At 70.5% G+C, this 55,274-nt stretch carries 53 protein-coding genes (2 of these 53 only partly in view); 21 read left to right on the plus strand and 32 right to left on the minus strand.

Annotation, left to right across the window (positions count from 1 at the left end; genetic code table 11):
* Positions 1–1,801, plus strand: the 3' portion of a protein-coding gene (gene cobT / locus BY998_RS00255) for a cobaltochelatase subunit CobT (RefSeq protein WP_110349626.1). The gene continues 110 nt to the left of window position 1, outside the view; the window shows 1,801 of its 1,911 coding nt (coding positions 111–1,911); the start codon falls outside the window, past its left edge; it ends in the stop codon at positions 1,799–1,801.
* A gap of 9 nt (positions 1,802–1,810) precedes the next feature.
* On the opposite strand, the gene BY998_RS00260 is transcribed toward cobT, so the two are convergent.
* A complete protein-coding gene (locus BY998_RS00260; protein ID WP_110349627.1) occupies positions 1,811–2,743 on the minus strand; it encodes a transporter substrate-binding domain-containing protein in 933 nt (310 codons plus the stop codon).
* Between the two features lie 147 nt (positions 2,744–2,890).
* On the opposite strand from BY998_RS00260, the gene BY998_RS00265 reads away from it, so the two are divergent.
* Complete coding sequence (locus BY998_RS00265) at positions 2,891–4,690, plus strand: glycosyltransferase family 2 protein (RefSeq protein ID WP_245421427.1); 1,800 nt, start codon at positions 2,891–2,893, stop codon at positions 4,688–4,690.
* On the opposite strand, the gene BY998_RS00270 is transcribed toward BY998_RS00265, so the two are convergent.
* The 3 genes from BY998_RS00270 to BY998_RS00280 form a co-directional block, all read right to left on the minus strand.
* Complete coding sequence (locus BY998_RS00270; RefSeq protein WP_110349628.1) at positions 4,635–5,222, minus strand: SCO family protein; 588 nt, start codon at positions 5,220–5,222, stop codon at positions 4,635–4,637. The genes BY998_RS00265 and BY998_RS00270 overlap by 56 nt on opposite strands.
* Positions 5,223–5,418: 196 nt before the next feature.
* On the minus strand, positions 5,419–6,876 hold the full coding sequence (gene cysG, locus BY998_RS00275) for a siroheme synthase CysG (RefSeq protein WP_110349629.1): 1,458 nt from the start codon (positions 6,874–6,876) through the stop codon (positions 5,419–5,421).
* 169 nt (positions 6,877–7,045) lie between these two features.
* The gene (locus tag BY998_RS00280) at positions 7,046–9,733 is read right to left on the minus strand and encodes a nitrate reductase (protein WP_110349630.1); all 2,688 of its coding nucleotides are present in this window, start codon (positions 9,731–9,733) and stop codon (positions 7,046–7,048) included.
* A 214-nt stretch (positions 9,734–9,947) separates the two neighbouring features.
* Between BY998_RS00280 and BY998_RS00285 the strand changes: the two genes are divergently transcribed.
* A complete protein-coding gene (locus BY998_RS00285) occupies positions 9,948–10,388 on the plus strand; it encodes a DUF779 domain-containing protein (RefSeq protein WP_110349631.1) in 441 nt (146 codons plus the stop codon).
* Positions 10,389–10,391: 3 nt separating this feature from the next.
* Here the strand turns inward: BY998_RS00285 and BY998_RS00290 are convergent, their stop codons facing one another.
* The 3 genes from BY998_RS00290 to egtB form a co-directional block, all read right to left on the minus strand.
* Positions 10,392–10,826, minus strand: a complete 435-nt coding sequence (locus BY998_RS00290; RefSeq protein WP_181425396.1) for a DUF992 domain-containing protein — start codon at positions 10,824–10,826, stop codon at positions 10,392–10,394.
* A gap of 166 nt (positions 10,827–10,992) precedes the next feature.
* The gene (gene egtD, locus BY998_RS00295; protein WP_110349633.1) at positions 10,993–11,970 is read right to left on the minus strand and encodes an L-histidine N(alpha)-methyltransferase; all 978 of its coding nucleotides are present in this window, start codon (positions 11,968–11,970) and stop codon (positions 10,993–10,995) included.
* Between the two features lie 47 nt (positions 11,971–12,017).
* The gene (egtB, locus tag BY998_RS00300) at positions 12,018–13,280 is read right to left on the minus strand and encodes an ergothioneine biosynthesis protein EgtB (protein WP_110349634.1); all 1,263 of its coding nucleotides are present in this window, start codon (positions 13,278–13,280) and stop codon (positions 12,018–12,020) included.
* 250 nt (positions 13,281–13,530) lie between these two features.
* Here egtB and murI point away from each other — a divergent pair, with 250 nt between their 5' ends.
* On the plus strand, positions 13,531–14,403 hold the full coding sequence (gene murI / locus BY998_RS00305) for a glutamate racemase (RefSeq protein WP_110350220.1): 873 nt from the start codon (positions 13,531–13,533) through the stop codon (positions 14,401–14,403).
* On the opposite strand, the gene BY998_RS00310 is transcribed toward murI, so the two are convergent.
* Positions 14,321–14,971, minus strand: a complete 651-nt coding sequence (locus BY998_RS00310; protein WP_245421428.1) for a metallophosphoesterase — start codon at positions 14,969–14,971, stop codon at positions 14,321–14,323. The genes murI and BY998_RS00310 overlap by 83 nt on opposite strands.
* A gap of 207 nt (positions 14,972–15,178) precedes the next feature.
* Here BY998_RS00310 and BY998_RS00315 point away from each other — a divergent pair, with 207 nt between their 5' ends.
* Complete coding sequence (locus BY998_RS00315; protein ID WP_245421429.1) at positions 15,179–15,463, plus strand: hypothetical protein; 285 nt, start codon at positions 15,179–15,181, stop codon at positions 15,461–15,463.
* Entirely contained in the window at positions 15,460–15,657 is a 198-nt protein-coding gene (locus BY998_RS00320) for a hypothetical protein (RefSeq protein WP_110349636.1), read from the plus strand. Before BY998_RS00315 ends, BY998_RS00320 begins: the two co-directional genes overlap by 4 nt.
* A 14-nt stretch (positions 15,658–15,671) precedes the next feature.
* Here the strand turns inward: BY998_RS00320 and BY998_RS00325 are convergent, their stop codons facing one another.
* The 3 genes from BY998_RS00325 to BY998_RS00335 are packed head-to-tail and all read right to left on the minus strand — an operon-like array spanning position 15,672 to position 18,097.
* A complete protein-coding gene (locus BY998_RS00325; RefSeq protein WP_110349637.1) occupies positions 15,672–16,016 on the minus strand; it encodes a diacylglycerol kinase in 345 nt (114 codons plus the stop codon).
* The gene (locus tag BY998_RS00330; protein ID WP_110349638.1) at positions 16,013–17,071 is read right to left on the minus strand and encodes an AbrB family transcriptional regulator; all 1,059 of its coding nucleotides are present in this window, start codon (positions 17,069–17,071) and stop codon (positions 16,013–16,015) included. Before BY998_RS00330 ends, BY998_RS00325 begins: the two co-directional genes overlap by 4 nt.
* 48 nt (positions 17,072–17,119) lie before the next feature.
* On the minus strand, positions 17,120–18,097 hold the full coding sequence (locus BY998_RS00335) for a LysR substrate-binding domain-containing protein (protein WP_110349639.1): 978 nt from the start codon (positions 18,095–18,097) through the stop codon (positions 17,120–17,122).
* A 146-nt stretch (positions 18,098–18,243) separates the two neighbouring features.
* Between BY998_RS00335 and BY998_RS00340 the strand changes: the two genes are divergently transcribed.
* Complete coding sequence (locus BY998_RS00340; RefSeq protein ID WP_110349640.1) at positions 18,244–19,836, plus strand: catalase; 1,593 nt, start codon at positions 18,244–18,246, stop codon at positions 19,834–19,836.
* Positions 19,837–19,942: 106 nt separating this feature from the next.
* On the opposite strand, the gene BY998_RS00345 is transcribed toward BY998_RS00340, so the two are convergent.
* From BY998_RS00345 to miaB, 6 genes are all read right to left on the minus strand, one after another.
* Positions 19,943–20,650 (minus strand): BA14K family protein, encoded by a 708-nt coding sequence (locus BY998_RS00345; protein ID WP_110349641.1) that lies wholly within the window; start codon positions 20,648–20,650, stop codon positions 19,943–19,945.
* A 190-nt stretch (positions 20,651–20,840) separates the two neighbouring features.
* The gene (gene lnt, locus BY998_RS00350) at positions 20,841–22,553 is read right to left on the minus strand and encodes an apolipoprotein N-acyltransferase (RefSeq protein ID WP_110349642.1); all 1,713 of its coding nucleotides are present in this window, start codon (positions 22,551–22,553) and stop codon (positions 20,841–20,843) included.
* Positions 22,554–22,564: 11 nt separating this feature from the next.
* The gene (locus BY998_RS00355) at positions 22,565–23,716 is read right to left on the minus strand and encodes a hemolysin family protein (RefSeq protein ID WP_110349643.1); all 1,152 of its coding nucleotides are present in this window, start codon (positions 23,714–23,716) and stop codon (positions 22,565–22,567) included.
* Positions 23,717–23,839: 123 nt separating this feature from the next.
* Positions 23,840–24,325: an rRNA maturation RNase YbeY gene (gene ybeY / locus BY998_RS00360; protein WP_110349644.1), complete on the minus strand. Its 486-nt coding sequence runs from the start codon at positions 24,323–24,325 to the stop codon at positions 23,840–23,842.
* Between the two features lie 17 nt (positions 24,326–24,342).
* Complete coding sequence (locus tag BY998_RS00365; protein ID WP_110349645.1) at positions 24,343–25,449, minus strand: PhoH family protein; 1,107 nt, start codon at positions 25,447–25,449, stop codon at positions 24,343–24,345.
* Positions 25,450–25,485: 36 nt separating this feature from the next.
* Complete coding sequence (gene miaB, locus BY998_RS00370; RefSeq protein WP_110349646.1) at positions 25,486–26,826, minus strand: tRNA (N6-isopentenyl adenosine(37)-C2)-methylthiotransferase MiaB; 1,341 nt, start codon at positions 26,824–26,826, stop codon at positions 25,486–25,488.
* Positions 26,827–26,942: 116 nt separating this feature from the next.
* Between miaB and BY998_RS00375 the strand changes: the two genes are divergently transcribed.
* Positions 26,943–27,383, plus strand: a complete 441-nt coding sequence (locus BY998_RS00375) for an MEKHLA domain-containing protein (RefSeq protein WP_110349647.1) — start codon at positions 26,943–26,945, stop codon at positions 27,381–27,383.
* 3 nt (positions 27,384–27,386) lie between these two features.
* Here BY998_RS00375 and BY998_RS00380 read toward each other — a convergent pair whose 3' ends face one another.
* The 4 genes from BY998_RS00380 to BY998_RS00395 all read right to left on the minus strand — a co-directional run bounded on the left by BY998_RS00380 (position 27,387) and on the right by BY998_RS00395 (position 30,206).
* Positions 27,387–28,265, minus strand: coding sequence for a lysophospholipid acyltransferase family protein (locus BY998_RS00380; protein WP_110349648.1), 879 nt, complete (start codon positions 28,263–28,265; stop codon positions 27,387–27,389).
* 25 nt (positions 28,266–28,290) lie between these two features.
* Positions 28,291–28,812 (minus strand): GNAT family N-acetyltransferase, encoded by a 522-nt coding sequence (locus tag BY998_RS00385; RefSeq protein ID WP_110349649.1) that lies wholly within the window; start codon positions 28,810–28,812, stop codon positions 28,291–28,293.
* Positions 28,809–29,489: a tRNA (adenosine(37)-N6)-threonylcarbamoyltransferase complex dimerization subunit type 1 TsaB gene (gene tsaB, locus BY998_RS00390; protein WP_110350221.1), complete on the minus strand. Its 681-nt coding sequence runs from the start codon at positions 29,487–29,489 to the stop codon at positions 28,809–28,811. Before tsaB ends, BY998_RS00385 begins: the two co-directional genes overlap by 4 nt.
* A 150-nt stretch (positions 29,490–29,639) precedes the next feature.
* Positions 29,640–30,206 carry a NifU family protein gene (locus tag BY998_RS00395; protein WP_110349650.1) on the minus strand — a complete coding sequence of 189 codons (567 nt, stop codon included), beginning with the start codon at positions 30,204–30,206 and terminating at the stop codon, positions 29,640–29,642.
* Between the two features lie 205 nt (positions 30,207–30,411).
* Between BY998_RS00395 and rpoZ the strand changes: the two genes are divergently transcribed.
* The 5 genes from rpoZ (at position 30,412) to BY998_RS00420 (ending at position 35,559) form a co-directional block, all read left to right on the plus strand.
* The gene (gene rpoZ / locus BY998_RS00400) at positions 30,412–30,822 is read left to right on the plus strand and encodes a DNA-directed RNA polymerase subunit omega (protein WP_110349651.1); all 411 of its coding nucleotides are present in this window, start codon (positions 30,412–30,414) and stop codon (positions 30,820–30,822) included.
* Between the two features lie 226 nt (positions 30,823–31,048).
* Positions 31,049–33,280 (plus strand): bifunctional (p)ppGpp synthetase/guanosine-3',5'-bis(diphosphate) 3'-pyrophosphohydrolase, encoded by a 2,232-nt coding sequence (locus BY998_RS00405; RefSeq protein ID WP_110349652.1) that lies wholly within the window; start codon positions 31,049–31,051, stop codon positions 33,278–33,280.
* Between the two features lie 127 nt (positions 33,281–33,407).
* The gene (locus BY998_RS00410; RefSeq protein WP_110349653.1) at positions 33,408–33,614 is read left to right on the plus strand and encodes a hypothetical protein; all 207 of its coding nucleotides are present in this window, start codon (positions 33,408–33,410) and stop codon (positions 33,612–33,614) included.
* 95 nt (positions 33,615–33,709) lie between these two features.
* Positions 33,710–34,300 (plus strand): orotate phosphoribosyltransferase, encoded by a 591-nt coding sequence (pyrE, locus tag BY998_RS00415; RefSeq protein WP_110349654.1) that lies wholly within the window; start codon positions 33,710–33,712, stop codon positions 34,298–34,300.
* A 602-nt stretch (positions 34,301–34,902) separates the two neighbouring features.
* Positions 34,903–35,559 (plus strand): NYN domain-containing protein, encoded by a 657-nt coding sequence (locus BY998_RS00420; protein ID WP_110349655.1) that lies wholly within the window; start codon positions 34,903–34,905, stop codon positions 35,557–35,559.
* Positions 35,560–35,739: 180 nt separating this feature from the next.
* Here BY998_RS00420 and smpB read toward each other — a convergent pair whose 3' ends face one another.
* The gene (gene smpB / locus BY998_RS00425; protein WP_110349656.1) at positions 35,740–36,213 is read right to left on the minus strand and encodes an SsrA-binding protein SmpB; all 474 of its coding nucleotides are present in this window, start codon (positions 36,211–36,213) and stop codon (positions 35,740–35,742) included.
* 99 nt (positions 36,214–36,312) lie between these two features.
* Positions 36,313–37,203, minus strand: coding sequence for a 4-hydroxy-tetrahydrodipicolinate synthase (gene dapA / locus BY998_RS00430; RefSeq protein WP_110349657.1), 891 nt, complete (start codon positions 37,201–37,203; stop codon positions 36,313–36,315).
* Positions 37,204–37,386: 183 nt separating this feature from the next.
* Between dapA and BY998_RS00435 the strand changes: the two genes are divergently transcribed.
* Positions 37,387–39,717: a lytic transglycosylase domain-containing protein gene (locus tag BY998_RS00435; RefSeq protein WP_110349658.1), complete on the plus strand. Its 2,331-nt coding sequence runs from the start codon at positions 37,387–37,389 to the stop codon at positions 39,715–39,717.
* Here the strand turns inward: BY998_RS00435 and BY998_RS00440 are convergent.
* The gene (locus tag BY998_RS00440) at positions 39,714–40,313 is read right to left on the minus strand and encodes an HD domain-containing protein (RefSeq protein ID WP_110349659.1); all 600 of its coding nucleotides are present in this window, start codon (positions 40,311–40,313) and stop codon (positions 39,714–39,716) included. The two genes, BY998_RS00435 and BY998_RS00440, sit on opposite strands and share 4 nt — an antisense overlap.
* 160 nt (positions 40,314–40,473) lie before the next feature.
* Here BY998_RS00440 and BY998_RS00445 point away from each other — a divergent pair, with 160 nt between their 5' ends.
* On the plus strand, positions 40,474–41,763 hold the full coding sequence (locus tag BY998_RS00445; protein ID WP_110350222.1) for an adenylate/guanylate cyclase domain-containing protein: 1,290 nt from the start codon (positions 40,474–40,476) through the stop codon (positions 41,761–41,763).
* Here BY998_RS00445 and BY998_RS00450 read toward each other — a convergent pair.
* From BY998_RS00450 to BY998_RS00480, 7 genes are all read right to left on the minus strand, one after another.
* Entirely contained in the window at positions 41,698–41,976 is a 279-nt protein-coding gene (locus tag BY998_RS00450) for a hypothetical protein (protein ID WP_110349660.1), read from the minus strand. The genes BY998_RS00445 and BY998_RS00450 overlap by 66 nt on opposite strands.
* Entirely contained in the window at positions 41,973–43,979 is a 2,007-nt protein-coding gene (locus BY998_RS00455; protein WP_110349661.1) for a flagellar motor protein MotB, read from the minus strand. Before BY998_RS00455 ends, BY998_RS00450 begins: the two co-directional genes overlap by 4 nt.
* A gap of 272 nt (positions 43,980–44,251) precedes the next feature.
* Complete coding sequence (locus BY998_RS00460; RefSeq protein ID WP_110349662.1) at positions 44,252–45,919, minus strand: porin; 1,668 nt, start codon at positions 45,917–45,919, stop codon at positions 44,252–44,254.
* A 350-nt stretch (positions 45,920–46,269) separates the two neighbouring features.
* On the minus strand, positions 46,270–48,096 hold the full coding sequence (locus tag BY998_RS00465; protein ID WP_110349663.1) for an ATP-binding cassette domain-containing protein: 1,827 nt from the start codon (positions 48,094–48,096) through the stop codon (positions 46,270–46,272).
* Between the two features lie 75 nt (positions 48,097–48,171).
* The gene (locus BY998_RS00470) at positions 48,172–48,399 is read right to left on the minus strand and encodes a hypothetical protein (RefSeq protein ID WP_110349664.1); all 228 of its coding nucleotides are present in this window, start codon (positions 48,397–48,399) and stop codon (positions 48,172–48,174) included.
* A gap of 74 nt (positions 48,400–48,473) precedes the next feature.
* Positions 48,474–48,791, minus strand: a complete 318-nt coding sequence (locus BY998_RS00475) for a polyhydroxyalkanoic acid system family protein (protein WP_110349665.1) — start codon at positions 48,789–48,791, stop codon at positions 48,474–48,476.
* Positions 48,792–48,966: 175 nt separating this feature from the next.
* A complete protein-coding gene (locus BY998_RS00480; RefSeq protein WP_110349666.1) occupies positions 48,967–49,314 on the minus strand; it encodes a septal ring lytic transglycosylase RlpA family protein in 348 nt (115 codons plus the stop codon).
* Between the two features lie 428 nt (positions 49,315–49,742).
* Between BY998_RS00480 and BY998_RS00485 the strand changes: the two genes are divergently transcribed.
* Positions 49,743–50,939 (plus strand): site-specific DNA-methyltransferase, encoded by a 1,197-nt coding sequence (locus BY998_RS00485; protein WP_110350223.1) that lies wholly within the window; start codon positions 49,743–49,745, stop codon positions 50,937–50,939.
* A gap of 68 nt (positions 50,940–51,007) precedes the next feature.
* Here BY998_RS00485 and mutY read toward each other — a convergent pair whose 3' ends face one another.
* Positions 51,008–52,228, minus strand: coding sequence for an A/G-specific adenine glycosylase (gene mutY / locus BY998_RS00490; protein ID WP_110349667.1), 1,221 nt, complete (start codon positions 52,226–52,228; stop codon positions 51,008–51,010).
* Between the two features lie 136 nt (positions 52,229–52,364).
* Here mutY and BY998_RS00495 point away from each other — a divergent pair, with 136 nt between their 5' ends.
* From BY998_RS00495 to BY998_RS00515, 5 genes are all read left to right on the plus strand, one after another.
* A complete protein-coding gene (locus tag BY998_RS00495) occupies positions 52,365–52,718 on the plus strand; it encodes a DUF1428 domain-containing protein (protein WP_110349668.1) in 354 nt (117 codons plus the stop codon).
* A gap of 149 nt (positions 52,719–52,867) precedes the next feature.
* Positions 52,868–53,350 (plus strand): DciA family protein, encoded by a 483-nt coding sequence (locus BY998_RS00500; protein WP_110349669.1) that lies wholly within the window; start codon positions 52,868–52,870, stop codon positions 53,348–53,350.
* A 209-nt stretch (positions 53,351–53,559) separates the two neighbouring features.
* On the plus strand, positions 53,560–54,213 hold the full coding sequence (locus BY998_RS00505; RefSeq protein WP_110349670.1) for a DsbA family protein: 654 nt from the start codon (positions 53,560–53,562) through the stop codon (positions 54,211–54,213).
* Positions 54,214–54,390: 177 nt separating this feature from the next.
* Positions 54,391–54,759 carry an AtpZ/AtpI family protein gene (locus tag BY998_RS00510; protein WP_110349671.1) on the plus strand — a complete coding sequence of 123 codons (369 nt, stop codon included), beginning with the start codon at positions 54,391–54,393 and terminating at the stop codon, positions 54,757–54,759.
* A 116-nt stretch (positions 54,760–54,875) separates the two neighbouring features.
* Positions 54,876–55,274 carry the 5' portion of a F0F1 ATP synthase subunit A gene (locus BY998_RS00515; protein WP_017486420.1) on the plus strand. 357 nt of this gene lie beyond the right edge of the window, so only the first 399 of its 756 coding nucleotides appear in the window; it begins with the start codon at positions 54,876–54,878; the stop codon falls past the right edge of the window.

Raw genomic sequence — 55,274 nt, forward strand, 5'->3', positions numbered from 1 at the left:
CGAGGTCACCTATGCCAGCGACCGGCCGGCCCTGATCGGCGACAAGGCGCGCCTGCCCGAGCCCACCCGTCGCATCACCGCCGAGGATGCGGCGATCCTGCGGGGCCATTCCGATTCGATGGCCCTGCGCCTCGGCTGCCACGACTCGGGCGTCCACCGCCGGCTCGCCCCCGAGAATTCCGCCGCCCGCGCGGTCTACGACGCGGTCGAGCAGGCCCGCGTCGAGGCGATCGGCTCGCGCCGGCTCGATGGCGTGGCCGCCAACATCACCGCGATGCTCGAGGACCGCTACCACCGCGGCGGCAAGTACGAGACCATCACCGACCGCGCCGACGCGCCGATGGAGGATGCCGTCGCGCTGATGGTGCGCGAGCGCCTGACCGGGCAGAAGCCGCCGCCGGCCGCCGCGCGCATCGTCGATCTCTGGCGCGAGCATATCGAGGCGCGGGCCGGCAAGAACCTCGACGGCCTGCTCGGCTCGATCGAGAACCAGCGCAGCTTCGCCCGCTCCGTGCGCGACCTGCTCTCCTCCCTCGACATGGCCGACGAGAGCCCGCTCGACCAGGACGACGAGAGCGACGAGGACGAGAACCAGGCCCAGGACGACGAGCAGAGCCCGAGCGAGGGCGAGGCCGAGGAGCAGTCCCAGGGCGACCGTGCCGAGATCGAGGTGACCGACGAGGCCACCGACGATCTGGACGAGGGCGCCACCGAATCCGCCGACGCGCCCTCCGGCGAGCTTCCGGAAGAGGCAGAGGATTCGGAATCGGACGAGGCCTCCGAATCCTGGCGCCCGCCGTCGCAGCGCGGCAACGAGCGGGCCGGCCCCGACTACAAGGTCTACAACCCGCGCTTCGACGAGATCGTCGAGGCGGAGGAGCTGTGCGACGCCGAGGAGCTGGCGCGCCTGCGCAGTTACCTCGACAAGCAGCTCGCCCATCTCCAGGGGGTCGTCGGCCGTCTCGCCAACCGGCTTCAGCGCCGCCTTCTGGCCCAGCAGAGCCGCGCCTGGGATTTCGATCTCGAGGAGGGCCAGCTCGATCCGGCCCGTCTGGTCCGCGTGGTCACGGACCCGTTCCAGCCGCTCTCCTTCAAGCAGGAGAAGGACACCAACTTCCGCGACACCGTCGTCACGCTGCTGCTCGACAATTCCGGCTCGATGCGCGGGCGCCCGATCACGGTCGCGGCCACCTGCGCCGACATCCTCGCGCGCACGCTCGAGCGCTGCGGCGTGAAGGTCGAGATTCTCGGCTTCACGACCCGGGCCTGGAAGGGCGGGCAATCCCGCGAGGCGTGGCTGGCCGGCGGCAAGCCGCCCGCACCCGGCCGCCTCAACGACCTGCGCCACATCGTCTACAAGTCGGCCGACGCCCCCTGGCGGCGTGCGCGCAAGAACCTCGGGCTGATGATGCGCGAGGGGTTGCTCAAGGAAAACATCGACGGCGAGGCGCTGGACTGGGCTCACAAGCGCCTACTGGCGCGTCCCGAGCAGCGGCGCATCCTGATGGTGATCTCCGACGGCGCGCCGGTCGACGACTCGACCCTCTCGGTCAATCCGGGCAATTATCTGGAGCGCCACCTGCGCTACATGATCGAGGAAATCGAGACCCGCTCGCCGGTGGAATTGCTGGCCATCGGCATCGGCCACGACGTGACGCGCTATTACCGCCGCGCTGTCACCATCATCGACGCGGAGGAACTCGGCGGCGCGATGACGGAAAAGCTCGCCGAACTGTTCGAGGAAGATGCGGGCATGGCCCGCTCCGCCGCGCCGCGCCGGGCGGCGGGGGGACGGCGATAGGCCGGTCCCTCAGAACGGGCTGACGGGGAAGAACCGCAGGTAGAGTTCGGTGTATTTCCCGTCGTCCCAGACACGCTGGAGCGCGTCGTCGAGGGCGCGGGCGAGCGCGGCGTCCTCGGTGCGGGTGACGAGGCCGATGCCCTCGCCGAAATAGCGGTTCTCGAGATAATCGCCGCCGGAAAAGGCGCAGCAATTTTCTGCCTCCTGTCCGTTCAGCCAGAGGGCGAGGTTCAGCCCGTCCGCGAACAGGTAATCGACTTCGCCCCGCCGCAGCGCGCTTTCCGCCGAGGCGAGATCGGTGAAGGTTTTTCGCGCGGCCTTGGGGAAGTAGGCTTTGAGATAGGCCTCGTGCGCGCTTCCCTCGACGACGGCGACCGACCGCTCGGTGAGTGCGGCGGCCGACGGTGCGGGAAGACCGCGGTCGCGGCGGGCGACGAAGCGGGCCGGCCAGCGGAAATAGGGGCGCGTCGCCAGGAAGCGCGCCCGCAGGCCCGGCGTCAGCGGGATAGCGGCAGCCACCACGTCCCCCTGCTTGTCGGCCAAGGCATCGAGCAGCGTGTCGAAGCGACGCGCCTGGACCGTGCAGGCGATCGAGAGCCGTTCACAGACGGCGCGGGCCAACTCCACGGAGAAACCGGTCGGCGCGCCGTCCGGCCCTGCGAAATGCAGCGGCGGAAATTCGTCGTCGGTCATGAAGCGCACGGCGCGGCCCGTCTGGGGCGCCTCGACGCGTTCGCCGCGGGCGCGTGGATTCCAGAAGTTGGGCACCGTGACCGCGGGGGCGTCGGACGGCGCGGTCGCTGGAGTTTGTTGTGCCTGTGCAACGCTGGCGAGCAAATTCATCGTCGCCGCACCCAGCACGGCGCACAACCGGAAACGGTTGATTGACGCAAGAGTTGTGAAGATGGAGCGATGCACGCAGTCGGAGGGGTTCGGGCCCATATCTCTCCCTAGCACGGTGTGGGCTCGCAGGGAGCCGTCACCCTGTCAAACGTCGAACACCGCCGCAGCGCCCGGATCATACCTCTCCCGCCGGAGATCGGATTCCTGGCAACCGAGGGCATCCCACTCGATGTTCTGGAGCGGGCCGTGCGTTCGGCGCGTCGCTGCGGCACCGATGCGGCCACCGCGCTCCTCAACGAGGGGCTGGTTTCCGAGGAGTGCTTCTATCGAGTGCTGGCGCGCCATCTCGGGACGCGCTTTCTCGCGGAGGGCTTCGCTCTGGGCGAGGATCTGCGCTATCCGGACTGCCTCGTCGTCGGCGCCGCACCGCTCGGGCGGGGTGAGTGCCATCGCATCGTTGCCGCACCGCGCGGGAGGGCCGTGGCCCGGCTGATCGCGGCGGCAGGTCGGCTGGACGCTCCACCCGCCATCACCACCCCGACCGCCCTGCGGCTGGCGGTCTTCGCTCGGAACGGGGACGAGATCGCTCGGGACGCCGCCGAGAGCCTGCAGCGCCGGCATCCCGCATGGTCCTGCCGTCCGGGGCTGCAGGCGATCGACCTCGCGCTCATCGCCCTCGCCCTCGCTCTTCTGACCCTGCTGATCCGCCTGCCGACGCTCACCAGCCTCGTCCTGCTGGCGCTCGTCCAGGTCCTGATGATCGCCCTGCTGACCTTCCGTCTCGCCGCGGTCGCGATGAGCGCGGCGCCCAAAGTCGCGCGTCCCGGGCTGCCGGACGACGCCCTTCCGACCTACACCATCCTCGTCGCCCTCCATCGCGAGGCGAGGGTCATCCCGCGGCTCGTGTACAGCCTGGGCCGGCTCGACTATCCGGCGGCGAAACTCGACATCAAGTTCCTGCTGGAAGCGGGCGATCACGAGACCGCAGCGGCCTTGCGGGCGGTGCCGCTGCCACCCCGCTTCGAGATCGTCACCGTGCCCGAAGGCTTGCCGCGCACCAAACCGCGGGCGCTCTGCGCCGCCCTGGCGCTCGCCCGCGGCGACCTCCTCGTGGTCTACGACGCGGAGGACGTGATCGAGCCGGATCAACTGCGGGTCGCCGCGGCGGTTTTTGCCGCCTCCGCCCCGTCCGTCGCCTGCCTGCAGGGCCGCCTCGTCATCGACAACCACGGGGACGGCTGGCTGCCCCGCCTTTTCGCCATCGAGTATGCGGCCCTGTTCGACGTGCTCGGCCCGGCGCTCGCCGCGTGGCGCATGCCGACGCCGCTCGGGGGCACCTCGACGCATTTCCGCACCGACGTGCTGCGGCGTCTCCATGGATGGGACCCGTGGAACGTCACCGAGGATGCCGATCTCGGCCTGCGCCTGGCGCTCGCGGGCTACCATGTCGGCGACCTGCCGAGTTCGACCTTCGAGGAGGCGCCCAAGCGCCTCGGCGCGTGGCTGCGCCAGCGCACCCGCTGGATGAAGGGCTTTCTGCAGACCAGCGCCACCCATGGACGCTTCCCGCTCGCGACCTACCGCAGGCTCGGCCCTGCGGAGAGTCTGTGCGCGCTGGCCCTGCTGCCGGGCACCGTCGTCTCGGCCCTGTTCTACCCGTTCATGCTGGTCGGCGGCCTCGCCGAACTGATGCTGGACGAGGGTGGGGGCGGTGTCCTGCGGTACCTTACCCGGGCCGGCGCATGGACGATCTTCCTCGGCGGGCTCGCCGCGATCTGGCTTCCCGGCATCGTCGGCTGCCTCCGGCGGGGCTGGCACGATCTCCTGCCTCTCGTAGCGCTCCTGCCGGCCTACTACCTGCTGGTCAGCCTCGCGGCGTGGCTCGCCGTGTTCGAACTCGCCCGTCACCCGCACCGCTGGAACAAGACCGAGCACGGGCTGGCGCGCCATTCGCGCAGCGGCGCGCTCGCGGGCCGCTGGGGCGCCGGGCTCAGATCCGCTTCGCCAGCTCCGCCGCCGTCTCCGGTGCCGGCCGGTTCAGGTTGACCGCGCCGACGAAGCCGTTGCGGGCGTTCATGAGGTAGACGAGCGCCGTGTGCTCCATGGTATAGTCGCCGCCGGAACTCGGCACCTTCTTGGCGTAGGCGCGGAAGTTCTTGACTGCCGCAGCCACCTGCTCCGGGCTGCCGGTAAGGCCGGTGATGCGCGGATCGAAGCTCGACAGGTAGGACTTCAGCGTCTCGGGCCGGTCGCGCTCCGGGTCCACGGTGACGAAGGCGACCTTGAGCGCATCGCCCTTGGAGCCCATGGCCGCCAGCACGTCGCCGACCTGCTGCAGCGTCGTCGGGCAGACGTCCGGGCAATGGGTGAAGCCGAAGAACATCAGGTAGGGCTGGCCGGCGAAGTCGCGCTCGCTCACGGTCTTGCCGTCCTGGTTCACCAGGGTGAAAGGGCCGCCGATGCCGGTCGCCCCGCCCTGCTGCTGGGGCACCAGCGTCACGACCGCCGCGGCGGAGAGCGCGACGAGGCCCGCCACGAAGGCGGCGATGGGCAGGAGAACGCGGCGGGACAGACGCATGGGCTCTACGAGGCTCTTCGAGGTTGAGCGGCGGGCGACGGCCGCGGACGATCCGCCGGCGCGGCTTGTTACCGACTCAAGATGAGCGATTCGCCAAAGAAGTGAAAAAGTCTCCGCGGTTTCCCGTCGCGCGGGCGCGGCGGCGGAGCTTTTTGCGAGCCGGGACCCTGCCGCGCGGGCGGCAGGGCGGACGATATCAAGAGGCCTCGGCTTGAACCGCCGGGGCGGATTCGTCCGCCCGCACCCCGTGCCGGCGCAGAGCCTCGCCAACCATCAGGATCGCCGGCCCTTCCAGCCCCGAGGCCTCGACGCGCCCGGCCAAGTCGCGAGCGGTGCCGGCCACCGTGGCTTGGCTCGCCCGCGTCGCATTGAACACGACCAGCGCCGGAGTCTCGGGGGCGAGCCCTTCGGCCACCGCCCGCTCCAGCAGGGCGGCGAGCGTCCGCTTGGGCATGTAGACGACGGTGGTGACGCTTCTGTCGGCCAGCGCCCCCCAGTTCAGGTCGTCGGGCAGGGCGCCGCGCCGGTCGTGGCCGGTGACGAATTGCAGGCGCCGGGCCGCGTCGCGGTGGGTCAGCGACACGCCGAGGGCGGCCGCAGCGCCCTGCGCCGCGCTGACGCCGGGGACGATGGTGCAGGGGATGCCCGCGGCCTGGCAGGCCTCGATCTCCTCGCCGGCCCGCCCGAACACGAGCGGGTCGCCGGATTTGAGGCGCACCACCTGCTTGCCGGACTTGGCGAGCGAAACCATCAGCGCGTTGATGTCGTCCTGGCGGCAGGAGGGCCCGTGCCCGGTCTTGCCCACCAGCATGGTGCGGGCCTCGCGGCGGGCGTAGTCGAGGATCTCGGGGGCGACGAGGTCGTCGTAGAGGATCACGTCGGCGTTGCGTAAGCTCCGCAGGGCCTTGAGCGTCAGGAGTTCGGCGTCGCCCGGCCCGGCGCCCACCAGCGTCACCGCGCCGCCCATCGGCAGCGCCTCGGCCTGCCCCAGCAGGTCGGACAGGTCGACCTCCGTCGGCGCTCGGTCCGGTTCGGCGAAGGCGCGGTCGGTGAAACGCTCCCAGAAGCCGCGCCGCTCCGAGAAGCCGTGGAAGCGGGCGGAGACGGTCTCCCGCCAGTCCCGCGCCGCCGCGACCCAGTGCTTGAAGTCGCGGGGCAGCATCGCCTCGATGCGCGCCCGCACCGTCTGCCCGAAGACCGGGGCCGCGCCCTCCGTCGAGATGCCGACGACCAGCGGCGAGCGGTTGACGATGGCGCCGAACTTCACGTCGCACAGGTGCGGCCGGTCGACGGCGTTGACGATGGCGCCGGCCGCGCGCGCCGCCGCGACGAAGGCGATGCAATCGTCCTCGTCCTCCATCGCGCCGATGGCGAAGGCGGCGCCCGCCAGATCCTCGGGTGTCCAGCGCCGCTGGTGCAGCGTCACCGAGCCGGCGGCGATCTCGGCAGGCACGCCGCGCAGCTCCTCGCTGGGCTCCTCGGCGTAGACATCGACCCGGGCGCCGGCGGCGGCCAGCAGCTTCACCTTCCAGGGCGCGCCGCCGTTGGAGCCGGCGAGCACGGCCCGCTTGTCCTGAAGCGGCACGAAGACGGGCAGCACCGCCAGCGGCTCGAGGCCGGCGCGGGTTTCGCGGGGTTGGCGGGGCGTGCTCATACGGTTCGACGCGTTCGTTTCTCTGGAGGGCCGGTGCGCTCCCCTCCCCTTGTAGGGAGGGGCCGGGGGCGGGTGGTTGCAGAAGGCACCGCTGCGCCCGATCCTGCACCACCCCACTCCCACCTCCTCCCACAAGGGAGAGGAGAGCCGGTCTGCGTGAAAATTGCCCCTACGCGGCGCTGCGCGCAAGCGCCTGCGGCAGCAGCTTGCGGATCTCGGGGATGCAGGAGCCGCAATTCGTTCCCGCCTTGCAGGCCGCCCCCACCGCTTCGACCGAGCCCGCTCCGGCACCGATCGCCGCGTTGATGGTGTCGAGCCCGACGCCGTGGCAGGCGCAGATGACCGGGCCGGCCGAGGCCGTCGCGGCCCGTCCCGAGAGCAGGCTGCGCCGATCCATTGCCTCGATCGCCGGGGCGGCGAAGACCCCCTTGGCGAGTTCCCATTCGGGGCGACGCTCGCCCGGCGCCACGGCGAGCGCGGCGACGAGCCGGTCCCCCGCATAGACCGCGCAGCGATAGAGCCCCCGGGCATGATCGACGTATTCGGCGAGTTCGTGGCCGGGGAACATCCCGCGGACCGCGAGCGCCATCTCCCGCGAGCCCTCCCCCGTGGCAAAGAGCAGGCCGGAGCCGCCCTCGACGGTCGCCCGCGCCCACCACCAACCGGCGGGTGCCGCGTGCACCTCCCGGGTCAACAGGTAGCCGCGGGAGCGGTAGGCCACCGCCTCGATCGCGGCGGGCGTTGCCTTCAGTTCCGGCTGGCCCGAGACGGGGTCCGGAATGCCGCGGGCGAGCGCGGCGGCGCGCCCGTGCGAGGCGGTCATGTCGCTCCAGTGCATCGGCGCGAAGATCGAGCCGGGCCGGATGCCGTCGGTGACCGTGACTTCGAGGATCGCCTCGCCGAGCTCGGTCGTGACGCGGGCAAAGCCGCCGTCGGTCAGGCGGTAGCGGGCCGCGTCGTCGGGGTGGATCTCGACGAAGGGCACGGCGCGGTGCGCGGAGAGGCGCTGGCTTTTGCCCGTGCGGGTCATGGTGTGCCAGTGGTCGCGGATGCGGCCGGTGTTGAGCACCAGCGGGCGCTCGGCCGTGACGGGCTGCGCCAGCGCGGGCGGCTGCACCGCCACGAAGCGGGCGCGCCGGTCGAAGGTGTAGAAGCGCCCGTCCGCGAACAGCCGGGCGCGGCCCCGCTTCGCCTCCGGCCCGCGCTTCGGGACGGGCCATTGCAGCGGCAGGTGCCGGTCGTAGGCGGACGCGCCGATCTCGGAGAGGCCACCGAGGTCGAAGTCGCGGGTGCCGTCGTTCTCGAAGCCCGAGAGCGCGGCGTGCTCGCGAAAGATCTCGACGGCGGAGGTGTAGGCAAAGGCCTCGCCGTGGCCCAGCCGACGGGCCACGTCGCTCATGATCACCCAGTCGGCCCGCGCTTGCCCCGGCGCCTCCAGGAAGGCGCGCTGGCGCGAGATGCGCCGCTCGGAATTCGTCACCGTGCCGTCCTTCTCGCCCCAGGCGAGGGCCGGGAGCAGCACGGTCTTCTTGGCTGTGGCGCGGGCGCTGTCGCTGTTGGCCACCGCCTCGGACACGACGTAGAGGTCGAGGCTGCGAAGCGCCTCGCGGATGCGGTCGGCCCGCGGCATCGAGACCAGCGGGTTCGTCCCCATTACCCAGAGCGCCTTGATCTTGCCGCGCTCGATCGCCTCGAACAGCGCGACCGCCTTCATGCCCTCGCCGGTGATGATGTTGGGCGCACGCCAGAAGCGGCGCACCCGGTCCACCTCCTCGGGGGCGAAGTGCATGTGGGCGGCCAGCATGTTGGCGAGCCCGCCCACCTCGCGCCCGCCCATGGCGTTGGGCTGGCCGGTGAGCGAGAGCGGGCCCATGCCGGGCCGGCCGATCCGCCCGGTGGCGAGGTGGCAGTTGATGATGGCGTTGCCCTTGTCGGTCCCTTGCGCCGACTGGTTCGCCCCCTGGCTGAAGCCGGTCACCACCCGCTCCGTCCGGGCGAAGAGGTCGAAGAAGGCCTGCACCTCCGCCTCCGCGAGGCCCGTCGCCCGCGCGGTGGCGGCGACATCCGGCGCGATCTGCCGGGCGCGCTCCAGGGCGCCCTCGAAGCCGGCGGTGTGCTCCTCGATGAAGCGACCGTCGAGTTTTCCCTGCCCGGCCAGATACGTCATCAGGCCGGAGAACAGGGCGGTGTCGCTGCCGGGTTCGAGGCCGAGATGCAGGTCGGCCTCCTCACCGGTCTGGGTCCGGCGGGGATCGACGGTGACGATCTTCGTGCCGCGGCGTTGACGCGCATCGAGCATGCGGCGGAACAGGATCGGGTGGCACCACGCAGCGTTGGAGCCGACGAGCACGATCAGGTCGGCCTCGTCGAGATCCTCGTAGCAGCCGGGCACCGTGTCCGAGCCGAAGGCGCGGCGGTGCGCCGCCACCGCCGAGGACATGCAGAGCCGCGAATTGGTGTCGACATGCGGCGTGCCGAGGAAGCCCTTGGCCAGCTTGTTGGCGACGTAATAATCCTCCGTCAGCAACTGGCCGGAGAGGTAGAAGGCGATGGCGTCCGGACCGTGCTGCTCGGCGATCTTCCGCAGGCCGCCCGCGACGGCGCCGAGCGCGCCTTCCCAGGTCGCGGCCTGCCCGTCGACGGTGGGCGACAGCAGCCGGTCCTTGAGGTCGACCGTCTCGCCGAGCGCCGAGCCCTTGGAGCAGAGGCGGCCGAAATTGGCCGGATGATCGGGGTCGCCCGCGATCGCCACACCGCCCCGCCCGTCGGGCGTGGCGAGCACGCCGCAGCCGACGCCGCAATAGGGACAGGTCGTCTTCACCACCGGTGCGGAGAGATCGGGGGTGGGCAGGCTCATCGACGCATCCTCGGCGGCTTTCTCGTCGTCGCACCGACGTTCCGCCGAGGGTCGCAAAAGTCGGGCCGAGCGCCCGCATGCCACCTGGGGGTGGCGAAAAGTCCAAGGCGCGCGGGGCACTTCGCGCGGGTGCTCAGGGTTCTGAGCGGGGCGGGCTCTGCTATCCTGCCGCCGAACCGGACCGAAGCGTTCCGACGATCAGGGAGACGAAGCCATGAGCGAGCCCGCGAGCCAACCCGCCGAGGGGATCGAGCCCGTGACCGCCGAGCAGGCCGACAATGCCGGCACGCCGCTGCGCGTGACCGCGACGCCGGCCGCGCTCGAACTGATCGAGGAGCTGAAGGCCGAGTACGGACCGGTGATGTTCCACCAGTCGGGCGGCTGCTGCGACGGCTCCTCGCCGATGTGCTACCCGGTGGGCGACTTCATCACCAGCGACGGCGACGTGCATCTCGGCCGGGTCGGCGGCGCGGACTTCTTCATCTCGCGCTCGCAGTTCGAGGTCTGGAAGCACACCCACATCATGCTCGACGTGGTTCCCGGCCGCGGCGGCATGTTCTCCCTGGAGAACGGCCGCGAGAAGCGCTTCCACGTCCGCTCACGGCTGTTCACCAGCGCCGAGAACGAGGCCTTGTCGGGCGCCTGCCGCCTGTAGCCGTCAGCGCGCGCCGACCTCGACGCGAGCCTCGTGCGCCGCCAGCCGGAGGCTCGTCTCGCCCGGCGCGTCGAGCGGCGCGAGCAGAGCCGCCGGGCCGCGCAGGCGGCCGGCCTCGTCGCCGGCGAAGGCCCCGTCGAGGAGGCCCGCCCGGCTGGTGCCGTCGGCGGTGACCACCTGCCAAGTCATCACGTGCCGTCCCTCCCCGCCCGCCCGCGGCGGCAGGAGCGCGGCGTAGGGCTGGCGCAGGCCGTCGCCGGTCACGAAGGTGCAGGCCGCGACCCGCGCGGTGCCGAAGACGAGGCCGAGGTCGTCCCGTGTCCGGCAGGTCAGCGTGCCCGCCGCCCGGCCTTCTCCGGCACCATCGGTCGTGCGCGCGTCGGTCTCAGTGGCGATGGAGAGGGTGGCAAAGACGACGGCGGCGAGGACGGCACGCATGGCAACGGCTCCGTGAGGAATGTTCCGCTTCCCCAAGGAAGCGTTGCCGTTAACCATGGTCGGCCCGCATTTCCGGCCGATGGCGTCGTCCTCGCCGATTGTTGCGTCGGCTCCGGCCGCGACGCAACGCGCAAGCGTGGCGCCTCCGCGGGGCGTCGGCCGCGGGTCAGCCGTCCCGCCGCAGGGCGTGGACCGAGAACAGGCCGTCGCTGTCGGTCCAGGCCTCGAGCGGGGACCAGCCGGCGCGGGCGGCGAGCGCCCGGAAGCCGTCGAGCGTGTACTTGTAGCTGTTCTCGGTGTGGATCGATTCGCCCTCTTCGAAGGCGAAGCCGCGGCCGGCCACGCGCAGGGTCTGCGCCCGGCGACTGACGAGATGCATCTCGATCCGCGAGGCCTCGGCGTTGAAGAAGGCCCGGTGGCGAAAGCTCTCCACGTCGATGTCCGCTTCGAGATCGCGCTGGATGCGGCGGAGGAGGTTGAGGTTGAAGGCGGCGGTGACGCCGGCGGCGTCGTCGTAGGCTGCCTCCAGCACCGCGCGGTCCTTCACGAGATCGACGCCGATCACCAGCGTCGCGCCTGGGCCCAGGATGCGGCCGAACACGTCGAGCAGGCGCGCCGCCTCGCCGGGCTCGAAATTGCCGATGGTCGAGCCGGGGAAGAAGCCCGCCAGCGGCCGGTCGCGCACGCTGTCCGGCAGGGTGAAGGGGCGGGTGAAGTCGGCGACCACGGGCTCGACCGTGAGGTCGGGCAGGTCCGCGCGCAGGGTTTCAGCCTGCTCCGTCAGGAAGGCGCCCGAGACATCGACGGGGATGTAGGCGGAGAGGTCCGGCAGGTGCCGCAGCAGGCGCCGCAGCTTGGCGGTGGAGCCGCTGCCGAACTCCACCAGGGCAGCCCCCTTCGGCAGCAGGGCGGCGATGTCCGGGCCGCGTTCGTCGAGGATGCGCAGCTCGGTGCGCGTCGGATAATATTCCGGCAGGGCCGTGATCTGCTCGAACAGCGCCGAGCCGGCGGCGTCGTAGAAGTACTTGGCGGACAGGACCTTGGGCTTGGCCGCCAAGCCGTCCCAGACATCGGCCAGAAAAACGCCGTCCTCCGTGACCGGTTCGGCGGAAGAGGAGTCCGAGAGGCGGGGATCGATCGTCAAAGCGTGTCTCCGGGACCGCGGGCAGACGGGATGGAAGGGCGGCGGGCTCAGCCCTGCGCGTCGGCGAGCCTCAGGCCGGTGAACTGCCAGCGCTGGTGAGGGTAGAAGAAGTTGCGGTAACCGACTCGCGCATGCCCCTCCGCGGTCGCGACCGAGGAGCCGCGCAGCACATACTGGTTCGACATGAACTTGCCGTTGTACTCGCCGAGCGCCCCGGCCACGGGCCGATAGCCCGGATAGGGACCGTAGGCGCTGCGGGTCCATTGCCAGACGAGGCCGAAGGCATCGTCGATCAGGCCGTCGCGGGCGGCGACCTCCCACTCGGCCTCCGTCGGCAGGTCGCGCCCGGCCCAGCGGGCATAGGCATCCGCCTCGTAGTAGCTGACATGGGTGACCGGAGCGGCCGGATCGACCGCCTGGCGGCCGGCCAGCGACATCGTCGACCAGCCCTCCGCCTCGCGGCGCCAATAGCCCGGTGCCTCCCAGGCCTCCCGCTGGACGCAGACCCAGCCGTCGTTGAGCCAGAGTTCGGCCCGCGCGTAGCCGTCATCCGCCATGAAGGCGAGCCAGTCGCGGTTGGTCACGAGACCCCGGTCGATGTGCGTGCCCAGCATCAGGACATCGTGGCGCGGGCCCTCGTTGTCGAAGGCGAAGCCCGTCCCGTCGTGGCCGATCTGCGTGATGCCTCTTTCGAGAGCAGTCCGGCCGGCGGATGCCTGCCCCGCAGGCATCGTCCAGCGCGCCTCGTAGACGGGGTCGAGCGGGTTCTGCGCGAAGGCGTGCAGGATGTCGGTGAGCATCAGCTCCTGATGCTGCTGCTCGTGGTAGAGGCCGATCTCCAGGATCGGCAGCGCCTGCGCCAGCGCCTCGTCGGAGGCCTCGCGCAGCCACACCGTCACCGCGCGGTCGACATGGGCGCGGTAGGCGGCGGTTTCCTGTGCGGTGGGCCGCGTGATCATTCCCCGCATGAAGCGCGGCTGACGCGGGCCGGCCTGCACGTAGTAGGAATTGAACAGGTAGTGCAGGCGCTCGTCGTAGACGGCGTAGCCGGGCCGGTGCGCGCCGAGCAGGAACTGCTCGAAGAACCACGTCGTGTGCGCCCGGTGCCACTTGGTCGGGCTCGCATCCTCCATCGACTGGATCTGCTGATCCTCCGGCGAGAGCGGCGCGGCGCGCCGCTCGGTCTCGTCGCGCACGGTACGGAAGGCCGCGATCCAGGCGTCGCGGTCGATCGGACGGGCGTCGAGGGGCGGCGGCGGGAAGGCCGCGCGGCTCTCGGGAGAGGTGAGACGTGCTGCGCCGGCTGCCATAGTTGGAATCTCTTCCTCCGTTGGGCGCGGGAAATAGAAGTCGATCGCTCCACGACAACGCATGGGACGGCCAAGCCGTTCGTCGCACCCCTTTGCCGCACCCTCACGCCAACGGCGCTTTCGGGCCGGATCGGCAGCCTTTTTGCCGCCGCAGTGAGGTGTCCTTAACCGTCGCGCTTCGAAACTCGGTCCCCCGCAGACCCCAAGGATGACGGTCCAGGGATTCTGCGCGAGCCCGGGTGAGACGGTCATGCGGATCGATCTGATGGCAGGGGCAACCCTTTCCGCGGCCTTGCCGGCCCACAACCCACAGCCGGTCATCCTCGTCTTCGATTCCGGCCTCGGCGGTCTGACCGTGCTGGAGCAGGTGCGCCGCGCCCGCCCGGATGCGGCCTACCTCTACGTTGCCGACGACGCCGCCTTTCCCTACGGGGCCCTGAGCGAGCCGCAGCTCGTGGCGCGGATGATCGCGGTGATGGAGCGCCTGCTCGCCCGCCACGCGCCCGATCTCGTGGTGATCGCCTGCAACACGGCCTCGACGGTGGTGCTGCCGGCCCTGCGCCAGCGCTTCGTCACACCCTTCGTCGGCGTGGTGCCGCCGATCAAGCCGGCCGCCGCGCTGACGCGCTCGCGCCTCGTCTCGCTGCTCGCGACGCCCGGCACCGTGGCCCGGAGCTACACGCACGACCTCGTGCGCAGCTACGCCGCCGATTGCGCTGTGACGCTGGTGGGCTCGAAGAACCTCGCCCGCTACGCCGAGGCGGAGATGGCGGGGGCGCCCGTCTCGGACGCGGCGATCCTGGCCGAGATCGCGCCCTGCTTCGTCGAGACGGAGGGGCGGCGCACCGACGTGGTCTGCCTCTCCTGCACCCACTACCCGCTGCTGCTGACCCGCTTCGAGCGGCTCGCTCCCTGGCCGGTCACCTGGATCGACCCGGCCCCGGCCATCGCCCGCCGCGTCGTCCAGCTCCTGGGAGAGCGGCCGCAGCGGGCGCCGGACGCGCCGGCGGCCCGGGCCGTGTTCACCGGTGGGACGGGCCTCACGCCCGCGCTCGGGCGCTCGCTGGAGCAGCGGGGGCTTTGCGAGACGCAGGTCGAGGCGATGCCGCTGGTCCTGAGCTGACGGCCGATCCTCGACGCCGTCCGCGCAGAAGCATCTCCTCCGGCGCCTGCTCCGCCGCATCCTGCCGCGCCACGATCTCGGCGAGGCCGACAGGCGAGAAATCCCAGGCATCCACGCCGACGTCGCAGGAGCGGCTGGTATCGGGCAGGGTCGCGTGGGTGTGGCCGTAGAGGTGACGGGTGTCGCGCCACAGGCCGGGCCAGGCGCGGTGGGCGTAGTGCGACAGGAACAGCCGCCAGCTGCGCCCCGAGGCGTCCTGCGCCCCGATCCGGGCGCTCTCCACCGGCGGCTCGGCCCAGGGCAGGTCGAGCACGCGGTTGGTGTCGTGGTTGCCGTGCACGAGGCGCTTGATGCCGTTGAGCCGCGCGAAGACGGCGGCGCAGTGCTCCCGGCTGGCATGGGCCGCGAAGTCGCCGAGATGCCAGACCGTGTCGCCCTCCCCGACCCGGGCGTTCCAGCGCGCGATCAGTGCCTCGTCATGCGCCTCGACCGAGACGAAGGCGGGGCGTTGACGCGCCACAAGGTTACAATCGCCGAAATGCGTGTCGGCGGTGAAGAATATCGCCATATGACTTTCACGCTAATGTGAGTGAATGCATTGTTCCGATCGGGATGAAAAAGGAACCTGGTCGCCTCGCAATTGGCACCGTCCTCGACTGCCTCAAGCCGACATGTCGGCGCGGTTGGTTGGGCGGACGCGAGCGGGGAGCCGGAAGTTGCCGGGAAGCGGGTCGAACCACGTTCGGTCTCGTCGATCCGGCGGATGCATCGGGCGATGTTGCGCTTTGTCGGAGGATTCGTGACGGAACGTCGCCTCGACCGATCGGAGTGCTCGCATGATCGTGATAGCGCGGGTCTTATGCCGATTTGGACGAAACTCCTTATTGTCGTCGCGGTCGCCACCATCATCACGGCCTGGGGCTGGGTCCTGGACCTGAGCCTCTCCGCCGTTCATGCGTGGCTCGTCGAATTCATCGGGCATACGGGTATGCGTCTGCTGATCGGTGCGATGGTGTTTGCCGGGGCTTGGGCTCTGTGGAAGGAAACGGAGGATCGATGACGCGGCCCCTCGCCGTCATCTTTTTCGCGCTCGCTCTCTATCTCGGCATCTGGGACTGCGTGGTGACGCTCAGTTTCTCGGCCGTGCACGCGTGGCTGGTCGATTGCGTCGGGCGGATCGGCGTGTGGGTCATCATCGCCGCGACGACGCTTGGAGGCGGCTGGGCCGTCTGGACCGAGCAGGAGGACCGCTGAGCGCGGCCTCGCGGTCAGAGGCGGTCGATCAACGCTGCGAGCCAGACCAGGGCGGCGATGGCCTGGGTCAGGAAGGCTCCGGCGGAGGCCAGATCCTTCACGATGCCGATCCGGGGATGCCGGTCCGGATGCAGGTGGTCGCACAGCTTCTCGATGGCGGTGTTGAGGAACTCCGCTCCGAGCATGAGCAGCAGGCTGACGAGCAGCGCGACGCGCACCCACAGCGTGCCGCCCAGAAGAAGTGCCGCGGGCAGGCCGAGCGCCAGCAGCAGGAGTTCGAGCCGGATCGCCCGCTCCGTGCGGGCGCCGAAGACGAGGCCGCGCCACGAATTCAGGAAGGCGTGGTAAAGCGCGATCACGCCCCCTGCCCTCCGGGGGCCGCGCGGGCGATCCACTTGGCGAGCACCGGCCCGGTCACCAGCACCACGAACAGCCGCAGGGTCTGAACCGCGAGCACGAAGGACACGTCCGCCTTCGAGCCCACGGCGATGATCGCCACCGAGTCGAGCCCCCCGGGGCTCGTGGCCAGGAAGGCCGTCAGGTAGTCGATCGACAGAAGGCCGGTCAGCCCCCAGGCCCAGGCGGCGCAGATCAGAATGATCGCCGCGGTGGCGGCGAGGATGCCGGGCAGCGCGTGGAGCGTGGTGCGCAGGGTCTGCCGGGTGAAGCGCAGGCCCACATACCAGCCGATCCCCGCATAGGCCGCCGCCAGAACCGGCTCCGGCAGGGCGAGCTCGACGAGGCCGAAGGCGTGCAGCCCCGCCCCGAGCAGCATCGGCCCGACCAGCGCCCCGGCCGGCAGGCGCAGGGCGCGCGCGAGGCCGACGCCGGCCAATGCCACCGCGAGCGTCGCGAGCAGGGCCGGGAGCGTGTGCGGCGGCTGCGCCGCCGAAGCGGTCGCCGGCCCGCTGATATCGGCCAGGAGGCGCGCGGCGAGCGAGGCCGAGAGCACCACCGCGGCCACGCGCACGTATTGCATGAAGGCGACGAGGCGCGGATCGGAGCCGTATTCCTCCGACATCGCCACCATGGCCGCCGCCCCGCCCGGAGCGGAGCCCCAGGCGGCGGTGGTGCCGGGGAGAACCTGCAGCCGGGTCAGCACCAGCCCGACCAGTCCGCTCACCGCGACGGTGACGAGGACGACCGCGAGGATCACCCATCCGTCGTCCTGCAGGGTCCTGACGATCTCGCCGGTCACCGAATGGGCGACGAGGCAGCCGACCACCGCCTGCGAAGCCTGGAAGGCCGGGCGCGGGAAGGACAGGCCGGCGCCGCGCACGCCGAAGACGATGGCGGCCAGCATCGGCCCGAGCAGGAAGGCGGCGGGAAAGCCGGCATGGCTGAGCGCCCAGCCGAGCAGGCCGGAGACGGCGACGAGCGCGGTCCAGCGCACGAGCGTGGCGAGGTCGGGCAAGGCGTGCGGGGCGCTGTGCGGCGGAGGCGGCGGGATCAGGCCCCGCCGCTACACTGCTTCGGAACGGCTGTCACGCGAGGCGCCCGAAGCCGGGATCGGATTCGGGTCATCCTGGCAGGCGATGGTGCTCGGCGGTGCGTGCGCCCGGAAGAAGGCGGCCAGATGCGCGAGTCCCGCCGCACGCGGATCGCTGGAGCGCCAGGCCAGGGCCACGGTTCGGCCGGGACCTTCCCCGTCGAAGTGCCGCACCACCGTCAGCCCGCTCGGATCGGGGCCGGAGGGGATGGCGAGCGCCGGGATCAGGGTGTAGCCGGCGCCCGCCGCCACCATCGAGCGCAGCGTCTCCAGGCTGGTGGCGTGGCGGCCCGCCGCCCGCAGGGTGCCGCAGGCGGCGATGGTCTGGTCGCGCAGGCAATTGCCCTCGTCGAGGAGCAGCAGGTCGGGGCCGGCGATCTCCTCGGCCCGCAGCGGTCCGCCCCGCGCCAGGGCGTGGTCGGACGGGCAGGCCAGCCGGAACGGCTCCAGGAAGAGTGGCGAGACCGTGAGCCCGGAGGCCGCCACCGGCAGGGAGACGAGCGCCGCGTCGATGCGACCGTCGCGCAGGCCGTCCAGGATTTCCGCCGTGCGCGCCTCGCTCAGCGCCAACGTCAACAGCGGGAATTCCTGGCGCAGCAGGCGCAGCACCAGGGGGAAGTAGTAGGGACCGAGCGTCTGGATTGCCGCGAGCACGAGCCGTCCGGTCAGCGGCGAGCCGCGGCCTTCGACGGCCAGAGCCAGCAGGCGCTGCGCCTCGCTCAGCACCACGCGGGCCTGCCGCACGATCCCCTGCCCCGCAACCGTGAGCAGCACGCGGCGGTTGGAACGCTCGAACAAGGCGAGCCCGAGCGCGTTCTCCAGTTTGCGCACCTGCACGGAGAGTGTCGGCTGGCTCACGTTGCAGCGTTCGGCGGCGCGTCCGAAATGCCCTTCATCGGCGACCGCGACGACATATTCGAGATCCCGAAGGGACAGGCCGGACAGGTTCATAGACAGCATCTATCACAGTCTTTGCGACGATGCATTTGCCAATGGGTCATGCCTGGGTCATACCTGCGAGCCAGAATGGTTCCAGGTTTCAGGTCCCCCGTGGGCCGCCCCACCGAACCGTCCGAATTTCCAGGAGAGTGTGACGCATGAGCGAGAACCGCCCGATTCTGACGACCCGCCAGGGCCATCCGGTCCGCGACAACCAAAGCACGCGCACGGTCGGCGAGCGGGGGCCCGCGACGCTCGAGAACTACCAGTTCATCGAGAAGATCACGCACTTCGATCGCGAGCGGATTCCGGAGCGCGTGGTCCATGCCCGCGGCGCCGGCGCCCACGGCTGGTTCGAGGCCTACGGCAAGATCGGCGACGAGCCGGCCTCCAAGTACACCCGCGCCCGCGTCCTCAACGAGACCGGCGTGAAGACTCCGATGTTCGTCCGCTTCTCCACCGTGGCCGGCGCCAAGGAGAGCCCTGAGACCGAGCGCGACCCGCGCGGCTTCGCGGTGAAGTTCAAGACCGTCGACGGTAACTGGGACCTCGTGGGCAACAACCTCAAGGTCTTCTTCATCCGCGACGCGATCAAGTTCCCCGACATGATCCACGCGTTCAAGCCGGACCCGGTGACGAACCGCCAGGAAGCGTGGCGCTTCTTCGACTTCGTGGCCCAGCACCCCGAAGCGATCCACATGGTCACCCACCTGAAGTCGCCGTGGGGCATTCCGGCCAACTATCGCGAGATGGAAGGTTCGGGCGTCAACACCTACAAGCTCGTCAACGATCAGGGCGAGGCGGTGCTCTGCAAGTTCCACTGGGAGCCCAAGCAGGGCGTGCGCAACCTGACCTCGGCCCAGGCGTCCGAGATCCAGGCCAAGGATGTCGGCCACGCCACCCGTGACCTGTACGACAACATCAAGGCCGGCAATTTCCCCGAGTGGGAATTCTGCGTGCAGATCATGCCCGACGGCCCGAACGACCACCTGTCGTTCGATCCGCTCGACGACACCAAGCTGTGGCCCGTCGAGGATTTCCCGCTGTTGCCGGTCGGCCGCATGGTGCTCGACCGCGTGCCGGACAACTTCTTCGCGGAAGTCGAGCAGTCGGCCTTCGGCACGGGCGTGCTCGTGGACGGCATCGACTTCTCGGACGACAAGATGCTCCAGGGCCGGACGCTGTCCTACTCGGATACGCAGCGCTACCGGGTCGGCGCCAATTACCTGCAGCTGCCGATCAACGCGCCGCAGCCCGGCGTGAAGGTCTATTCGAACCAGCGCGACGGCCAGATGACCTACAGCGTCGATGGTACCGGCCCGAACCGCCACATCAACTACGAGCCCTCGACGCTCGCCGAGGGCCTGCGCGAGGCGCCCAAGCCGGCCAAGGATTATCACCAGCCGGTGCAGGGCAACCTCGGCCGCTACCAGACCTCGCGCACCGAGGACGATTATGCCCAGGCCGGCGTGCGCTACCGCTCGTTCCAGGATTGGGAGCGTGAGGATCTGATCGCCAACCTCGTGGCCGACATGAAGCAGTGCCCCGAGCCCATCCAGCTTCGGATGGTCTGGCACTTCTGGCACGCCGACGAGGATTACGGCCGCCGCGTCGCCGAGGGTGCCGGGATTGATCTGGAGAAGGCCAAGGCCCTGCCGCCGCTGCCGGGCCGTGCCGCCCCGCATAAGCGCCTCCAGGCCGAGACCTACACCGACGGCAGCAACGCCGCGCACAAGGTCGCTGCCGAGTAAGGCATCGCGCACCGGACCATGAAAAACCCCGCCCGGCCAGCAGGCCGGGCGGGGTCATTTTTTTTAGAAAGAGGAAGCGCCGAGGGTGGCGCTCCCCCTTCGATCCTTACGGGCAGGAGCGACGCACGCCGCGCCTGACGGCGTAGGTCTGGGTCTGCGGGTCGTAGGTCTTGAAGCGGCGGGCGCACTCGGCCACCGCGTCGTCGTCGCCACCCCCGACGCCTGTCGTCACCGTCTCGGTGCCGTAATAGCCGGCCGGAGCATAACCGCCCGCCGGTGCGTAGTAGCCGTCGTCGTAGCCGTACCCATAGCCCGGATAGCCGTAACCGCCGCCGTAGAGGCCGCCCGCTGCGAGGCCGAGACCGGCGCCGAGGCCCAGGCCGAGACCGACCCCGCCCAGACCGTAGCCATAGCCGCGGCGATAATAGCCCGCGTTCCGCCAGCGGTTGCCGCCGTACCAGCCGCGATTGCCGAAGCCGGGCCGCACACCGGCGACCCCGCCGCCGAAGCCCGGGCGGACACCACCGCCGAAGCCGGGGCGACCGCCGAAGCCACCGCCGCCGATTCCGACACCGCCGCCGAAGCCGGGGCGCCCGGCAAAGCCGCCGCCACCGAAGCGGCCCCCACCCAGTCCGCCGCCGCGGAAGCCGGAATTGCCGAACCCGCTCACGCCACCGGCGCCGAGCGCACTGCGGAAGTTGCCGCCGCCGAGTCCGCCGGAGCCACCGACACCGATCGGGCGGGCATCGGCCGTGGCCGGAAGGTAGGCCAGTGCGCCCGCGAGGACGGCCGAGGCCATGAATATGCGCTTCATCGTCAATTCCCTTACGGATCGCGAGAATGGCCCGCGCCGGTTTCCACCGGCAGACTGGGCCCTTATTCTCAGAACGCAGAGCGGAGACGGTTGATCCTACGGCCAAGATTGCGTGAATGTCGCGCTTGTGCCGCGGATCTTCTTCGGAAGACAGGCGAATGCGCGGGAAGACGCGCGATCCGGCCCTGCGCTACGAGCGGTGGCGCCGGGCGGCGAGCGCGACGAGCAGGCAGGCGATCAGCCAGAGGCCGAACGATGCGTCGCCGAAGGCGGCGTAGAGCGTGCGGCCGGGCAGACGGACGGGCAGATCCGCATCGAGCACGCCCTCGACGCCCAGCGGCAGGCTCGCCACGATCCGGCCATGGGCATCGACCACCGCCGAGATGCCGGAATTGGCGTCGCGCACCAGCGGCAGACCTTCCTCCACCGCCCGCAGCCGCGCCTGGGCGAAGTGCTGGCGCGGCCCCGGCGTATCGCCGAACCACGCGTCGTTGGTGAGGTTGAGGATCAGGCCCGGAATCCGGTCCGTCTCGGCGGGGGCGCCCTCGGGCGGATCGCCGGGCAGGATCGCACTTGGAAAGATCGCCTCGTAGCAAATCGTGGCGGCGACCGGAGGCAAGCCGGGAACGTTCAGGATGCGCTGGCCCGCGCGGTCGCCTGCGGTGAAGCCGCCGGGAACGGACACGAACTGGCGCAGGCCCACCGCCCGAAGAAGCGCGTCGAGCGGCCCCGGCAGGTACTCGCCGAAGGGCACGAGGTGGACCTTGTCGTAGGTATCGCCCGGACGCCCGCCGCCACCGATCGTCAGGATGGAGTTGTAGAAGACGGCGTTCTCGCGGGTCAGCCGCTCGCCCTCGGGAAGCGTGCGCGCCCGCGCCGCGCCGGTGATGAGCTGCTTGCCCTCCGGCAGGGCGGCGCCGATCCGCCCCAGCGCCTCCGGATCGCGCTGGATCAGGAAGGGAAAGGCGGATTCCGGCCAGATCAGGTGGGTGATGTCGGCGATGCCGGTGCGCTGCGGTGAGAGGGCGCGGTCGCTCAGTTCGAGATACTTGCCGACGATCTGCTCGCGCCGTCCGGCGCCGAAACGCTCGTCCTGCGGGATGTTCGGCTGGATCAGCCGCAGGCGCACGCCGGCCACGGTCGGATCGGGGGCGGCGGGCACGCGCCATGCCCCGAAGGCGGCCAGTCCCGCAAGCGTCGCCAGCGCCGCCAGGGTCGGCCCGAACCGGCCGCGGGGCGTCGCGCCGGTGGCGAGCGTGGCCGGGGCGGCGGCGATCAGCACGGCGAGCAGGGTCAGGCCGTAGAGGCCGACGAGCGAGGCCCCCTGCATGGTCCAGAGGTTGTTGCCCAGCGCCATGCCGAGTGTGTTCCAGGGGAAGCCCGTGAACAGGTGGCCGCGCAGCCATTCGGCGGCGGCGAGCCCGAAGGCGAGCGCCGCGATGCGGCTCGCCCCCCGCGACCAGACGAGGCGAGCCGCGGCGAAGCCGGCGGCGAAGAACAGGGCGAGCACCGCCGGCAGGCCGACCACGCCGAGCGGCATCGCCCAGGCGAACTGATCCGCCTCCACGAGGAAGGCCGCGCCGAGCCACCACAGCCCGGCGGTGAAGTAGCCGAAGCCCCAGGCCCAGCCGATCCCGGCGCAGACGAGCACCGTGCGCCGGCCCGAGCCGCCGATCGCCGCTCCGTCGATCAGCCAGACAGCGACGGCCAGCGACACGATGAGCGCGGGAAACAAGCCGTAGGGCGGCATGGCGAGCGCGCCCACGGCGCCCGCCGCCACGGCGATCGCGAACCGCACCCAGCCCTGGCTCAGGATGATCCGGTGGGCGAGCGCTTCGAGAAAGCCGATCCGCGCCGCGGCCGGGCGCGTTCCGGCGCCGGCGGCGCGGCTGGGCGCGTTCATCCCTCGAACTCTCAGCGGCCGGATTCGGCGGCCTGCGCCGTGTCCGTGTCGGCGGCGGGCGGCACCGGTCGGGGTGGCGGCAGGGCGAGCGGCACCACGGTGCCGATCTTGGCCGGCGTGCGCTGGATCTTGAGACGCTTGACGCGCCGGGGATCGGCGTCGAGCACCTCGAATTCGATGTCGCCGGGCCCGGCGATCAGCTCGCCGCGGGAGGGAACCCGCCCGGCGAGCGTGACGATCAGGCCGCCGATCGTGTCGATCTCCTCCGCGAGTTCGCCCGCGAGGGTGAGGAGATCGACGCCGGTCGCCGCCGACACCTCCGCCAGTCCGGCGCGGGCATCGGCCACGTAGGCCTCGGTCTCGCCCTCGACGCGGTTGACGAGCTGGCCCTCGGCCACGTCGTGCTCGTCCTCGATGTCGCCGACCACCATCTCGATCAGGTCCTCGATCGAGATCAGCCCGTCGGTGCCGCCGTACTCGTCGATGACGAGCGCCATGTGGGTGCGCGTCGCCTGCATGCGCACGAGCAGGTCGATGGCCGGCATGGAGGGCGGCACGAACAGCACGGGACGCTGGATGCGGGTGGAGGCGAGCGTCGCGGTGAGATCGACCTTGCCGAGATCGAGCCCGCGCAGGGCGCCGCGGGCGGACGCCGTGCGGCGCGGGCGCGGGACGGGCTTGGCCTCGGCGCTCGCGTCGGAGGCGGCCACGGGCTGCGGCGCGGGACGGCGCGGGGCGGCCTCCGCCTTGGTGGCGAGGTATTCGACGAAGTCGCGGATGTGGACCATGCCGCGGGGGTCGTCGAGGGTCTCGCCGTAGACCGGCAGGCGGGAGTGGCCGGCGGTGCGGAACAGCTTGAGCAGGTCGCCGAGGCTGGTATCGATCCCCACCGCGACGATGTCGGCCCGGGGCAGCATCACGTCGTCGACCCGCACCTTGTGCAGGCCGAGCACGTTCTTGAGCATGGCCCGCTCAAGGGGGGAGAAGGCGTCCTCGCCCGTATCGGGCTCCGCCAGGGCCTCCTCGAGGCCGGTGCGCAGGGAATCGCGCGGTCGCAGGTGGAAGACGTTCAGCAGACGATCGTACCACGCCTCGCGTGGGGGCGGTTCGGCGTCCGCGGCTGGCGCGGCCAGGGCCGCGCCGCGACTTCGGTCGTTGGTCATTGGTCTCTGAGTTGGATGTGGCGGAAATGCCGGGGGAGACGTGCCTCGAAATCGATCGCACCGCGACCGAATTCAAGTTCTGGGTGTGATGCGCGTGTCGCGGCCGAACCGGCGGCGGGCGCTTCAATCGTCGTAGGGGTTCGGAACGCCCAGGCCGCGCAACGCGGCGATTTCGAGAGCTTCCATGGCATCGGCCTCGGCCTCGCCGGTCTCATGGTCCTGTCCGAGAAGGTGAAGGGTGCCATGAACGAGGAGGTGGGCGAAGTGGTGCTCGAAGGGCTTCGATTGCTCGGCACTCTCGCGCACGAGCGTGTCATACGCAAGAACGACGTCACCGAGCGGGCGTGCCATGCCCGGCTGAAGCGGCTGCTCCGCGGCCGGAAAGGACAGTACGTTGGTAGGCTTATCCTTGTTCCGCCACGTGCGGTTCAGGTCCTGAACGGTGGCGTCGTCGGCCAGCAGCACGCTGATCGCGACCGAACCCTCGCCCGAATCGGGCAGAATCGCCAGTCCGGCCTCGACCGCCCGGGTCGCGAAGGCCTCCAGGTCGGGGACCGCCTGTTCCCAGCGCGCATCCTCGACGGCGATGTCGATCTCGTTGTCGGTCATGTCGGTCGCGTGCGGTGTCAGGCCAGCGGGCGGCGGCGCGGGTTCGGGTTGCGGTCGGTGTCCGCCTCGCCGTGGGCGGCGGTCTCGTAGGCGGTGACGATGCGGCGCACGAGGTCGTGGCGCACCACGTCCACGTCGCGGAAGCGCACCCGGCCGATGCCCTCGACGCCGTCGAGCACGTTCACCGCCTCGACGAGGCCCGACTTCTGGCCCGGCGGCAGGTCGATCTGGCTCGGATCGCCGGTGATGATCATGCGCGAGTTCTCGCCCAATCGCGTCAGGAACATCTTCATCTGCATGGAGGTGGTGTTTTGCGCCTCGTCCAGCAGAACCACGGCGTTGGTGAGCGTGCGCCCGCGCATGAAGGCGAGCGGCGCGATCTCGATGATGCCGGTCTGCAGGCCGCGATCGACGTGGCGCGCCTCCATGAAGTCGTAGAGCGCGTCGTAGATCGGGCGCAGGTAGGGATCGACCTTCTCGCGCATGTCGCCGGGCAGGAAGCCGAGCCGCTCGCCGGCCTCGACCGCGGGGCGCGACAGGATCAGGCGCTCGGCATGGCCCTGTTCGAGCAGCGAAACGGCGTGGCCGACGGCGAGCCAGGTCTTGCCGGTGCCGGCGGGGCCTTCGGCAAAGACGAGTTCGTTGGCCCGCAGGAGCTTGATGTAGTCGCTCTGCGCGGCGTTGCGGGCACGCACGCCCCCGCGCTTGCGCGTGGCGATCTGCTCGAACTGCTCGCGGCCGGGCTCGGCCACGATCTCGGCGGAGGGAAACAGATTGCCCTGGACGGTGACCTCCTGGATCACCCCGTCCACGTCGCCGAGCGTCAGGGTCGTGCCGCCCTTCTGCACGCGGGCATAGAGCCGCTCGAACACCCGGCGGGCCTTCTCCGCGGCCTCGGGTGCGCCCTTGACGACGAGGTGGTTGCCGAGCGCGGTGCCGGTGATGCCGAGCCGCCGCTCGATATGGGCGACGTTCTGGTCGTACTGGCCGAAGACGAGGCTCGCGAGGCGGTTGTCGTCGAAGGTGAGCGAGACCTCGACGGTCTCGGCGAGACCTGGGCGCCCCGGCGAGGGGCGGTTGTTGCGGCCGGCGGGGCCACGGGCGGACGCAACGTCAATCGGCACGCAAGGAATCCGGCATGGTGATGCCCTTCATATAGGTCAGGCCGCGGCCGCCGCATCCTCCAGCACCTCGCCGAACAGGCTATTCGAGCCCGCGCGCGTGATGCGCACCGGCACCAGCGTGCCGATGGTGGCGGCAGGTGCGTCGAACTGAACCGCCTGGAGATGGGGCGTCTTGCCCGCGACCTGCCCCGGATGCCGGCCGACCTTCTCGACCAGGATCTCGGCGACGCTGCCGACCGCCGCCGCGTTGAAGGCGTGGCGCTGGGCGTCGAGCAACGCCTGCAGGGCGGCGAGCCGCTCCGACTTCACCGCCTCCGGCACCGCGTCCTCGCGTTCGGCCGCGGGCGTGCCGGCGCGGGGGCTGTATTTGAACGAGAAGGCCGCCGCGAAGCCGATGTCGGAGACGAGCCGCATGGTCTCGTCGAAATCGGCGTCGGTCTCGCCGGGAAAGCCGACGATGAAGTCCGAAGACAGGGCGATGTCGGGCCGCGCGCCGTGGATGCGCTCGATCAGCCGCCGGTAGGCGTCCCCGGTGTGACGCCGGTTCATGGCGTGCAGGATGCGGTCCGAGCCCGACTGCACCGGCAGGTGCAGGTAGGGCATCACCAGCGGGTTTCGTTCGTGGGCACGAACGAGATCGTCGGCAAAATCGTTCGGGTGGCTCGTGGTGTAGCGCAGGCGCAAGAGACCGGGCACGGAGGCCAGCGCATCCATGAGTTGCCCCAGGGTCGAGGGCGCTCCGTCCGCCCCTTCGCCGTGATAGGTGTTCACGTTCTGGCCGATCAGCGTGATCTCGCGCACCCCGCCCTCGACGAGGCGGCGCGCTTCCTCGACCACCGCCGCCACCGAGCGCGAGACTTCCGCGCCGCGGGTATAGGGCACCACGCAGAAGGCGCAGAACTTGTCGCAGCCCTCCTGCACGGTGAGGAAGCCCGTGACGCCGCGGTTGCGCCGGGCGGGCAGGTGATCGAACTTGTCCTCGGCCGGAAACTCGGTGTCGACGACCCGACCCTCGCGCGAGCGGCGCAGGAGGTCGGGCAGGCGGTGATAGCTCTGCGGGCCGACCACGACATCCACCGCCGGCGCGCGCGAAAGGATCTCGCGGCCCTCCGCCTGCGCCACGCAGCCCGCCACCACGATGCGGGTGTCACGCCCCTCTTCCGCCCGCTCGCCCTTGAGCACGCGCAGGCGCCCGAGCTCGGAATAGACCTTCTCGGCGGCCTTCTCGCGGATGTGGCAGGTGTTGAGGACGACGATGTCGGCCTCCTCGACCGCATCCGTCGCGCTGTAGCCCTCGGCCGCCAGCACGTCGGCCATTCGGCCGGCGTCGTAGGCGTTCATCTGGCAGCCGTAGGATTTGACGTAGGCTTTCTTCAAGATCGCAACCCTGCCGCCGTCCGGCGGCGCTTTTACGGGAATCTTCCGGTCGAGGGGCGCTTTACCATGGTTCGGACGCCGACACGATTCCGTTCAGACGCTGTCAGATTCCCGACATGAGCCTTGCCACCGATCCCGCCTTCTTCGACTTGCTCACCGGCAGCTTCCACCGCCTCCTCGGGCGTCCGCTCCTGCCGGAACCCGGGCTCGGGCCGGATTGGCTCTACGGAGAGGCACCGTTCGCGGTGCTCGCGCACGACACGAGCCCCGATCCCCTCTTCGTCTACGCCAACCGGGCGGCGCAGCGAGCCTTCGGCTACACCTGGGAGGCGTTCGTCGGCATGCCCTCGCGCCTCTCCGCGGAGGCGCCGGAGCGGGAGGAGCGGCAACGCCTGCTCGATGCGGTGGCCCGCGACGGCTTCGTCTCGGACTATGCGGGGATCCGGGTGGCCCGTGACGGGCGGCGCTTCCCCGTGACGGACGGCATCGTCTGGCAGCTCATGGATGCCGACGGGACGGTCCGCGGGCAGGCCGCGACCTTCCCGCTCCCGGCCTGAGGCTCACACCGCGGCGATCCCCGGGGCCGAGACGTCCGCGCCCTCCCCGGCCGGGCTCGGCGCGACGGGGGCGGGACGCCCGGCCGGTCCGCCGAGCCGCGTCTCGCGCAGGGCGCGCCGCACGGCGGCCTCGGCCTGGGCGGTGGCGACCTTGCGGTCGGTGGCAGCGTCGAAGGCGATCGGCACGCCCCAAGCGACGTGGACGTCGATGGGCCCACGGTTCGCGAACAGGGCGAGATGGGACGCCAGCTCCATGTCGCCGTACCACGCGATCTCCGGCCGCTCGGCGCGGGTCACGGGCAGGCCGTTGCGGCGCAGGTAGGTCAGCGCCAGCGGCTGCAGCCGGATGCGGGCGAGCCCGCCGGCCTCGGCGGCGAGTGCGGCCCGGGCGGCACCGACCAGGGAGGAGCGGAACGGCAGCAGCCGCAGGCCGTCCCCGGTGGTGCCTTCGGCGAACAGCACGATCAGGTCGCCGTCGGCGAGGCGCTCCCCGACCGTGGCGTTGACGCTCGCGGTGGCCGCCCGCTTGGACCGCTCAATGAAGACGGTGCGCTGGAGTTTCGCCAACGTGCCGATCAGCGGCCAGCCCTCGATCTCGGACTTGGCCACGAAGGAGAGCGGGCGCAGGGAGCCCAGCACGACGATGTCGAGCCACGAGACGTGGTTCGACAGCACGAGCGCCGGTTCACCGGCCGACGGCGGCGTGCCGCTCTGGGTGATGCGCAGCGAGAACAGGCGCAGGAACAGGCGGTGGAACAGCACCGGCATCCGCCCGGCCAGCCGCCCGTGGCCGAAGCGCAGGCTCAGCCAGTGCGGGCCGATCACGATCAGGAAGGCGAGCGCCTGGAGGATGAGGCGCAACGCGATGCCGGCCCGCGTCATCGGGCCGGGAGGGGTCCGCGGCTCCTCACGAGAGCGCCGCGCTCATGGTCAGGGCGGTGGCCCGGCTGCCGTCGGGCAGCGGATAGTAGCCCTTGCGCTCACCGACCCGCACGAAGCCGTGGCGCCCGTAGAGCTTGAGCGCGGGGGCGTTGCCCTCGTCGACCTCCAGATGGACCGTGCGGACGCCCGAGAAGCTCAGGGCGGTCAGGTGTTCGCGCAGGAGCCGATGGCTGTGGCCGCCGCCGCGGGCTGAGGGCGCCAGCACGATGGTCAGGATCTCAGCCTCGTCCGCGGCCTTGCGCGAGAGCACGAAACCGAGGATCGCGCTGCCCCGGCGCAGGGCGTGCGCCTCGGTGGAGCGCTCGCAGAGCAGCCGCTCGAATTCGTGGGCGGCCCAGGGGCGCGCGAAGGCGGTGGCGTGGAGCTTTTCCAGCGCGCTCGCCTGTCCGGCATCGCGCAGGGGGGCGACATAGGGCACGGAGCCCCAGGCGTCCCACCAAGCGGACCACCAGTCGAGGGGCCAGAGCGGGGAGAGCGGTCGCGTCATGCCCGTGCGAGCCTCGCATGGTCCTGCGGCTGGGCGTCCGGCCCGCGCAGGTAGAGGGGACGGGGCAGCGCCTGATCCGGGTCGGCGACGAGCCCGAGGGAGGCGACCCAGGCGATCTGCGGCGCGCCCGTCTCCGCGACCTCCACCGGGAGGCCCGCCGCGCCGGCGACCGCGGCGAGCGCGGGGGCACCGGACCCGGTGAGGATCGCCGGACGCCGGCCGAGCAGGGCGACCGCCTCCTCCAGCGCGACGTGGCGCGGCGGGACCACCACACCCTCCGCCACGCTCATGGCCTGGAGGTAGACGGCGCCGTGGCGCGCATCGATCGCGGCGACGATCGTCGCCTCGCCGTTGAGGGCGAGTTGGGGAGCGAGCAGGGCGGAGAGGGTCGTGACGCCGACCACGGGGATGTTGGCGGCAAGCCCGATGGCGCGGGCGGCGGAGAGGCCGACGCGCAGACCCGTGTAGCTGCCCGGCCCGACCGTGACCGCGACCCGGTCCAGCCCCTCGAAGCCGCCCTCGACCCGGGCCATGATGCGCTCGATCAGCGGCAGCAGCGCCTCGGCATGGCCGCGCACGAGCGGCATCGACTCCTCGGCGAGCAGGTCGTCGCTGTCGTCGGTGGCCACGCAGGCGGCGCAGGCTTCGAGCGCCGTATCGATGGCAAGGATTCGCAAACCGTCGCTTCCGTCCGGCGGCGGACCGGGGGCGCCCGCCATCCGGTTCTTTCTAGGACGAAACGACCGCCTGCGTCAGGGCTTCGACCGCCCGCCTCCCCAAGGAAGCGCGGCGGTGTTGCACCTCTGCCGGTGGGGCGGTCGCCGGACTCAGATCGCCTGGACTTCCCGAACGGAGGGCAGGAAGTGGCGGAACAGGTTCTGCACGCCCTGCCGCAGGGTCGCGGTGGAGGACGGGCAGCCCGAGCAGGCGCCCTTCATCTCGAGGTAGACGATGCCGTCGCGGTAGCCGCGGAAGGTGATGTCGCCGCCGTCGCCCGCCACCGCCGGCCGCACCCGGGTCTCGAGTAGATCCTTGATGGTCGCGACCGTGTCGTGGTCGGCCTCGTCGTAGAACTCCTCCGTCTCGTCCTCGGCCAGGGCCGTGCCCTCGGCGAGCACCGGACGGCCGGATTGGAAGTGGTCCATGATGGCGCCGAGCACGGCGGGCTTCACCTGGGGCCACTCGTTCACGCCGTCGGCCTTGGTGACCGAGATGAAGTCGTGCCCGAAATAGACGCCCGAGACACCGGGCACCGCGAACAGGGCGGTGGCCAGCGGCGAGCGCTCGGCACTCTGCGAATCACGGGCCTCGAAGGTCCCGTCGGTGAGCACCACGCGGCCGGGCAGGAACTTGAGCGTGGCGGGATTCGGCGTGGCTTCGGTCTGGATGAACATCTGAGACAATCCTCGGGTCCGCTGGCGCCGGTTCAAGGCCGGCCGGGAAGCGGCGCCGGGATCAGCCGACGCCGCTTTCCATGTGGACCGAGAGGGCCGGATTCTCAACCGTCCCCGCGACTTGTTGCGGGGCATCATCCGGTGTAGGAAGCCCGTTCATCACGCATATCGTTCGTATCCGCGCCTGAGGAAGGAGCCGCCTCGCATGGCTCGCGTCACCGTCGAAGACTGCATCGAGAAGGTCGAGAACCGCTTCGAGCTGGTCCTGCTGGCCAGCCATCGGGCCCGCCTGCTCGCCGCCGGCGCTCCCCTGACCGTCGAGCGCGACCGCGACAAGAACCCCGTCGTGGCCCTGCGCGAGATCGGCGACGAGACGATCACGGCGGACGATCTGAAGGAGCAGCTCATCCACTCGATGCAGAAATACGTCGAGGTGGACGAGCCGGAGGCCGACACCGTGCCGCTTCTGTCGAGCTCCCCCGCCGCCGCGGCGGTGGCGCCCCAGTCCTCCTCGGACGACAAGAACGTCCAGTTCGACTTCATGAGCGAGGAAGACCTTCTGCGCGGCCTGGAGAATCTGGCCCCGCCGACCGAGACGGACGACGAGGGCGAGTAAGCCTTTCCCACCCGCTCTTGCGCCTTCGCGCCCGCCCTCGGTCCCGAGCGGCGGGCGCTCTCGTCTTCCGGCCCTGCGGTCGGTGCGGGCCGGATGAGGCCGTCACGCTTCGTCTGCGACGCCTTGGGTCTGGCGCGAAGGCCGCCGATGCGGGAAGCTGTCGCGCGATGACCACGGCCGGCCCGGCCGGGCCCCCACACCATCCCAGAGCAGGATCCTTCGGCGGATGATGCGCCAGTACGAACTCGTGGAACGGGTCAAACGCTATAACCCGGCCGCGAACGAGGCGCTTCTGAACCGCGCCTACGTCTACGCCATGCGCGCGCACGGCACGCAGAAGCGCGCCTCCGGCGACCCGTTCTTCGCCCATCCTCTCGAAGTCGCCGCGATCCTGACCGATCTGCGCCTGGACGACGCGACCATCGTCGCGGCCGTGCTGCACGACACGGTGGAGGACACCGCCGCCACGCTCGACGAGATCCGCGAGATCTTCGGCCCCGAGATCGGCGCGCTGGTCGACGGGCTGACCAAGCTCAAGCGCCTCGATCTCGTCTCGAAGCGGGCGGTGCAGGGCGAGAACTTCCGCAAGCTGCTCCTGGCGGTGGCCGAGGACGTGCGGGTGCTGCTGGTCAAGCTCGCCGACCGCCTGCACAACATGCGCACCCTCCACTTCATGCGCGACGACAAGCGGGCGCGGATCGCCGAGGAAACCCTCGACATCTACGCGCCGCTGGCCGGCCGCATGGGCATGCAGGAACTGCGCGACGAGCTGGAGGACCTCTCCTTCCGCACGCTCAAGCCCGAGATCTACGCCACCATCACCAAGCGGCTCGAAGACCTCTCGGCCAAGTCCGGCAGCGTCATCGAGAGCATCGAGCACGACCTCACCGCCCGGCTCGCGGCCCGCGGCATCACCGCCCAGGTGAAGGGACGCCTCAAGAAGCCGTTCTCGATCTGGTCGAAGATGGAGCGCAAGTCGGTCGCCTTCGAGCAGCTCTCCGACATCGTCGGCTTCCGCGTGATCGTCGGCACGGTGGCGGAGTGCTACGCGGCGCTCGGCGTCGTCCATACGAGCTGGCCGATGGTGCCGGGCCGCTACAAGGACTACGTCTCGACGCCCAAACAGAACGATTACCGCTCGATCCACACCACGGTGATCGGGCCCAAGCGCCAGCGCGTCGAGCTTCAGATCCGCACCGCCGAGATGGACGAGATCGCCGAGTACGGCATCGCGGCCCACGCCCATTACAAGGAGGCGTCCGCCGAGGGCGCCGAGGGCGAGATCCATCCGCGGTTGGCCACCGAGAGCGGCGCCTATCAGTGGCTGCGCCGCACCATCGAACTCCTGGCCGAGGGCGATTCGCCCGAAGAGTTCCTGGAGCACACCAAGCTCGAGCTGTTCCAGGACCAAGTGTTCTGCTTCACGCCCAAGGGGCGCCTGATCGCCCTGCCCCGAGGCGCCACGCCGATCGACTTCGCCTACGCCGTCCACACCGATGTCGGCAACACGGCGGTGGGCGCCAAGATCAACGGCCGGCTCGCGCCGCTGCTGCACGAACTCGCCAACGGCGACGAGGTGGAGATCGCCCGCTCCGACGGCGCCTCGCCGCCCGCGGCCTGGGAATCCCTCGTCGTGACCGGCAAGGCCCGTGCCGCGATCCGGCGGGCGACCCGCACGGCCGTGCGCCGGCAATATGCGGGGCTCGGCCGCCAGATCCTCGACCGCGCCTTCGAGCGGGCGGGCAAGAGCTTTTCCGAGGAGAAGCTGCGCGGCTCCCTGCCCCGGCTCGCCCGCGGCAGCACGGAGGATGTCTTCGCCGCCGTCGGGCGCGGTGAGATGTTCTCCGGCGACGTGGTCAAGGCGGTCTATCCCGACTTCAAGGACGAGCGCCGCGCGGGCGCCAGCGGCGGTCCGGCGGCCAACGGGGCGGCGGGGCGCCTCACCCGCTCGAAGGATCAGACCATGCGGCTGACCTTCTCGGCGGAGACGGAAGGGGCGGCCGCGCCGGGCGGCATCCCGATCCGGGGGCTCGCGGGCGACCTGCCGGTGAGCTTCGCGCCCAACGGCGGCGCCGTGCCGGGGGACCGCATCGTCGGCATCCTCACCCCCGGCGTCGGCGTGACGATCTACCCGATCCAGTCGGCCGCGCTCGCCGCCTTCGACAACGAGCCCGAGCGCTGGCTCGACGTGCGCTGGGACGTGGAGGGCTCGCACGAGCGCTTCCCCGCCAAGATCAGCCTCGAATCGATCAACGAGCCGGGCACCCTGGCGCAGATTGCCCAAGTCATCGCCGAGCACGACGGCAACATCGACAACGTCTCGATGAAGCGCCGCACTCAGGACTTCACGGACATCGCCATCGACCTCTCGGTGCCGGACCTCAAACACCTCACCGCCATCGTGGCGGACCTGCGCGGCAAGCGCTCGGTCAGCCGCGTGGAGCGGGTGAACGGCTAGGCCGTCTTGAGAGGCTACCGATCGCCTTGCCGATCGTCATGCGGAACCGACGCGCCGGCGCGTCATTCCGTGATCGGGTCCGCGCATGGCCTGGCGAGCCCGCGACGTGCCTGACCGGAGCGCCCCCATGAAGCTTCCCTTCGTCACCGCGGCCCTTCTCGGGCTGAGTCTTCCGCTCGCCGTCGAGGCCGGCGCGCAGACCCTTCAGCCCGGCATGCGCACGATGATCCAGCGCGGCGGCCCCGAGGGCGTGCTGCTCGGCGTGCGCCTGCCCTTAGGCATCGACGATCCGGCCTATGACGCGCTGCGCGAGGTCGTGCGCGTCCGCAATTAGCGGCCTGCCGTCGCGTTTGCGCCGACAGCCTCCGCTTGCGCCCTGCGCCCGCCGCTGCAAGAAGCGGCGGAAGACGGGATGGGGCGCGAGCGGACATGACGCAGGAAGACGTTCTCGAAGAATTTCGCTCCGCGGGCGCGCTGCTGCAGGGGCACTTCATCCTGAGTTCCGGGCTGCGCTCGCCCACCTTCCTGCAGAAGATGACGATCTTCTCCGACCCGGCCCGGACCGAGCGTCTCTGCCGGGCCCTGGCCGAGGCGATCGCGGCGCGCTTCGGCCGGATCGACATCGTGGTCTCGCCGGCCATCGGCGGCATCATTCCCGGCTACGAGACCGCCCGCCATCTCGGCGCCAAGGCGATCTTCGTCGAGCGCGACCCCGGCGGTCCCTTCACCCTGCGCCGCGGCTTCTCGATCCCCGCCGGCACCCGCGCGGTCATCGTCGAGGACATCGTCACGACCGGGCTCTCGGCCCGGGAATGCCTCGCCTCCCTCACGGACGAGGCCGGCGAGGTGGTCGGCGCAGCCTGCCTGATCGACCGCTCGGGTGGGCGCGGCGAGATCGGTCTGCCGCTCCTTTCGCTCGTCACCCTCGACATCCCGACCTATTCCCCCGATGCCCTGCCGCCGGAACTCGCGGCGATCCCGCCGGTCAAGCCGGGCAGCCGCGCGCTGCCGAAGCCGTGACCCCTCTCACGGATCGTCGCGCCGGTCCGGCCTCTGGTCGGCATGCCTGCGACACGTCGAGGCGTCGGCGGGATCTGAAAATCAGTTTTCCACTCCACGCAGCCTTCGTCGCAAAGCGCCTGCTGCGCCGTCGTGTTCGAAGGAGAGTGTTCGAGGGTTGGGCGCTTTGTGAAGTTGAGTTAACCTGAGGTAAATATTTTCATATAGAAGTTGATCGCTTGCCTGTGTCGCAACTATTGCGGCAGTGCCGAAAATCCTAAAGTGTTCTTTCCAGCGTACGGCATGATCTTGCGATCCCGCCGCTAACACTCTGGTTCGATCTGGGCCCGTGCTTGACAGGATAGGTTGGCTCCGTCACGAAAGACGGATAGGGCCGTCGCCTGTGCGGGTGCGCTCGCTTCGCGCCCGTTTGAGCCGCTCCCGTTTGAGGCGGCCACAAACCCTCCGAACACAAGCGCGCCTGCACGAACGAAGGCTGCTAGCGTTGGATGGTTCGGTTTTGCACGGGTCCGTGCAGAACCCGGATCTTCGATTTCATGAACCGCTTCTATTCCTAAATTGGCAAGAGCAGTTTCTTTCAGCTTCAAAATACGGATCATTCAATGCCCGATAAGCAACGCACCGCGATTTTCATCGACGGTGCAAACCTGTACGCCACCACGAAGGCGCTCGGTTTCGACATCGATTACAAGCGGCTTCTCAAGGATTTCCAGAACCGCGATAATCTGATCAGGGCGTTCTATTATACTGCCATGATCGAAGACCAAGAGTATTCTTCGATCCGTCCGCTGATCGACTGGCTCGATTACAATGGTTACCGCGTGGTGACCAAGCCTGTGAAGGAGTTCACCGACTCCGCCGGGCGCCGCAAGATCAAGGGCAACATGGATATCGAGCTCGCGATCGACGCGCTCGAACTCGCCCCCTACATCGATCACATGGTTCTGTTCTCCGGCGACGGCGATTTCCGCTCCCTGGTGGAGGCGATCCAGCGCCGGGGCGTGCGCGTCTCCGTGGTCTCGACCATCCAGACGCAGCCCGCGATGATCGCCGACGACCTGCGCCGTCAGGCGGACGAGTTCGTCGATCTTGCCCATCTCGCGGCCCGCATCGGGCGCGATCCGAGCGAGCGGCCCGTCCGTGCACCCGGCGAGGGGCCGCGCCGCGATTTCGCCGAGCGGGCACCGCGTTCCAATCCCGGCCTGGAAAGCCGCTACGGCATCCGTCCCGGTGCCTCCGAGGAAGAGCCGGAGGGCTGAGCGGGACACCGCTGCCCCGATCGCGATGACGGGAGAATGACCCTCACCGTCATTGCGAGGCGAAGCCGTGGCGACCCAGAGCGCCGTGCCATCCGGAAAGGTCGCGCGCCTGGATCGCTTCGCACGCGCTCGCGATGACGGTGGCGCAGGCTTGAGCCTCCAACCAAACCCGGAACGGTCTCAGCCCTTGTCCCGCATCAGCCGGGCCTTGTCGCGCTCCCAGTCGCGCTGCTTGACGCTCTCGCGCTTGTCGTGGAGCTGCTTGCCCTTGCCGAGCCCTAGCTCGACCTTCGCCCGGCCCTTGTCGTTGAAGTAGATCTTCAGCGGGATCACCGTGTAGCCCTGGCGCTGGGTCGCGCCGATCAGCTTGTTGATCTGGCGCCGGTGCAGCAGCAGGCGGCGGGGCCGCTTGGTGTCGTGGTTGAAGCGGTTCGCCTCGAGGTATTCCGGAATGTAGGCGTTGAACAGCATCAGGTCGTTGCCCGACGGCCCGGCATAGGATTCGCCGATCGTCGCCTTGCCGCCGCGCAGGGATTTCACCTCGGTGCCGGTCAGCGCGATGCCGGCCTCGAACGTGTCCTCGATCGTGTAGTGGTAGCGGGCGGAGCGGTTGTCGGCGACGACGCGCCGGCCGGGTTCGGGTTTGGGTGCCATTCGTCTTCAGGTTCGCGGTCGGGCGGCGGCTCCTCGATATGGGGACCGCCGCGGGCTCCGGCGAGGCTTCTCGCCGGATCTCCTCGGATCGGGCCGGCGCTAGATCAAGCCGGCATGCGCCAGCGCGGCGTCGACCGCCCGGCGGCAGCCCTCGGTCGCCGGCACCAGCGGCAGGCGCACCTCCTCCGACATCAGCCCGAGGCGCGAGAGCGCGTACTTGGCCGGCACCGGGTTCGATTCGTAGAACATCTGCACGTGCAGCGGCATCAGCCGGTCCTGGATCGCGAGCGCCTTGGCGTAGTCGCCCTTGAGCGTCGCCTCCTGAAGGTCGGCGCAGAGCCGGGGCGCGACATTCGAGACCACGGAGATGCAGCCGACGCCGCCATGGGCGTTGAAGCCGAGCGCCGTCGCATCTTCGCCAGAAAGCTGGATGAAGTCTTCTCCCAAAGCCTGCCGCTGGAGGCTGACGCGGTCGATCTTGGCCGTGGCATCCTTCACGCCGGCGATGTTCTTCAATTCGAACAGGCGCTTCATGGTGTCGACGCTCATGTCGACCACGGAGCGGCCGGGAATGTTGTAGATGATGATCGGGATGCCGACGGCGTCGTTCACCGCCTTGAAGTGGGCGTACATCCCCTCCTGCGTCGGCTTGTTGTAGTAGGGCGTGACGGTGAGCACCGCATCTGCCCCGACGCTCTCGGCATGACGCGCCCGCGCGACGGCCTCTCGCGTCGAGTTCGAGCCGGCGCCTGCGATCACCGGCACACGGCCGGCGGCTTCCGCGACGCAAACCTCGACGACGCGGTCGTGCTCGATGTGGCTCAGCGTCGGGCTCTCGCCCGTGGTGCCGGTCGGCACCAGCGCGTGGGTGCCCTGCTCGATCTGCCAGTTCACGAATTTCCGGAAGGCCGATTCGTCGAACTCACCGTCGCGGAAGGGGGTCGCGAGCGCGGTCATCGAGCCGCGAAGGCGGGCGTGCGTATCGGTCATCCTGGCGTTCCCGGCCGTTCTTCTTGCCTGCGTCTGGCACGTCCCGGCGGCCTCGGCCGCAGGCGGGACGGGCGAGACATAGGCCCTCCCCCGTCCGCGCGCAAACGCTTCGCTTGCGCAGTTAATGCCATCTTAACGGACTTGGGCCGAGCTTAAGGCTTGGCCTCCGAGTCGGGGTGTCTGATGACCAAGGCGTTGCCCGCCCGCTCCCTGCCCCTCCTCCTCGGGCTCGCATTGTCCGGCAGCGCGATGCTGGCCGGGCCCGGCGCCGCCATCGAGCCGCGCAACCCGCAGCCGGCTTCGGCGCCCGCCGCCCCGGCGAGCGACGCCACCGCCCCCGCCGCCCGGGTGAACGACGCCCAGAGCCCCGCCGCCGACCCGGTCGCCGCCGATGCGTTGCGCCTCGATCCGAGCGCGAGCGAGGCCGCCGCTGACACCCCGCTGCCGGCGGCCGCCGCGGCCTACGCCTCGACCGAGGGCGATGCTGCGGTCGCCTTCCCGCTGCCCGATGCGGGCGTCTCGCCCGCCGCCCCCTCCCCCGAGGTGCCCGACCCGGGCCGGCCGGTCGTCTCCGGGCAGACCGATCTCGGACAGCTGCGTCAGGCGATCGATCTCTACCGCAAGGGCAAGGCCACCGACGGCGACCGGCTCGCCGAGACCTTCACGGACCCGGCCGCCCGGGCGCTGCTCGAATGGGTGGCGATCCGTGCCGGCGCCGCGATCAGCTTCGAGCGGGTCGTCGCCTTCACCCGGAGCAATCCCGACTGGCCGGCGGGCCCGCTGCTGCGGCGGCGCGCCGAGGAGCGGCTGCTCTCCGAGAAGAAGAGCCCGGCCGTGGTGCGGGCCTACTTCGCCAGCGCCAAGCCCCAGAGCGCTCCCGGCAAGTTCGCCCTGGCGCTGGCCCTGCGCGCCGACGGGCTCGACGCGGACGCGACCGACCTCGTGCGCGACCTGTGGCGGGAGGAGAGCTTCGGGCGCAGCCTGGAAGCCAAGGTCACGGACGCCTTCCCCGGCCTGCTCACCGTGGTCGATCACCGCTACCGGATGGAGCGCGCCCTCTTGAAGGAGGATTGGGTCACGGCCGCCCGCGCCGCGGACTATGCCGGCGGCTCCTATGGCAGCCTTGTGCGCGCCCGCCGCGCCGTACAGGGCAAGAAGGGGGGCGCCTCGGCGCTCGCCGCGGTGCCGCCGTCGCTGCGCAACGATTCCTCCTACCTGCTCTCGCGGGCGCAGTTCTTCCGCCGTGCCGACAAGACCGAGGAGGCGGCCAAGGTCCTGCTCGCCGCGCCCACCAACCCCGACGTCATCGTGGACGGGGACACGTGGTGGGTCGAGCGCCGCATCGTCGCCCGCAAGCTGATGGATGCGGGCGATGCCAAGACCGCCTACGCCGTGAGCGCCGCCCATTCCGCGCGGCTGGCTGAGAAGCGCATCGAGGCCGAGTTCCACGCCGGCTGGATCGCCCTGCGCTTCATGGCCGATCCGGCCGCGGCCGAGCGGCACTTCGCCCAGGCCGCGTCCGTCGCCGAGACGCCGATCTCGCTGGCGCGCGCCGCCTACTGGCAGGGCCGCGCAGCCGAGGCTGCGGGCAAGGCCGCCGAGGCCAAGGGCTTCTACGAGCGCGCCGCGCTCCAGCCCATCGCCTATTACGGCCAGCTCGCCCGCGCCCGGCTCGGCCAGCACAGCCTGCCCCTGCGCCAGGCGGCGGTGCTGAGTTCGACGGCCCGGGCCGCCTTCGACGATCGGCTGTTCGTGCGCGGCCTGAAGCTGCTCGCCGCGGCCTCGCTGAAGGAACTGGCCCTGCCGCTCTACATCGACGCGGCCCGCTTCCTCACCGACGAGGCACAGGTCAACGCGCTCGGCGAGGCGGCGGTGGAGGCGCGCGACGCGCGGGCGCTGGTGGCCATCGGCAAGCTCGCCACGCAGCGCGGGCTGGCGCTCGACACCCACGCCTACCCCACCCTCGGCATCCCCGATTACGAGACCTTCACGGCGGTGCCGCAGGTCGAGCGGGCGATGGTGTTCGCCATCGCGCGGCAGGAGAGCCAGTTCGATCCCCGCGCCCAGTCCGGCGTCGGCGCGCGCGGCCTGATGCAGATGATGCCGGCGACCGCCCAGCGGACGGCCAAGCGCGTCTCGACGGGCTACGACACCGACCGGCTCACCAGCGATCCCGCCTACAACGCCCGCCTCGGCCAGGCCCATCTCGGTGAGCTGATGGAGGACTGGAAGGGCTCCTACATCCTTGCCTTCGCCTCCTACAACGCGGGCGGCGGCAACGTGAAGAAGTGGGTCGATGCCTACGGTGACCCGCGCCGGCCCGATGTCGATCCGATCGACTGGGTGGAGCGCATCCCCTTCACCGAGACGCGCAACTACGTGCAGCGGGTGATGGAGAACCTGCAGGTCTACCGCAATCGGCTGGACGGCAAGAGCGCGCTGATGATCGAGCGCGACTTTGCCCGCGGCGTCCGCGCCGCCGTGAGCGCGGAGGCGCAGCCGGTCAGGCCTTAGGCGCCTTCCGCCGCGTAGTGGCGGCGGATCATCCCCTCGACATGGGGCAGCAGGCTCGGCGCGCCGCGCTCGACCACGGGAAGGTAGCGGGCGAGCACCTGTGCCAGCGTGAGACCGTTCTCGGCCCAGGTTCCGCCGCCGGTCAGCGTGTTGAGCAGCAGCGGCTGGAGCCGGTCGAGCATCTTGGCAAAACGCGCCTCGGCGGTCTCGACGGCCTCGAATTCCCGCCACAGCGCCAGGAAGCGGTCCCGCTGCGGGTCGGGGAGCAGCCCGAAGATGCGGTCGGCGGCCGCGGCCTCGATGAAGGCCAGGGCGGCGGCGTCGTAATGGCCGTGGATCGGCACGTCGCCGGCATCGATCTCGACGATGTCGTGCAGGAGCAGCATCGTCACGACCCGCCCGAGATCGATCCCCGGCGCGTGCTCGCCGAGCACGAGGGCGAACATCGCGAGATGCCAGGAATGCTCGGCCGAGTTCTCCCGCCGCCCCTCCCCGATTGTCCGGTTCTGCCGCAGCACGGCCTTGAGCCCGTCGATCTCGGCCAGGAAAGCGAATTGGCGCCTCAAGCCGTCCACGTCGCCCGTCGTGTCGTCCATGCCGAAGATCCCCTGATCGCGCGCCTGCCGCGGAACGGTTGAAGCCTTCCGCGCCGCCGGGCAAGCTGCCGCATCGGCGGCGTCCAACCGGCGACTTGCCCACAGGCACGGTCCCGCCGCTCTGGATCGTGCGGCGGGCACGGATATGGTTGCGCCCGCCATGCCCCCCACGGACACGCCCGCCGATCTCACTCTACGCGCCATCGAGGCCCGCTTCGTCGCGCGGGCGACTGAATCGGATGCGGGCGAGCGCGTCATCGCCGAGTTCTGCGAGGAACTGGTGGCGGCCGGTCTTCCGCTCTGGCGGCTCAGCTTGGCCGTGCCGGTCATCGATCCCCAATTCCGCGGCGCCAGCATCGCGTGGCGGCGCGGAGACGGCGTAGAGGTGTTCACCACGCTCCACGGCCCCGAGGGGGAGGATACGTATCTTCGCAGCCCCGTCGGTTGGCTGCACGCGGCCGGCGGCAGCTTCGTCGGCTGGCAACTGGAAGGCCCGGACGCCTTCCCGGACCTGCCGCTCCTGACCGAGCTGAGGCAGGCCGGCGCCACCGAGTACCGGCTCCATCTGGCCGCCTTCGATCCGGGCACGGCGCTCGAAGGCGTCGGCATCTCGTTCGCCACCGACCGGGTCGGCGGCTTCAGCGAATCGGAGCGGGCGATGCTGGCCGGGCTGGTGCCCGTCATCGCCCTCGTCACGGCCAAGTTCAGCCTCTCGCACACCATGCGCGAGATGCTCGGCACCTATCTCGGGCCCGCCACGGGCGCCCGGGTGCTGGCCGGCGAGATGCGGCGCGGACAGAGCGCGGTGGTTCACGCCGCGATCCTGCTCGCGGACCTGCGCGGCTTCACCGCCCTGGCGGATCGCGACGACCCGCTGAAGGTCGTGGGCTGGCTCGACGAGCATTTCGACGCGCTCGGCGATCCCGTCCAGCGCCACGGCGGCGAGATCTCGAAGTTCCTCGGAGACGGCTTCCTGGCGGTGTTTCCGGTGGCGGAGCCGGACGCCCTCGCCTGCCCCGCCTGCGCGGGAGCGCTCGGCGCGGCGCGGGAGGCGCTGACGCGGAACGCGGCCCTGAACCTCGCCCGCCGCCGCCGGGGCCTGCCGGGCCTGGAGGCCGACATCGTGCTCCATTACGGGCGCGTGGTCTCCGGCAATGTCGGCACCGACCGCCGCCTCGACTTCACGGTGATCGGCCGGGCGGTCAACGAGGCGAGCCGGATCGAGCGGCTCTGCGACGAGCTCGGCCGCTCGCTGCTCCTCTCGGAGGCCTTCGCCCGGCGCTGCGGCACGCCCGTAGTTCCGGTCGGCGAGTTCTCCCTGCGCGGCGTCGGGCGGGCGCAGCGGATCTGGGGACTCGCGGACGAGGCGGACGCGCCGCCCGGGTCAGGTCCGGCGCAGGGCGAGGCGGCCGAGTCCGCCGAGGACGCAGCCCACGAGATAGGCTCCTAGGATCAGCGCCCCGCTCTCGAGCCACAGGCCCCCGCGGCCCGGCACCGTGCCCGTCGCGGCCAGCCCGGCCAGGGCGGCGAGCCCGAGGAACAGCAGGCCGGCGCCGAGGCGGGCGGGGCGGCTGCGGGGCAAGCCGGTCAGGGCACCGACGACGAGGCCGAGTGCCAGGCTTGCGGTCAGCTCCGGCCAGAGCGATGTGGCGAGCGGAATCACGAGCGCAGGCTGAGGCCGATTCCCCGCCGGTCCGGGAGCGGAGCGGCATCCGCCGGGGCGGCGGCCCGGTCCAGCGGCACGCCCGCCTTCTGGAGGTAATCGAGCACGGCCAGCGCCCGCGCCCGCGCGAGATCGGAGCCGGTCTCGGCCTTGGCAGCCTCGCTCGATTCGGGCTTGGCGGCGTCGGTTTTGCCTTCGCTCTCGCCCTTGGCGTCCTTCTGGCCGCTCTCGTCCTTGGCTGCGGTGGCCGCCGGCTTGCCGGCCGGCTTGGCTTTGCGGTCCTTGGCAGATTTCGCCGGCGGCTTCGGCGCCGTTTCCTTCGCCGCCTCGTCGGCGACCGGATCGGGCCGCGCTTCCAGCTTGGCGCCGGGCGGGTCGAGATGGCCGACGACCTCGAGGCGTTCACCCGGACAGGCTCGGGCGAGTGCTGCCACGGCGTCGAGCACGGGATAGAATTCGGGCGCCAGGGCCGCGCTGCCCGGCGCAAAGCGCAGGGGCTGCGCCGTGCGCTCGGCGAGGCGGCGTCCGCATTCCCGCGGATCGGTCGCCGCGATCGGCGTCTCGCCCGAGGTGACCGCGACCGATGTGCTCCAGCCCGCCGGCACCGCCTGCGGCAGCGAGCGGTTCAGGCGGGCGGCACTCTTGGGATAGAGGCTGGTGCCGGTCAGGCGCAGGCCGGTGCCGGTGAGCGTCAACTCTCCGCTCGCCAGCGTCGAGAGCGGGTCGATGCCCGCCGCGGCCGCCGCCGCGAGGCCGGCCGGCGCCCCGTCGGCGAGCCGGGTGCGGTCGTGGATCGTCTCGCGGAAGAATCGCGGGCTCAGCCGGGCCAGCAGGACCTCCCGGGTCGCCCGATCGGGAAGATGTCCGCTCAGGGTGACGCTGTCGGCGCCGCGCCGGATGCGCAGGACGTAGGGCACGATCGGCCGGGCGGTGAGCGCGACCCGGCCCGCCGCGACTCCTGCGGGCCGCCCGTCGCGCATCAGCGCCTCGACCTCGCCGACCGCGCCGGCATCGAGGGCGTTGCCCTCGACCGTGGCGGTCCCGGCCTCGAAGGCGACGCGGCCCTCGTGCAGCAGCCCGGCGAGCCGGAGCACGAAGCGGGTGAGTGCGGTGCCGTCGATGCCGGGGGGCAGGCCGCGGGCGTCGCGCATCCGGTCGTCGATCGCCGCGCCCTCCGCGGCCTCCGCTGCGGCGGCGCGAATCTCCTCGCGGGCGGTTCCGGAGGCGACGTAACCGTTCAGCTCCAGGCTGCCGTCCGTCCGGCGTGAAACGGCGAATCGGAAATCCTCGACCGTCGGCGGCAGGATCTCGACCGTGCCGAGGCTGTAGCCCTGGGGCGGGTTGGCGAGCGCCGTGCGCAGGGCATCGTAGGCGGCCAGACTCGCCGCCTCGCCGCGGATCGAGATGACGGTGTCGTTGAGGGTGGCGACGGCGCCGGTGGTGAGATCCTGCAGCCGCTCGACCGCGAAGGCGGCCGCGTCGGGGAAGTCCCGCGGCGCACCCCGGGCGGCCCGGGCCCGGTCGTCCAGGGACGCCGCGCGCGGCAGGGCCGGCTTCAGGCGCTGGGCCAATTCGAAGGCGCCGACCTCGGCCGGGCGGCTGCCCTTGGCTTCGAGGCGGTCGGCGGCCGGACGCTCCACGGACCAGACGAAGGGCGAGACCTCCTCGATCACGCCGGTGCGGTCGGTCAGCCGGCGCCGGCCCTCGATCCGGGCGAGCCGGTCAAGTGCGGCGTCGCGCTGGGCTGCCTCGGGCGCCTCGCCCGCGGCGATCAAGTCGCGGCCCTCGACCGAGACGCGCAGCCAGGGCTCGGGCTGGCCCTCGCCGGTCGCGGCGACGATCTCCGCCGCCTGCCGCTGCAGGCTCTCGGAGAGACGCGGCGTGCCGAGATGCGCCGCGGCGCCGATCAGGGCGAGGACGGGAAGGCCGGCGATCCAGCCGAGGCGGACCAGGCGGCGCGCGGGCGGTCGGGGCGGTGCGGAGTGGGACGATGGAGTGGACAAGGAGACGCGACCTCGCTCGGCCCGCAGAAGACCGCGCCATCGGGGCGCTTTGAAGGCCGCCGGGCGGTCTTGCCGACCCCCTCATACCGGGACCATCCGCGCCGTCCGAGACCGCCACGGAGCGGGCGAAGTCCGGTCCGTTCGGGGCCCTGCGCATAAAAAACCCCGGCCTCGCGGCCGGGGTCTGGAAGGTGTCGGTCGTTGGTGGTCTCCGCACCCGGCGGAAGACCGGTCGTTTGGAACGGCAGGTGCGAGACCTGCCGTATCACGTCTTAGAAGTCGCGCTGCACCCGGAAGCGGGCCTGGAACACGTCCTGGCTGCTGACGGTGCGGGTCGGGATCTGGTTGGCGCCGGTGCCGGTGAAGCCACCCTTGTCGCCGTCGGAGACGCGGCCGCTCTTGACGCCCGTCCGGATGTACTGGCCCTCGACACCGATATCGAGATCCTTGACCGGCGACCAGATCAGGCTCGCGCCGGTGACGACTTGGTAGGTGTCGCGCAGCGACTGGCTGAGGTTATAGCCGAGGCCGTTGGTGAGGTAGGAGGGCGGCGCGATCGTCGACGGGCTGCCGACGATGGCGTTGGCCTGGCTGGTGGCCTGGCGGGCACCCTCGGAGAACCAGATCTCGCCGTAGCTGCCGTAGAAGGCCGAGCGCCATTCCGGCGACCAGTAGTGGAGGTACGAGGCCACCGCCGTGAAGCTGTTGGAGAGCTCCAGCCGGCCCGTCAGCGGGTTCACGATCGCGTCGGCGAGGTACTGGTTGAAGGGGTTGCCGGCATAGACCGAGGCGTTGCTGAGGTAGCCGGCGGTGAAGCGGTTGATGCCGGTGTAGAACGAGGCACCCTCGCCGTACGAACCCTGGAGGTAGATGCCATCGCCCGGGGCGATGAAGGGCAGGTTGAACTTCACGCCACCCTGAACCGCCCAGCCGTACTCGGTCTGGCCGACGCCGCTGATGCCGCGCGCGGCCAGCAGAGCCTGGGTTCCTGCGGCGCTGATGGTGCCGAGACCTGCGGCGGAGAGCGTGTTGAGGAAGCCGCCGGTGTTGATCTCGCGCACGGCGGCGGAGAGCTGAGCCGAACCCCACGGAGCGTCGTAGCGCAGCGAGCCGACGAAGTCGGGCAGGCGCGAGCGCTGCACGGCGTCGATGAAGGCAACCGAGGTGGCGTTGCCGATGGCGTCGGTGCTGAGGATGATCGGGGTCGGAGCGGTGGTGAGGACCTGCGAGAGGGCACCCGCGCCCGCGCCCGCCGCCGCCGCCGGGACGGAGTCGGAGTAGATCGGGTTCTTGCGGTAGTTCGGGTCTTCCATCGAGATCGTCGCGGACCAGCCCTCACCGAACTTCTGCGTGTAGGCGAGCAGGTTGGTGGACGGCAGATCGGAGCCCAGCGAGGAGCCGATGATCTCGTAGTCGTGGGCGTAGAAGTCGTAGAACGAGGAGGCGCGACCGGCGGTCAGGCCGGCGAACTGCACGAACGCCTTGTCGACGTTGATGAAGTTCTGGATGCGGCCGAACGCGTCCTGGCCGGTGCCGGAGAAGGCGTTGCCGCTGCGCAGGTTCGTGCCGGAGGAGATCTTGGTGTTGCCCGTGCGGCTGGCGGCGTCGAGGCGCAGGAAGGCGCGCAGGGTGCCGTAGCCGGTCTGGGTGCGGGCGTCGAAGTTGAAGCGCGCCAGGCCGATGAAGCCCGAGAGGTCGCCGCCGCCGACAACGCGACGGTTGTCGCTGCCGATGTAGCCGTACTCGGCACGGGCGCGGCCCGAGACGCGCAGGCAGGTGTCGGTGCCGGGGATGTAGAAGAAGCCAGCGCCGTAGGCGGTGCAGACCCGGACGTACTCGATCGGAACGGCCTTCTTAACCGGCAGGTCGGCGGCCTGAGCCCCACCCGCGATGGTCAGCCCTGCCGCCGATCCGAGGAGAAGGCTCTTGACGAGCTTCATGATGAACCCTCCAGAAGTTTCGAGACCCGTGAGACCGGACTTGTTTTGGAGGAGCGCTCACCGTCCCGTGCGCGGCCCAACCCGTCCTGTGTCTCCTGGTGCCCGGGCCGCCCCGCGGTGGGGTCGGTCAGGCTCGCGGCGGGGTTGCCCGTCCGCAGCGGCACCATGGGCGAGCGTTGCCGTACGGGCAACAGAGATGACTGTCTTTGGGGCGTTACAAAGAGGCTTCGACGGCAGCTGTTGCAGCGTCGCAACTTAATCCGGCCCGCCGGGAAAATGTTTTCCCCATAATGAGCCGGTTAAAGACCGGCTTTGCCCGGAGATCTGCATCGAGATCGGCGAGACGGGGCTCAACCTTCCGCCGCCTCGCGCAGCATCTCCAGCGTCAACCAGCGCTCCTCGGCCGCCGCGAGTTCCGTCTCCGCAGCGCCCAGCATCGCGGTGGCCTTCTGGAACCGGCCCGCGTCGCGACCGTAGAGGCCGGGATCGGACAGCACCTCGCGCAGCTTGGCGATGCCTGCCTCGAGCTCGGCCATGCGGCCCGGCAGCGTCTTCAGTTCGTGCTGCTCCTTGAAGCCGAGCTTGGTTCGGCTCGCGGCCGGCGCCGCCCGGGCGGACTTCTCCCGCGGCTCGGCCCGATCACGGGAGGGCTTGCTCTCCTTCGAATCGCTGCGTGCCTCCACCCCGCGCCCGCGCTGGGCCAGCATGTCGGAATAGCCGCCGGCATACTCGACCCAGCGCCCCTCCCCCTCGCTCACCAGCACGCTGCCGGCCACGCGGTCGAGGAAGTCGCGGTCGTGGCTCACCAGGATCAGGGTGCCCGCGTAGTCGCCCAGCATCTCCTGCAGCAGGTCGAGGGTTTCGAGGTCGAGGTCGTTGGTCGGCTCGTCGAGCACGAGCAGGTTCGAGGCCTGGGCGAGCGCCCGGGCGATCAGGAGGCGGTTGCGCTCGCCGCCGGAGAGCACGCTCACGGGCGTGCGCGCCTGCTCGGGGGTGAACAGGAAGTCCTTCAGATAGCCGATCACGTGGCGGCTGCGCCCGCCCACCGTGACGCTGTCGCCGCGCCCGCCGGTGAGCACCTCCGTCACGGTGGCGCTCGGCTCCAGCACGGCGCGGGCCTGATCGAGATGGACCATGTTGAGGCCGGTGCCGAGGCGCATCTCGCCCGAATCGGGCGCGAGCGCACCGGTGAGCAGGTTGATGAGCGTGGTCTTGCCGGCCCCGTTCGGGCCGACGATGCCGAGCCGGTCGCCGCGCAGGACGCGCAGGGTCAGGTCGTTGACGATCCGGCGCTCGCCGTAGGATTTCGAGACCTGGCGCGCCTCCGCAATCAGCGTGCCCGAGGCCTCGCCCTCGGAAGCCGACAGCACCGCCTGCCCCACGGGGCGCCGGTGCTCGCGGCTCTTCTTGCGAAGATCCTGAAGGTCCGAGAGGCGGCGCACGTTGCGCTTGCGCCGGGCGGTGACGCCGTAGCGCAGCCAGTGCTCCTCGTCGGCGATCTTGCGGTCGAGCTTGTGCTTGTCCCGCTCCTCCTCCTCGAAGAAGGCGTCGCGCCACGCCTCGAAGCTGGAAAAACCCTGCTCGATCCGCCGCGTCACACCCCGGTCGAGCCAGACGGTGGCCCGCGAGAGGGCCGAGAGGAAGCGGCGGTCGTGGCTGATGAGGACCAGCGCCGAGCGCGTGCGCTTCAATTCCGTCTCGAGCCACTCGATGGCGGGAAGGTCGAGATGGTTGGTGGGCTCGTCGAGCAGCAGGATGTCGGGCTCGGGCGCCAGCGCCTGGGCGAGCGCGGTCCGGCGCCCCTCGCCGCCGGAGAGCCGGCGGGGATCCTCGGTGCCGTCGAGGCCGAGGCTCTCCAGCAGGTAGCGGGCGCGATGGGCGTCGTCGCCGGGTGCGAGGCCGGCCTCCACGAAGGCGAGCGTGGTCTCGAACCCTGAAAAATCCGGTTCCTGGGCGAGGTAGCGGATCGTGGTGCCGGGCTGGACGAAGCGCACGGCGCGGTCCGGCTCGACGAGGCCGGCGGCGATGCGCATCAGGGTGGACTTGCCCGAGCCGTTGCGGCCGACGAGGCAGGTGCGTTCACCCGGCGCGATGGTCAGGTCCGCCCGCTCGATCAGCGGGGTACCGCCGAAGGTGAGTGCGACGTCCTGGAGGGTGAGAAGGGGTGTGACGGCCATGGCGGGCTTATGGCAGCCGCCGGGGTCGGGAACAATCGAAGCGGGGGCCTTGGATGGCCCCCGCCTTTCGGATCGTCAGGCGATCGGGTTGGCCGGGCCTGTCGGCGTCGAATCCGGCATGCCGGGGCTCTCGACCGGAATCTCTGTCGGCGTCTCGCCCGGCGCTTCGGCGGGCGTCCCACCGGGGATCTCCGGGCCGGGGCCGGGCTCGGGCACCTGCGGCGCGTCGGGCGTGGCGGGGCCGGGGCTCGGGGTTTCCGGTCCGGGCACGGGGGATTCCGGAATCTGTCCGGGATTGGCCATGGAGACGCACCTCGCTGGCGGCGGCCACCGTGCCGCCGCCCCTCGCCAACGGAGGCTGCCGCGCGGGGTTCCCGCTACTTCTTGGTCAGGAGGAGATTGTTGCCTTCCTTGCCGACGATCTTCTGGATCTTCTGGGCGAACATCGAGAGCAGCAGCGGCATCCGCACCTCGACGCGCACGATGTCCTGGCCGACGTCGATCTGGCCGTCCACGGTCTGGGCGAGCGCGGTGACGGAATAGTCGAGGCGGTCGCCGGTCCAGTTCAGCGCATTGATGGTGATGCCGCTCCTGCCCAGGGCGTCGCGAACCTTCACGGTGCCCTCGTCGATCCGCCGCCGGGCCTCCTCGCGGCCGAGTTCATGCGGAATCTCGACCACCATCGGCTTCGCCATCGTACGCCCTCTGTTCATCGCACGCGGCCCGAGGCGGTTGCCGCCCCGGGCCTTCATCGACCGTAAGATGATTATGGGAAGGGCTCGGTTCCCCGGCAACGTCTCCGTGCCATCCAGGATCTGAGTGTCGTGCGCTTCAGCGCACGACGTTGCCGGGGCCTGCGCGTTGCGCGCTTCAGCGCACCACGTTGAGCGAGACGTAGCTCGTGCCCGACATGCCGATGGCGCGGGCGGAGCCGCGAGCAAGGTCGATCACACGGCCGCCGACGAAGGGACCCCGGTCGTTGATGCGCACCACCACGGAGCGGCCGTTGGCGCGGTTCGTCACGCGCACGCGGGTGCCGAAGGGCAGGTGGCGGTGAGCGGCGGTGTATCCGTTCGGGTTGAACCGCTCGCCGTTGGCCGTCTTGCGGCCGCTTCCGTACCAGGAGGCTTGGCCGCTCTGGGCCTGGGCGGGCAGCGCGACGAACGCGCCGATGACGGTGGCGAGGCAGACGGCAACGGACCGGTTGGTGACCTTCATCGTGGATCGCATTCCCTTGTTTTTTGCGATGCGTTGAGCGCCGCGGAAAATGAGCCCGATCTCGGCCAAAATAAGACGTTGATTTCGGCGCCCGGCCGTTGCTCCACAGAAGACTATCGGTCGCGGTTTCCTGCCCGCTGGCCGTGGGAAGAACTGAATACTTGCGACTGCATCGTGCAGCTAAGGCGATCAATGCTCATAACTTGTCGCGCAAGCATTCGTGGGCGTCGGCGCGGCGCACGGATAAGCCTTGACAGAGCTTCCCGGCCGGCTGCCCGAGGCGCGACGCAGGTTTGCATTTGATGCATGGATGGGCCCGGCAAAAACTGCCGCCCCATATCGAGACGCAGGGCTCGTGCGTGGGCAAACCCGGCCTTTACCGTGATCGGGGCATGGTCCGGTTGTCAGTCGCGTAACCGGTGTTTGCCATGGCTTCCCCGCGTACCGCGGTCGTCGGCGCCACCGCCCGGAATCAAGTCTCGCGTACCGGGCGGATCGCGTCGGCGCCGCGGATGGGTCTTGCACCCTCCGTTCAGCGTCTCCCCAACACCCTTCCCCTCGACGAAATCCTGATCGGCGACTGTATCGCCGCCATGGACCGTCTGCCGGCGGAAAGCGTCGACTGCGTCTTCGCCGACCCGCCCTACAATCTCCAGCTCGGCGAGGCGGGCCTGACCCGTCCCGACCAGAGCGTGGTCGACGCCGTCGACGACGACTGGGACAAGTTCTCCAGCTTTTCCGCCTACGACGACTTCACCCGTGCCTGGCTCAAGGCCGCGCGCCGTGTGATGAAGCCGAATGCGACCCTGTGGGTGATCGGCTCGTACCACAACATCTTCCGGGTCGGGAGCGCGTTGCAGGATCTCGGTTACTGGATCCTGAACGACATCGTCTGGCGCAAGGCCAACCCGATGCCGAACTTCCGCGGCAAGCGCTTCACCAACGCCCACGAGACCCTGATCTGGGCCTCGCGCTCGCCTCAGGCCAAGTACACCTTCCACTACGACGCCCTGAAGGCTGGCAACGAAGACCTTCAGATGCGCTCCGACTGGTTCATCCCGCTCTGCACGGGCGAGGAAAGGCTGAAGGACGAGGCGGGCCGCAAGGTTCACCCGACCCAGAAGCCGGAGGCTCTGCTCGCCCGCACGCTGCTGGCAGCCACCAATCCGGGCGACGTGGTGCTCGATCCCTTCTTCGGCACCGGCACGACCGGCGCGGTGGCGAGGCGGCTCGGCCGCCACTTCATCGGTTGCGAGCGCGACGCGACCTACGCCGCGGCGGCGCACGCCCGGATCGCGGGCATCGAGACGCTGTCGGCGGCCTCGCTCGCACTCGCGACGCCGAAGCGGGCCGAGCCGCGCATCCCCTTCCTCAGCGTCGTCGAGGCGGGCCTGGTCCGCCCCGGCGAGAGCCTCACCGACGAGCGCCGCCGTTTCCGGGCGACCGTGCGCCCCGACGGCCAGCTCAGCGTCGGGCCGGCCATGGGCTCGATCCACAAGGTCGGCGCCCTGGTGCAGGGTCTGCCCGCCTGCAACGGCTGGACGTTCTGGCACGCGGAGCGCGGCGGGAAACTCGTCTGCATCGACGAGTATCGCAGCGAGATGCGGGCGCGGATCGACGCGTAGTTTTTCTCTGGGTTTCGAAAGGACGAGTCCTTTCGCGGGTGCAGGGCCGTGCCCTGCATCTTCGCCGACTACCGCGTTCGAACCGGCTTGGGCGCCTTCTTGACGATCCGCGCCAGATCCGAGGGCCGCGACGAGGCGGGCTTCGGGATCGGCCCGCGCCGGGGCGGCGGCTCGGGCTCCGGCATCGTGGCGAGATCGGGCTCCCGGACCGGAGTCGCCGTCGGCGCAGGGACAGGCACCGGGCCGGCGAGTGCGTGGGCCAGCACCTTCTTCATGGCGCCCGGCAGGGGCTCGGCGTCGAGCGCGTCCCGGGGCGTGAAGCGCATGCCCTCCGGTGCCCGGGTCTCCGCGGCGACGCGGGCGAGGAACACCGTCAGTTCGAGCGGAAAATGCGTGAAGCCGTGCTTCACCACGCCGGGCAGGCGCTTCCAGCGGGCGTCGAGGGGCGCGTCGAGCAGGCCCTTGGCCGGATCGTAATCGGGCAGCCAAGCGCTGGTCGGCGGCTCGGCCATGGAGCCGAGCAGCCCTTCCGCCGGCCGCGTGCGCAGCAGAATCGCCCCGTCGCCGGCCCGAATGGCCACGAACGCCGCGCCCCTGCGCAAAATCCCCTTCTCCTTCTTCACCTTGCGCGGAAACGTCTCCTGCAGACCCTCGGCCCGGGCGCGGCAGGGCGCCATCCAGGGGCAGAGCGCGCAAGCGGGACGCTTGGGCGTGCAGAGCGTCGCGCCGAGATCCATCAGCGCCTGCGCGAAATCGCCGGGCCGGTCGCGCGGCACGATCCCTTGCGTGAACAGGCGGATGGGCGCGCGGGCGGCCGGCAGCGGCGTCTCGATGGCGTGCAGGCGGCTCATCACCCGCTCGACATTGCCGTCGACCGCCGCCGCCGGCCGGTCGAAGGCGATGGCCGCGATGGCGCCGGCCGTGTAGGCGCCGACTCCCGGCAGCTTGCGCAAGCCCTCCTCGGTGTCGGGAAAGGCGCCGGCTGCCGCGACCAGCTTCGCGCAGGCGTGCAGGTTCCGGGCACGCGAGTAGTATCCGAGGCCCGCCCAGGCCGACATCACCGCCTCCTCGGGCGCGGCGGCGAGCGCCGTCACGTCGGGAAACAGTCGCAGGAATTTCTCGAAGTAGGGCTTCACCGCCGTGACGGTGGTCTGCTGCAGCATCACCTCCGAGAGCCAGACCCGGTACGGGTCGGGCTGCTCGCCCGGAAGCGCCCGCCAGGGCAGCGCGCGGCGGTGGCGGTCGTACCAGACGAGGAGGTCTGCGGCCGAGGCGGCGTGCGCGGGCATGGCCTGTCCATAGCGGCCCCGCGCGGGCGGAAAAAGCGGTTCGATCCGGCCGACCCTTGAGAAAAGTCGAGGTGTGCTGTCGGCTCCACGGCGGACGGTGCGTCCTTGATCGGCAAACCCGGAGAAGGAGCAGGATATGGCTTACGTCGACGGATTCGTGCTGGCCGTGCCGCGGTCGAATCTTGACGCCTACCGGCAGGTCGCCCAGACCGCCGCGGAGGTGTGGCGGGAATACGGGGCGCTCGCGGTGGTCGAGGCGGTCGGCGACGACGTGCCTTTGGGCGAACGCACCTCGTTTCCCCGCGCGGTCCAGGCGAAGGAGGACGAGGTCGTCGTATTCTCCTGGATCCTGCACGCCTCGCGGCAGGCCCGCGACGAGACCAACGCCCGGGTGATGAAGGACCCGCGCATGGCCTGCACGCCGGAGACGATGCCGTTCGACGGCAAGCGCCTGATCTTCGGCGGGTTCGAGACCCTGGTCGAGGCCTGACCCCGGTTTGGGGGTTACTTCCGACTGGTCGTCCCCCGTCCTTGCGAGGCCGGTGGCCTGCTTGGTCCGACTCCCGCGCGGGCCGCATTTCGGGTAGTCTGGCGCGGTGGGAGGCGCCTGCCGCGCGCCGCCCGGTGTCCGGGGTGCCGATGGCGCGCGTCAAACCGTTGAGCGAACTGATCGAAGGCTGCATCGGCCCGGCTTTCGCCGCGCAGGGCTTTGCCTCCTCCGACATCCTCGCCGTCTGGCCCGACATCGTGGGCGCGCGCCTCGCCGATGCCTGCCAGCCGGTGAAGCTCGAATGGCCCCGTCGCGCCCGCCGCGACGCGGAAGGGCGACCCGAGCCCGGAACCCTCGTGGTGCGGGTGGAGGGCGCCTTCGCCCTCGAACTCCAGCACCTCGCGCCGATCGTGATCCAGCGCGTCAACGCGCATTACGGCTGGGCCTGCATCGGCAAGATCGTCCTGCGCCAGGACCGGTTGCACCGCACCGCCCGGCGCCAGCCGCCGCGCGCCCTCGATCCGGCCCGGCGCGGCGAGGTGGCGCTCGCCGTCGCGCGCATCGAGGAGGACCGTCTGCGCGACGCCCTCGACCGGCTCGGCGTCGCCGTGGTGGCGGCCGGGCCGCGCTAGCCGCTTCGTTCCGTCCGAATGCCGGCGAGCGGCGCCCGGGACAACGCGTCGGGCTGAGGTCCGGGGGCGTGCCTGCCGCGCGGCGCCGTGATAAGCGGCTCTCGAGACACGCCGTGCGGCGACGCGTCCGGCGGTCGGACGGAGCCGTTCCGTCCTATTCTGAGCGTCATCGGGCCGTGGGTGGCCCGCCAACGGAGCCCGTCCCAGCCATGATCACCCGGCGCGACGCCCTGAAGATGACCGGCCTCGCCATCGGCGCGGCCGCCCTGCTGCCCCGGTTTTCCGCCGAGGCGCTGGCGCAATCGGCCGACGCGGCCGCCCTCCTCCAGCCCGGTCCCCTCGGCGACGTCTGGCTCGGCCCGGCGGACGCCAAGGTCACGATCATCGAGTACGCCTCGATGACCTGCTCCCACTGCGCGCATTTCCACGCCACGACCTGGCCGGTGCTCAAGGAGCGCTACATCGACACGGGCAAGGTCCGCTTCACCCTGCGTGAATTCCCGCTCGATCCGCTCGCCACCGCCGCCTTCATGCTGGCGCGCTGCGACGGCGAGGCGAAGTACTATCCCATCACCGATCTGCTCTTCGACCAGCAGGCGAACTGGGCCTTCGTGCGCAAGCCGCAATCGCCCGTGGACGCGCTGGAGCAACTGCTGCGTCAGGCCGGCTTCTCGAAGGAGAAGTTCGAGGCCTGTCTCAAGGATCAGAAGACCTACGCCGCCATCAACGCGGTGAAGACCCGGGGCCTCGAAACCCTCAAGGTCGAATCGACGCCGACCTTCTTCATCAATGGCGAGAAGCGCGCGGGCGCTCTCTCGATCGAAGAGATCGAGAAGATCATCAAGCCGATCTTGGGCGCCTGATCGCGGGCGTCCGGGCAGCCCCGCAGAAGGCCGTGGAAAAGCAAGAAATCTTATGATTTATCAATGCTTTAATGAGCGGCCGGGTCGCCTTGACACTCAAGGTTGGCGAAACTATGGTGCGCCGCGCCGAGGGGGCCTGTCGTTTCCCTCCGCTCCCGACGACGTCTGGGGTCGCCCGTGAGCGGCGGCCCGACGGAGCCCGGGGGCGGGCCGGAAAAGGCGCCCGCCGAAGGCGATCTCTCCGCGAGGCTCAAACGTCTCGAGACGCAGCTCGAGGGAAAGCGGCCCAAAGCCGCTTCCGGCGAAGCTGCGCGCACCGGCACGTCCGGCGGGTCAGCCCCGCTCGGTCAGGCCATGCGTCTCTCGACCGAGTTCATCGCGGGCGTGATCGCCGGTGGAATCCTCGGCTACATCGCCGATCATCTTCTGGGGACCAAGCCCTGGGGAATGATCGTACTGCTGATGCTGGGCTTCGTGACGGGGATCTACAACGTCATGCGGATCAGCGGCTTCAGCGGCAACAAAGCGGGAAAAGATCGCCGGTAAGGGTCCTCAAGCGGCCTCTAGGGTCTTGAGACTCGCCCGGCATCGTGTAAGGGCGACGCGCGAGAGGGGAGCCGCCTGGCTCCACGCGCGACACAATAAGGGGCGGAAGCGGGCACATGGCGGTCAGTATCGACCCGATCCACCAGTTCGAGCTGCAGCCGCTCGTCTCGCTGGGTCACATCGGCAACCAGCAGCTCGCGTTCACGCAATCGGCTCTCTACATGTTCGCCGCGGTGGGCATCATCGCGCTGCTGACCATCGTGGCGACCTCCGGCCGCGCGGTCGTTCCGGGCCGCCTGCAGGCGCTGGCCGAGACGCTCTACGAGTTCATCGCGGACACGGTGCACCAAGCCACCGGCGCGGACGGCAAGCGCTTCCTGCCGCTGGTCTTCTCGCTCTTCATGTTCGTGCTCATCCTGAACCTGCTCGGGATGATCCCCTACGCCTTCGCCGTCACCAGCCACCTCATCGTCACCTTCGGCCTCGCGCTGGTGGTGATCCTGACCGTGGTGATC

This window comes from Methylobacterium sp. B4, assembly GCF_003201865.1.
In the GTDB taxonomy this organism is placed as follows: domain Bacteria; phylum Pseudomonadota; class Alphaproteobacteria; order Rhizobiales; family Beijerinckiaceae; genus Methylobacterium.

Bases quoted from the DNA above. Each gene is read 5' to 3' on its own strand.
- BY998_RS00470 (WP_110349664.1), bottom strand. From the start codon at position 48,399: ATGGCCAATCCCGGACAGATTCCGGAATCCCCCGTGCCCGGACCGGAA.
- BY998_RS00445 (WP_110350222.1), top strand. From the start codon at position 40,474: ATGCCCCCCACGGACACGCCCGCCGATCTCACTCTACGCGCCATCGAG.
- BY998_RS00355 (WP_110349643.1), bottom strand. From the start codon at position 23,716: ATGACCAACGACCGAAGTCGCGGCGCGGCCCTGGCCGCGCCAGCCGCG.
- BY998_RS00335 (WP_110349639.1), bottom strand. From the start codon at position 18,097: ATGAACCTGTCCGGCCTGTCCCTTCGGGATCTCGAATATGTCGTCGCG.
- BY998_RS00435 (WP_110349658.1), top strand. From the start codon at position 37,387: ATGACCAAGGCGTTGCCCGCCCGCTCCCTGCCCCTCCTCCTCGGGCTC.
- ybeY (WP_110349644.1), bottom strand. From the start codon at position 24,325: ATGACCGACAACGAGATCGACATCGCCGTCGAGGATGCGCGCTGGGAA.
- BY998_RS00320 (WP_110349636.1), top strand. From the start codon at position 15,460: ATGACGCGGCCCCTCGCCGTCATCTTTTTCGCGCTCGCTCTCTATCTC.
- BY998_RS00395 (WP_110349650.1), bottom strand. From the start codon at position 30,206: ATGTTCATCCAGACCGAAGCCACGCCGAATCCCGCCACGCTCAAGTTC.
- BY998_RS00280 (WP_110349630.1), bottom strand. From the start codon at position 9,733: ATGAGCCTGCCCACCCCCGATCTCTCCGCACCGGTGGTGAAGACGACC.
- mutY (WP_110349667.1), bottom strand. From the start codon at position 52,228: ATGCCCGCGCACGCCGCCTCGGCCGCAGACCTCCTCGTCTGGTACGAC.
- BY998_RS00500 (WP_110349669.1), top strand. From the start codon at position 52,868: ATGGCGCGCGTCAAACCGTTGAGCGAACTGATCGAAGGCTGCATCGGC.
- BY998_RS00410 (WP_110349653.1), top strand. From the start codon at position 33,408: ATGAAGCTTCCCTTCGTCACCGCGGCCCTTCTCGGGCTGAGTCTTCCG.
- dapA (WP_110349657.1), bottom strand. From the start codon at position 37,203: ATGACCGATACGCACGCCCGCCTTCGCGGCTCGATGACCGCGCTCGCG.
- BY998_RS00480 (WP_110349666.1), bottom strand. From the start codon at position 49,314: ATGAAGGTCACCAACCGGTCCGTTGCCGTCTGCCTCGCCACCGTCATC.
- BY998_RS00460 (WP_110349662.1), bottom strand. From the start codon at position 45,919: ATGAAGCTCGTCAAGAGCCTTCTCCTCGGATCGGCGGCAGGGCTGACC.
- BY998_RS00270 (WP_110349628.1), bottom strand. From the start codon at position 5,222: ATGCGTCTGTCCCGCCGCGTTCTCCTGCCCATCGCCGCCTTCGTGGCG.
- BY998_RS00475 (WP_110349665.1), bottom strand. From the start codon at position 48,791: ATGGCGAAGCCGATGGTGGTCGAGATTCCGCATGAACTCGGCCGCGAG.
- BY998_RS00405 (WP_110349652.1), top strand. From the start codon at position 31,049: ATGATGCGCCAGTACGAACTCGTGGAACGGGTCAAACGCTATAACCCG.
- BY998_RS00385 (WP_110349649.1), bottom strand. From the start codon at position 28,812: ATGACGCGACCGCTCTCCCCGCTCTGGCCCCTCGACTGGTGGTCCGCT.
- lnt (WP_110349642.1), bottom strand. From the start codon at position 22,553: ATGAACGCGCCCAGCCGCGCCGCCGGCGCCGGAACGCGCCCGGCCGCG.
- BY998_RS00260 (WP_110349627.1), bottom strand. From the start codon at position 2,743: ATGGGCCCGAACCCCTCCGACTGCGTGCATCGCTCCATCTTCACAACT.
- egtB (WP_110349634.1), bottom strand. From the start codon at position 13,280: ATGGCAGCCGGCGCAGCACGTCTCACCTCTCCCGAGAGCCGCGCGGCC.
- BY998_RS00495 (WP_110349668.1), top strand. From the start codon at position 52,365: ATGGCTTACGTCGACGGATTCGTGCTGGCCGTGCCGCGGTCGAATCTT.
- BY998_RS00340 (WP_110349640.1), top strand. From the start codon at position 18,244: ATGAGCGAGAACCGCCCGATTCTGACGACCCGCCAGGGCCATCCGGTC.
- BY998_RS00440 (WP_110349659.1), bottom strand. From the start codon at position 40,313: ATGGACGACACGACGGGCGACGTGGACGGCTTGAGGCGCCAATTCGCT.
- cysG (WP_110349629.1), bottom strand. From the start codon at position 6,876: ATGAGCACGCCCCGCCAACCCCGCGAAACCCGCGCCGGCCTCGAGCCG.
- BY998_RS00285 (WP_110349631.1), top strand. From the start codon at position 9,948: ATGAGCGAGCCCGCGAGCCAACCCGCCGAGGGGATCGAGCCCGTGACC.
- rpoZ (WP_110349651.1), top strand. From the start codon at position 30,412: ATGGCTCGCGTCACCGTCGAAGACTGCATCGAGAAGGTCGAGAACCGC.
- pyrE (WP_110349654.1), top strand. From the start codon at position 33,710: ATGACGCAGGAAGACGTTCTCGAAGAATTTCGCTCCGCGGGCGCGCTG.
- BY998_RS00290 (WP_181425396.1), bottom strand. From the start codon at position 10,826: ATGCGTGCCGTCCTCGCCGCCGTCGTCTTTGCCACCCTCTCCATCGCC.
- BY998_RS00345 (WP_110349641.1), bottom strand. From the start codon at position 20,650: ATGAAGCGCATATTCATGGCCTCGGCCGTCCTCGCGGGCGCACTGGCC.
- BY998_RS00375 (WP_110349647.1), top strand. From the start codon at position 26,943: ATGAGCCTTGCCACCGATCCCGCCTTCTTCGACTTGCTCACCGGCAGC.
- BY998_RS00505 (WP_110349670.1), top strand. From the start codon at position 53,560: ATGATCACCCGGCGCGACGCCCTGAAGATGACCGGCCTCGCCATCGGC.
- BY998_RS00465 (WP_110349663.1), bottom strand. From the start codon at position 48,096: ATGGCCGTCACACCCCTTCTCACCCTCCAGGACGTCGCACTCACCTTC.
- murI (WP_110350220.1), top strand. From the start codon at position 13,531: ATGCGGATCGATCTGATGGCAGGGGCAACCCTTTCCGCGGCCTTGCCG.
- BY998_RS00310 (WP_245421428.1), bottom strand. From the start codon at position 14,971: ATGGCGATATTCTTCACCGCCGACACGCATTTCGGCGATTGTAACCTT.
- BY998_RS00380 (WP_110349648.1), bottom strand. From the start codon at position 28,265: ATGACGCGGGCCGGCATCGCGTTGCGCCTCATCCTCCAGGCGCTCGCC.
- BY998_RS00420 (WP_110349655.1), top strand. From the start codon at position 34,903: ATGCCCGATAAGCAACGCACCGCGATTTTCATCGACGGTGCAAACCTG.
- smpB (WP_110349656.1), bottom strand. From the start codon at position 36,213: ATGGCACCCAAACCCGAACCCGGCCGGCGCGTCGTCGCCGACAACCGC.
- BY998_RS00485 (WP_110350223.1), top strand. From the start codon at position 49,743: ATGGCTTCCCCGCGTACCGCGGTCGTCGGCGCCACCGCCCGGAATCAA.
- BY998_RS00315 (WP_245421429.1), top strand. From the start codon at position 15,179: ATGTTGCGCTTTGTCGGAGGATTCGTGACGGAACGTCGCCTCGACCGA.